Genomic DNA, 57,104 nt, shown 5'->3' on the forward strand with positions numbered 1-57,104 from the left:
GCGTCGCCCGCGGCTTCCGTAACTTCGACAACTACCGGTTACGGGCCCTGCTCGCCGCAGGCGGTCATCGCCCCTGGCGGAAGACCGCTACCCACACTCAGCTGTGAAGGCCCTGATAAGCAGTGGAGCCTTCGTCGTTGCAACCTTGGGCGTCGAATGTGGTCGCGAACTGGTCTGTCATCCGGGTGACAGCCGTGTCCATGGCCTCGTCATCGCGCATCACTGCCCCCAGGACGAAGAGTCCTGTGTGTTGGTGAAGGCCGTGGTTCTTGCCCACGATGTGCTCTGGATCCATGAGCCACTCTCGGTGCGCCTTCAGCAGATCTATGAACCACTCGTCGTCATCAGCGAGAAGAGCTGCGCCCAGGGATAGCTGCAGTGCTCGATTCCCATCGGCCATGTCCTTCCACGCGAATGCACTGGCTGCCGATGACGGGGGCACATTCGCATGGAACCAGGAGCGCGCCACGGCTCGCCATTCATCACGGGCGCGTGCGTCGCCGTCCAGGGCCGACCACCGGAGGGGATTGAGCCAGCGCAACGTGTGGTGCTGGAACTGCCAATTGCGATCCTGAAAAGGATCGGCGGTCCAGTCCATTCGATCGCCTTCCCAAGAGGGGTGGGGAGGCAGGACCAGTCTGCCCGCCCAGTGCGACGACAGGTCATCGGAAAGCGCTGCGGGCCGATCGTACGACGGCCCCAGTGCTTGCCGAGTCGCAGCGTCGACATCAAGGTCAGCGACGCTGACTGCGGGGATCTGCTGCACTTGTCATCCTTCCGAGGGGGTGAGGGGAGGGAGAATCGAACCGCATCTTAGCTGGCGCGGGGTCGGTCACGGCGTCAATTGGGAAATATCATGCCCTTGTCGGGTCACCATCCAGAACCGGCGTCTGTGATGTATACACTCGTGCAGACTGTTGCCCCCCCCCCGAACGCGCAGATTCACGGAGGACCCCATGGCGAAGCGTCCAACTCCCCATCAGATCACCACTTATGTGAGGTCTGGCCCAGGCGGGTCAGCGGCAGCCGTTTCCGCAGAAGACGTCCTGTGGCTGGCGAAGGAGCGATCGGATCTTTACGACAGCGCCCTCAATAAGCTTGGATACACCATGGCAGAGCAGGCGTTCAAGCACTCCGTGGACGACGTATTTCAGAAGTACAGAGATTTCACAGGTCCTTGGATCGATCGCATAAATCACCCTGCGTCGCGATTGTTGAAGGCTCGGCTCAATGCTTACGAGTCTGCATGGAATGCCGGAATGGGTGACCTGCGGGTTGATTCATCCCCCGATGATGCCCGCGCCGTGTCAGAGCGGATCGCCCGTCTCTACGAGGGCTCTGGCAACCTGACCGAAGTGCAGACTCTTGCACTTCGCGGTCAGGTGGAGTCGCTGTGGTCGCGTGATGTTGCCGGTCAGACCTTTGAGGAGGTGCGGGGGCACCCCAAGCACGCATCATTGGCCAAATCGTGGGATCGGGGCGCGCTGAGCTACTTCAATTCCAACCAAGTCTTCGAGCGGTCGCGGTCGGCCGAAAATATTGTCGGCACCGTTCCAGAGGTGGCTACCTCAAAATCAGCTTTCGTCATATCGGTGGACCCGGTATTCTTCCGAATCTATGCCCCGATGTTTCTGTTCAATGCGCAGCAGATTCCTGGAGTGGACCTGGTCCTCTTGGTCTGTGCGGGGGCTGATGAGGCAGGAGAGCTGATCGAGGAGTCAAGACAGTATCTGGAAGCGCTGTCCCGAATGAACAAGCAGAACGTGCCGCGAAATGTTCACTTCCATGCGTTTCCCGTACCGGATTGGGTTGGAGATCGGACGACATTCTATGCGTGTGCTCGGTTTCTCGCATTGCCCCAGATCCTGGAGCAGTATGAATATGTATATTCCATTGATGCGGATCTGATCATGCGCTACGACCCGACGGCCTTCTTCAGGGAGACTGCAAAGGTTGTACTGTCGTTCCCCCATATCGGTGGATCGCTGGGAATGGTCCCATGGCGTCGATACATGGCCGGGAATCTGGTGGCGACTCAGAAGCTGCTCGGGGCCTCGTTCATCGGGGATCTGGAGTCCTATATCACTGCTGGTCTTGATCAGCCGCGAGCATGGACACTGGACCAGAACGCGCTGGCGTATGCCGTTGAACGAGGTGATCCGGGAGTCTACGAGCCGCTCGAGAATTACAGCAGGCCCCTCATCACATCGACCTTCATGAACCGCTGGGAGAGGAATTACGTGCGGGCGACACGCTGAACTGGGCATCTCGATGCGTGTGATCACACCGGAAGCGGCTGGGGCAGCGCCTCGGCCGCCCGGAGCTTTGCTGGTTCCGCGATAGCCTGCTGGGCGGCCGTCGAGCAGCTCGGCGCGCACCACCCCACCCCCACACGAGAGGAACGATCTGTCCTCAGGAAGATCCTGATCATCGGACTCGCGTACTTCGGAGTCACCGTCGGAGCATGATTCGGATCTGGGCAGGAGATGCTCCAGTTCTATGTCTCCTATGGCTGGTGGGGCGTGGCCGGTGCCGCCGTGAACCTGATCATCATGCCGCTGACGGCCATGGCGATCCTGCAGTACGGCAGCTACTTCCGGGCCCAGACGCACGGCAAGGTCTTCGACTCGATCACCACGTCGCTGGTCTCGAGGTTCATGGACTACGGACTGTCCGCAGCCCAGTTCTGCATCGGCTTCGTGATGCTCGCCGGCGCCGGATCGAACCTGAACCAGCAGTTCGGCCTGCCGCTGTGGGTGGGCTCGGCCCTGATGGTCCTCATGGTGATCATCGCCGGCATGTTCAACGCGGACCGCGTCGGTAGCATCATCGGCATGATCACCCCGGCGATGATCGTCGTGATCCTGTGCGCCGCCATCTACTCGATCTCCACCTTCTCGGGGACCCTCGGCGGCGTGCACGAGTTCGCCCTCGAGAACGTGACCTCGACCCTGCCCAACTGGTTCCTGGCCACCGTGAACTACACCGGTCTGTCCATGTTCAGCGGCATCGCCATGGCGATCATCATCGGCGGTCAGAACTGGAGCCCGCAGGCCGCAGGCTGGGGCGGGTTCCTGGGCGGCGCCATCTTCGGGGCCCTGCTGATCCTGATGACGATCGGGCTCCTGCTCAGCGTCGAGGACATCTACAGCTCGGATCTGCCGACCCTCGCGCTGGTCAACGAGATGAACCCCGTGCTGGGGCTGATCGCCTCGATCGCCACGTACCTCATGATCTTCAGCACGTCCCTGGGCGTCTTCTACTCGCTGGGCAAGCGCCTGGCCGCACCCAAGCCGCAGTACTACCGGTTCATCTTCATCGCCGTGACGCTCGTGGGCTTCGTCCTGAGCTTCATCCCCTTCACCTCGCTGGTGAACAACGTGTTCCCGTGGCTGGGCTGGCTCGGCATCATCTTCATCCTGGTCCTCGTGGGCTCCTGGATCCTCAGCGGCCGCACGGACATCTCCGAGGAGAGCCTGCGCCGCGACCGCGTCCGCGCCCTGCTGCTCTACAAGCTGGATCCGCAGCGCCGCTGGACGCCCCGCCACGCGAACGCCCTCATCCAGGCGGCCGACGAGTCGAACCTGCGCGCCAGGCACCTGGGCGACTTCATGCACGAGCACGTCTACCGGGAGGCCCTCGACACCTCCGAGATCGACATGTCCTCGATGGGCGAAGGGGAGCTCGGCGAGTACCTGAGCGACCTCCAGCGCACCACGCACGAGCAGCAGATGAAGCAGAAGAAGCAGATGAAGGCGGGAAGGAAGGAAGTGAAGCGCGAGGAGAAGGTCGTGAAGAGGGAGGAGCGGCGCAGCAGGAAGAGCACCAAGGGCTCGTCCACCGAGTGACCTCCTGAGACGACGAGGCCGCCGTCCCGAATCGGGGACGGCGGCCTCGCTGCTGTGCTGGTCCGGTCGGTGCCGCTCCAGTGCAGCGCGACGCTGTCGAGGCTTGCACCCCGCTGTCGATGAAGTCGCATAAGATCGGGCCTTACGTGCCCGGCTGACTGCGTCCTTGGCCCAGGAGGGTCCTGCTGTCTTCCACGCCGGGGCAGCACTGGTCCTGGGGAGCGTCGGAACCTCCACGGGGCATTGTTCGGGAGGACGGAAATGGCGAGATTCAGTCGCCGCGGTCATTGGAGACGCGGGCGGAACGGGAACTACCACTGGGTCAGCTCCCACAACGTGCGTCGCGACGACTTCTCCCGGATGGGTTCCGGCGACTACAGGCATCTGCTCGGGGCCGCTCATCTGAAGACAGCTCCGACACACAGCCCGAAGCCGCGACAGAAGCTGAAGGCGACTGGCGATATCCAGTGGTCGAGGATCTCATCCACGCCGAACGCCGAATGCCCTGTCTGCGGGGCCGATGTCTGGTTCATCCGCAACAAGAACGGCGGCTGCGCCTACTTCGACGAGCTCGGCAAGCCCTGGCCGCTGCACCCGTGCATGTCCAGAGACAGGAGTAGTGCGGACCGGATGGTCGAAGCGGAGGTCAATGGCTACGACTGGGCCGACGGCCGCCCGGTGCGACGAAGCCAACAGTCAGCGGCGACCCGTCCAGCGCTGCCGACGAACAGCCAGACGATGGCCTCTTCGACGTCGCCCTCGTCCGGAGGGCCGAACCATTCGGCAGCTGCCGGGAACAGACCTGACTCAGACTCCATGGACAACGTCTCCTTCGCATTGCTTGCACTGATCGCGCTTGCGATCTCCATTCCTGTCTCGTTCTGGGCATTCGACTATTTCGCCTTCCTCCCGGTCTGGCTCCCGGTCTGGTTCATCGCAGTCCCCACGGTCGTGTCTGCAGTCGTGCTAGTGCGCTTCCTGGTGGTCAACAACATGGCGACGACCGATGCTTGGCCTGATGAGACGGGGACAGGGCTGGCGGGAGCGATCGCTGCGATCATCTCGTCGCTGTTTCTCTTGGCTGCGGCGATCGTCTTCAACGTGATCACTCTGGGTTTCGGACTGCCGGTCATGACTATCGCCACCTGGGGGAGACCCCGGATGAAATCGGAGACTGCCGCCGATTAGGGCTGCGTCGACATCCGCGGGAAATCAACGAGAGCTGTCTCCTGTCCGGCATCGACCTTCGATGCCGGACAGGAGACAGCTCTCGTGGTGGGGAAGTCCCGCTCAGTGCAGGTTGATGAAGATCGTCTTCGTCTCCGTGTACTGGGCGAAGGCCTCCAGGCCGTTGTCGCGGCCGCCGAAGCCGGACTGCTTGTAGCCGCCGAACGGCGTGGTGATGTCGCCCTCGGAGTAGCTGTTGACGGAGATGGCGCCGGCGCGCACGGAGCGGGCCAGGCGCAGGGCGTCGTCGATGTCCGAGATGGCGTCGTCGACGTAGCCGGAGACGCGAGTGAGAGCGGATTCCTCGATCAGCGAGCCCATGGTCGTGCCGGGATCCTGCGGGTCGTCGACCACGTGGGCTTCGGCTGCGGCGGCGAGATGCCCGGCGAGCTCGTCGGCGATCGAGGCGTCGACCAGGATGCGCGAGCCGGCAGAGCAGCGCTACCTCATGACCACCACCACAGGCGGGGCGGCCGACGTGCTGAACTGGCTCGAGGAGTGGTCCCAGACGGAGTGGCCTGAGCTCGACGTCGTCTTCACCTCGGTGACCGAGCAGTACACGACGGTCGCCGTCGTGGGCCCCAGGTCGAGGGAGGTCATCGCGCGGATGGCCCCGGAGCTGGACGTCTCCCAGGAGGCCTTCGGCTTCATGGAGTTCCGCGAGACCACCCTGGCCTCGGGGATCCCCGCGCGGGTGTGCCGGATCTCCTTCTCCGGCGAGCTGGCCTACGAGATCAACGTCTCGACCTGGTACGGCCACAGGGTCTGGGAGGACGTCGCGGCAGCGGGGGCCGACTTCGGCATCACGCCCTACGGCACCGAGACCATGCACGTGCTGCGAGCCGAGAAGGCCTACCCGATCGTCGGGCAGGACACCGACGGCACCGTGACCCCGCAGGACCTGGGGATGTCGTGGGTCGTCTCGACCAAGAAGGACTTCATCGGCAACCGCTCCTACGCCCGCGAGGACACCTCCCGTGAGGACCGCAAGCATCTGATCGCCGTCCTGCCCATCGATCACGACGAGCCGATCCCGGAGGGTGCACAGCTCGTGGAGACCGGCACGCCGATCACACCGCAGGACGGGCCCGTGCCCATGGTCGGGCATGTCACCTCGGCCTACCGCAGCGCCGCCCTGGGCCGGACGTTCGGTCTGGCCCTGGTGCTGGGCGGCCGCCAGCGGATCGGCGACACGCTCCAGGCGCCGCTGGTCGATCGGACCGTCGACGTCGTGATCGCCGAACCCGTCCTCTACGACCCCGAAGGGAACCGCCGAGATGGCTGAGACCACCGCACCAGAGATCGCCGCACTGCGGCGCAGCCCGCTGCATGATCTGCGCGAGGAGATGGCCCAGGCCGAGGTGACCGGCGACCGCGGCGTCAGCATCCGGGAGATCCCCTTCCTCACGCTGATCGCACTGCGCGTGGCCCCCGGCACGACGGAGGCGGCGGCGATCGAGTCGCAGCTCGGCGTCGCGCTGCCGTCGGGCGTCGGGCGTCGGGCAGGTGACCGGCTCGCCGGAGGCCACTGCCGTCCTGTGGAACGGACCTGACGAGTTCACGGTCGTCCAGCCCGATGCCATGGCCTCCGGGGGCGTTTTGCCGGAGGAGCTGACGGCCCAGCTGGCGGGGATCCTCGAGGAGCACGAGGCCCGCGGCCAGGCTGTCGACGTCTCGGCCAACCGCACGACGATCGAGGTCTCCGGGCCTTCGGCCCGTGCCGTGCTGGAGAAGGGCTGCCGCATGGACCTGCACCCTCGGGCCTTCCCGGTGGGTCACGCGGTGTCGACCAACTACGGGGTCGTGCAGGTGCTGCTGTGGCGCACGGGCGAGCAGACCTGGCGGATCATGCCGCGGGCGTCGTTCGCCGAGCACACGGCGCGCTGGTTCATGGACGGGATGACCGAGTTCGGATCGCAGGAGGTGGCCTGATGGACCCGCGCACCACCACGGCCGCAGTTCCCGTCGGCCCGAGCGATGACCACCTGGTGCTCAGCCTGTCCTGCCCGGAGGCCGCGGGCATCGTCCACGCGGTGAGCGAGGTGCTCTACGAGAACGACTGCACGATCATCGAGCTCGACCAGTTCGACGACCAGCGCACCCGCCGCTTCTTCATGCGGGTGCGCGTGGCCCCCACCGGCGAGGCCCCGCTGGATCCCGCGGTGCTCGAGCAGCGCCTGGCCCCGGTGGCCGAGCGGTTCGAGATGAGCTGGGAGCTGGTCCGCCACGGTGCCAAGCGCCGGGTGCTGGTCATGGTCTCCAAATTCGGGCACTGCCTCGACGACCTGCTCTACCGCGAACGCACCGGCGAGCTGCCCGTGGAGATTGTGGCGGTCGTGTCCAATCACCGCGATCACCAGTCGCTGGTGGAGTGGCACGGCATCCCGTTCTTCCACGTCCCCGTGACCCCCGAGACCAAGCCGGAGGCCGAGCAGAAGCTGCTCGACCTGGTGGATCGCTTCGAGGTCGATCTGGTGGTGCTGGCCCGCTGCATGCAGGTGCTCAGCGACTCACTGGCCACCCGGATGGAGGGGCCGGGTGATCAACATCCACCACTCGTTCCTGCCGTCGTTCAAGGGCGCCAAGCCCTATCACCAGGCCTTCGAGCGCGGCGTGAAGACCGTGGGAGCCACTGCGCACTACGTCAACGCCGAGCTCGACGAGGGCCCGATCATCGCCCAGCAGGTCCTGGCCGTGGATCACACCTTCGGCCCGGAGGACCTGGTGGCCGCCGGGCGCGACACCGAGCGCAAGGCGCTTTCGGATGCCGTGAAGTGGCACTGCCAGGGGCGGGTCTTCCTCAACGGGAACAGGACGGTCGTGCTGCTGTAGGGGTTCCCCAGAGCTGATCAGGAGAGGGGCTTGTACAACGATCGACCGCGAACGTTATACAAGAGATCGATCAGACGACGACGGCCGCCGTCTCGCTCAAGGCGAGGCGGCGGCCGTCGTGGTGGGAGAGGGCTTCAGTTCTGCGTGTCGGGGTCGCGATCCTGGTCATCGGTCATGGCGCCGACGCCCTCATCGGCGGGCTCCTGGGCCTCGTCCATCTCCTGGATGTTGCGGGCCTCCTCGACGGCGTCGTCGGCGCCGCCGGTCAGTGCCGGGTCGGAATCCTGGTTGCGAGGGGACATCGTGGTCCTCTCCTTTCGGTTCGCGGGGCAGATCGGGATCAGCTTAGGCCCGCCGCCAGGCGCCAGACAGGGGCCTCAGGCGGATTCTCAGGCATTCTCCGGGGCGAGCACGATGTCGAACCGCGCCCTGGCCCAGGTCTGATCGCCCAGGTCACGGCCGTCCGGACCAGGCGTGCCCGCCGGCTGCTCCACGAAGTCCTTGATCAGCGAATCCTTCACGCCGAAGACCGAGTCGCCGATCTCCAGTTGAGGGTCCCCGGTCACGAAGATGTGCGTGACCAGCGTGCGCAGCTGCGGTGCGGTGACCATGAAGTGCAGATGCGCCGCCCGCACGGGGGAGCGGCCGACCCTCTCCAGCAGCTGTCCGACCGGACCGTCGTGCGGGATGGGGTACGGGGTGGGCGTCAGGGCCCAGAACGAGTAGCGGCCCTCGTCGTCGGCCTGCAGGTGAGCGCGCCCGGCCACGCGGCCGTCGGTGTACTGGACGTCGTAGAACCCGTCGTCGTCGGCCTCCCAGACCTCGATCCGGGCCCCGGGGACGGGCTGGCCCGACGTGTCGGTGACCGTTCCCTCGACCCAGCAGGGCTGGCCCGATGCGCCGCCGGCGATGTCGCCGCCGATGGGGATCTCGGGGGCGTCCTCGACGAAGAACGGGCCGAAGACCGTGGCCTCGGTGGCATTCTCGTAGGCCTCGTTGTTCACCGCGATGGTCTGCATGGAAGCTCCCAGGACGTCCGAGAGCAGCACGAACTCCTGACGCCGGTCATCGGTGATGTGACCGACGGCGGTGAGGAACTCGATCGCCGCGTTCCACTCGTCCTCGGTGAGGCGCACATCGCGGATGAACGCGTGCAGGTGCCGGGTCAGCGACTCCATCACGGTCTTCAGGCGCGGATCCTGCGTCTGGGCGAAGGAGGCCAGGACGCGCTCGATCAGGTCCTCCTCGACCGCGGTCTGCTCGGGGCTGATCTCGGGCTGGGCGCTCATGACGGGTCTCCTTCGGTTGCGCCGGTCGCGGAGACCAGCGTGTGCGGGTCGTCGCCGTTCAGGGCGGCGGTGAGCAGCTCGCTCAGGTTCTCCTGCGTGACCGGGCGGGGATTGTCGGGGGGGTTGGCTGCCAGGGCGATCTCGACGGCCTCGGGGATCCCCTCGGCCGTGAAGCCCAGATCCGAAAGCCGCTGCGGGGCATCGAGCACCCGTCGCAGCTGCTGCAGGCCCTCGAGCGCGGTGGAGCTGCCGAAGGCCGCCGCGATCCTGTCGGCTGCCTCCGGGGCATGGGACATGTTGAAGGCCAGCACGTACGGCAGCAGCGTCGCGTGCGTGGGGGCGTGCGGCAGATCGAAGGTCCCGCCCAGGACGTGGCAGATCTTGTGGTGCATGGCCGAGCCGGCCGAGGCGAAGGACACCGCCGCCAGGTAGGCGCCGTAGAGGGTCCGATCGCGTCCGTCGACGTCCTCGCCGTCGGCGGCCACGGCGGGAAGCCCCTGGCTCAGGGCCCGGATCGCCTCCCCTGCCAGCGCGGCGTTGATCGGATCGGCACGCCGCTGATCAGTACGATGGCCTTGGCCAGCCCGGTTGTGGACCCGCCGCCCGCACTGACCAGCAGGTCGATCCCGTGCTCGGCGCCCGCGGCACGCCCGCGCTCGGCCACCTCGACGGGCACGTGCATCTCGACCTCGTCGTGCCACAGGGCCACGTCGATCCGTGAGGCGATCCCGCGGGCCATCTCGAGCTCGCGCTCACCGGCGATGCCCATGACCCGCTACGCGTCCAGGCGCCGGACCTCTGCGTCCAGGTGCTCGGCGCCGCGGCCGGAGCCGAAGAGCACGCGCTGGGGCAGTGTGGTGTGGGTGAACCCCAGGCTCATGTGCACAGGCCCTTTGAGGGGGTGCGAACGGGATCGAGGCGGAGACGGCCATCGCCTCACCACGCGCGAGCCGCCCCTCCGCCTCCGCGCACCGTCTCGGCGGCCGCCACCAGCCCGATCGCCTCCCGGCTGATCCCGGAGGCGTTGCCGATCCAGTCCTTCTCCTCGCGCGGGGCCAGGTGGTGCCCCAGTCCGGTGAGTCCGCGCCCGGCGGGGGATCCGGCCAGACCCAGGTCCGTCTCCTCGCCGTCCTCGTCATTGCGCGAGCTCAGTCGCGGGGCGGCGATCGCGTCCACGAGCGGCAGCCCCCGCTCGAAGTGACCGGCGATGATCTGGGCCACCGAGGTGATGATCGTGGCCCCGCCGGGGGTGCCGACCGCCAGGCGCAGCCCGGCGGCGTCGGTGATGATCGTGGGCGCCATCGACGAGCGCGGCCGCTTGCCTGGACCCGGCAGGTTCGGATCGGGCACTCCCGGAGTCACCGGCACGAAGTTGAAGTCCGTCAGCTCGTTGTTCAACAGGAACCCGTGGCCGGGCACCGTGATGCCGGAGCCGCCCGTCTGCTCGATCGTCAGCGTGTAGGACACCGCGTTGCCCCATTGATCCACGACGTTGAGATGCGTGGTCGACTGCCCCTCGTACGGCTCCGGCTGCGCTGCGCCGGCCGGCGGGGCCGTCGTGTAGTCGCCGTCGGGCCAGCCGAACGGGATCGGACGGGGCCGGGCCGACGACGGCTGCATGATCTCGGCGCGCTCGGCAGCGAAGCCGTCGCCGAGCAGCTCGGCGTACGGCACGTCCGCGACGTCGCCCACCCAGCGGTTGCGATCGGCGAAGGCCGTGGCGCAGGCCTCCGAGAATCGGTGCAGGTAGTCGGTCTCGCCGAGCTGGGCCAAGCCGATCCCGGTGCGCAGCTCGTAGTGCTCGAGCAGATTCAGGATCTCGCCCACGGCCACGCCTCCCGAGCTCGGCGCCGCCATCCCGAAAACGGTCATCCCGCGGTACGCGCTGACCGTGGGCGCTCGCAGGACGGGGGAGTAGCAGGCCAGATCCGCCGCCGTCATGGGGCTGCCCTGAACCTCCTGACCGGACACGGCCGAGGGTGCGTTCGCCTCCGCGAGGACCGCGGCCCCGATGTCGCCGCGGTAGAAGACGTCGATGCCCTCGGTGCGCAGCCGCCGGTAGACCTCGGCCAGATCGGGATTGGCGAACGTGCTCCCGACCTCGGGGGCGCTGCCGTCGCGCAGGAAGACGCGGGAGGTCTCCGGGAACCTGGAGAAGCGCTCGGCGTTCTCGTCGGTCTGGTAGTGGAAGTGCTGGTCCACCACGAAGCCGCGCCGGGCCAGCTGCTCGGCCGGCTCCAGCAGCGCACCCAGCGGAAGCGTCCCGAAGAGCTCGGCGGCAAGGGCCCACATGGCCGGGGTGCCTGGCACCCCGATGGACAGACCGGAGTTCACGACGGCGTCGAAGTCCAGCTCGGCGCCCGAGGCGTCGGTGAACTGGGTCTCGGTATAGCTCATGGGGGCCGTCTCGCGGCCGTCGATCGTGTGCACCAGGCCGGTGGCGGCATCGCGGTAGAGCAGGAAGCCGCCGCCGCCGATCCCGCACGAGTACGGCTCGGTGACCCCGAGCGCGGCTGCCATGGCCACGGCGGCATCCATCGCGCTGCCGCCGCCCTGCAGGATGCTCAGGCCGATGTCGCTGGCGTACGGGTCCACGCAGGACACGGCAGCGGTGGTGCCGACCGCCTCGTTGAGCTTCAGCGGCTCGGGCGCGGAGCCCAGCCCGGGATCCGACGGGGCTGGTGCCTCAGGCCCTGGAGCTGCCGCCATCGCCTGACTCGCACCCAGGGCACCGGCCCCCAGTGCCGCCCCGGCTGCGAGGGCCGATCGTCGGGTGATCCGTCCGGTGCTGTGCTGCGTCATCTCCGCCTCCGCTGAGCACTCGTTCCTCGGGTGTGATGCTGAACACCCTACGCTCCGACGGCGAGCAGGGCGGAGGACGGCTCAGCGCGAGCGCTCCTGCCGCGCCAGCACCAGGGCGCAGGCCAGGCCCAGGACGATCCACATGCCCATCATCCCCAGGACCCCGAACCAGCCGGCGGCGCTCCAGATGTGGGTGGACAGCGTCCCGGAGACCGAGCTGCCGGCGTAGTAGAAGATCAGGTACAGGCTCGAGGCGCGCGCGGTGTCCAGACCTGCGCGGTGCGCGCCGTCCACCGCCCATCCGCTGGCCACGGAGTGGGCGGCGAAGAACGCGAAGGTCAGCAGGCCCAGTCCCAGCAGGATGGGCAGCACGGCATCCGGGGTCGTGAGCGCGGCGCCTGCTGCCATGCCCGCGATGCCGAGCGTGACCGCCACAGGCCGCCCCGTGCGCTCGGCCAGACGCCGGGAGAAGGCGGGTGCCAGCAGGCCGGCCGGGTAGGCCAGGTACAGCACTGCCGCCTGCTCGGGGCTCATGGCGAACGGCTCGGCCTCCAGCCGCAGCGACACCGCGTTGTAGACCCCCACGAACACGGCCATGGAGGAGAAGCCGAGGCCGCACACCAGGGCGATCCGCCCGCTGCGCAGCAGGCTGAACGTCCCCGTGGCGATATCGACCACCGAGAAGGGGAACCGCGTGGGTCGATCACCCGGCAGCAGGACCACCACGGCCACTCCGACGAGCACCGAGAACACCCCGAGCACCAGGCTCACCAGCTGCCAGCCGCCGAGCCCGGACAGCGGTCCCGGCAGCAGCCGGCCGGCCGCTCCGCCCAGGCCCGTGCCCATGATGTAGATGGCGTTGGCCTTGGCGTGGGCGGAGGCGGCCACCTTCTCGCGCAGATACGCCAGCGCGATCGCAGGCAGCCCGGCCAGGGCGATGCCCGCGGCGGCGCGCAGGATCAGGAAGACCTCCCAGCTCGGGGCCACCGCGCACAGGGCGCTGAGCGCCCCGGAGAGGACCAGCGACCCGGCCATCACCCAGATGCGCCCCAGATGATCGGCCAGCGGCCCCGCCATGAGCAGTCCCAGGATCATCGCCAGGGTCGTGGCGGACAGCGCGGCCCCCGTGGCGCCCTCCTCGACGCCGAACACGCGCGCGAACTCGGGAAGCAGCGGCTGCACGAAGTAGATCAGCGCGAAGTTCGCCAGACCGCCCAGCGCGAGCACTGCGAGCACTCGGCGATAGCCCGACGACCCCGCCGCGAACCCCTCCTCAGGTCGGCTCACCGACATGCGAGCTCCCCTCCCTGCCTCGTGTCCTCCTCCGGCAGAGGCCGGAGATCGATACGCCTGATCGAATCAGTGCTGGCGACTGTGTCACTTGCTGGTCTGAGTGTGACGCAGGGCATGGACAGGCATAAGGTGAACCTTAGACACATGCTCGGCAGTGCGGCCGCGAGCCGGCCGCCCCAGCACCCACAGCACCGTACGCCCCTCACGGCGAGATCAGGATGACCTTCGACGATGACCGAATCGACCTCCGGAGTAGACCCCCACGGCACGGCGCAGGACCATGCGCTGGCCACCGCCCGTCGGCAGGTCGCTCTGGTCCGGGACGAGAAGCGCAATCTGGACCGGCAGCTGGCCACGGCCGGCGATCAGAACCAGAAGCTGCGCACCGCCCTGGAGTCCGCCCGCGGCCAGATCGAGCAGCTCAAGAAGTTCCTGGCCAACGAGGTCGAGGTCCCGCTGACGATCGCCACTCTGGTGCGCGTGGTCCCGCCGTCCACCACGGTGGGCTCGGCGACCCTGACCGCTGACGTCCACATCTCCGGGCGGCTCGTGCGCTGCCCCGTCTCGCCGCTGATCGCCACGGCGGGACAGCTGGAGCCCGGTCGCCAGGTGCTCATGAACGAGAACTCGACCGTGGTCGCCGTGCTGGGCTACGAGCAGTCGGGCGAGCTGGCACCGGTCCAGGAGGTCCTGGACGCCACCCGACTGGTCGTGGGCGGACGCTCCGGCGACGACCGCGTCCTGCGCATGTCCGGCGCCCTGCGCAAGGCCAAGCCGCGCCCGGGCCAGATGGTCTCGATCGACTCCCGCAACGGGATGGCCCTGGAGCTCGTCGAGCGCCAGGAGATGGAGCAGCTGGTCCTGGAGGAGGTCCCGAACATCCGCTACACGGACATCGGCGGCCTGGGCCCGCAGATCGAGGCGATCCAGGACGCGGTGGAGCTGCCCTTCCTGCACCCCGAGCTCTACCGCCAGCATCAGCTGACCCCGCCCAAAGGCATCCTGCTCTACGGGCCTCCCGGCAACGGCAAGACCATGATCGCCAAGGCCGTGGCCCGCTCCCTGGCCGAGCGCGCCGCCGAGCAGTCGGGGCGCAGGGAGGCCAAGGGGTACTTCCTGAACATCAAGGGCCCGGAGCTGCTGGACAAGTACGTGGGCGAGACCGAGCGCCAGATCCGCCAGATCTTCTCCCGCGCCCGCGAGCAGGCCGCTTCCGGCGTGCCCGTCGTGGTGTTCTTCGACGAGATGGAGTCGCTGTTCCGCACGCGCGGCTCGGGCGTCTCCTCGGACGTGGAGACCACGATCGTCCCGCAGCTGCTGACCGAGATGGACGGCGTGGAGAAGCTCGACAACGTGATCATCGTGGGCGCCACCAACCGCGAGGACATGATCGACCCGGCCGTGCTGCGCCCCGGCCGCCTCGACGCCAAGATCCGCATCGACCGCCCCACCGCCGAAGGCGCCCGGGAGATATTCGGGCTCTACCTCACGGAGACGCTGCCGCTGCGCCAGGAGGAGGTCATCGCCGCCGGCTCCCGCGAGGCGGCCCTGGAGCAGCTCATCGAGGTGGGCGTGTCGTCCATGTACGCCCAGGACGACTCCACCCGCTTCCTGGAGATCACCTACCGGGACGGCTCGCGCGAGACCCTGTGGTTCTCGGACTTCACCTCGGGCGCGGTCATCCGCAACGTGGTGGACCGCGCCAAGAAGATGGCGATCAAGGACCTGCTCACCGATCAGGTGCGCGGCCTGTCCCAGGAGCACCTGCGCCGTGCGGTGGCCGAGGAGTTCCTGGAGCAGCAGGACCTGCCGGACACCTCCGATCCGGAGGAGTGGGCCCGGATCTCCGGGCGCCGCAAGGACACCATCGCGGACCTGCGCTTCGTGCTGCACCGCGGCTCGCGCGCTGCAGCCGCTTCCGCACCGACCGCCCGGGCAGGAGAGCAGTCATGACCGTGCGCCGCATCATGGGGGCCGAGACCGAGTTCGGGATCCTGGCACCGGGCAACCCCAAGGCCAACTCGACCCTGCTCTCCACGCGGGCAGTGACGGCCTACGCAGCCCTGGTGGCCCGCGAGCTCGGCTCGCGCGCGGACCGGACCGTGGACTTCGACTACAGCTCGGAGACGCCGCTGCGCGATGCCCGCGGCTTCGAGATGTCCCGGGCAGAGGCTCACCCCACCCAGCTCACGGACGTGGCCCCGGTGCTGACCTCAGAGGAGATCGCGGCCGAGGCGCTGACCGAGTCCGGGCTGTGGTCCGAGCAGACGCCGCAGGTCGTGATGAACACGGTCCTGCCCAACGGCGCCCGGCTCTACGTGGACCACTCGCATCCCGAGTACTCCTCGCCCGAGGTCCTCACCCCCCGCGATGCAGCCCTCTACGATCTCGCCGGAGACCGTGTGGCGGCCGAGATCGTGGCCACGCTGCATGCCACCGCCGAGGTCGGCGACCAGGAGCAGGTGCTGCTGCACAAGAACAACACCGACGGCAAGTCGTCGTCGTACGGAACGCACGAGAACTACACCGTGCCCCGCGACATCGACGACGACGCCCTGACCGCCGCCCTGCTGCCCTTCTTCGCCTCCCGCCACGTCATGTGCGGTGCCGGACGCGTGGGGCTGGGCCCCGGCAGCGAGGGGGCCGGCTTCCAGATCAGCCAGCGCGCGGACTTCTTCGAGCGGATGGTGGGGCTGGAGACCACCGTGCGCCGTCCCATCGTCAACACGCGCGACGAGCCGCACGCGGATCAGAAGCGCTACCGCCGTCTGCACGTCATCATCGGCGACGCCAACCTGTCCCACTGGGCGCAGGTGCTCAAGTTCGGCACGACGTCCCTCGTGCTGCGCCTGGTGGAGCAGGGGCTGCAGCCCAGGATCGAGCTCACCGAGCCCGTGCTCGCGCTGCACCGGATCAGCCACGATCCGTCGCTGCAGGTGGCGGTGGGCCGTCGTGACGGCGGGCCGCTGACCGGCCTCCAGATCCAGCGGATGTACCTGGAGGCCGCCGAGGCCATGGAGACCGCCGGGGGAGCGAGCCCCGATCCGGAGACCGCCGAGATCCTGCAGATGTGGCGCGAGACCCTCGATACGCTGGAGACCGATCCCATGGCCATGGCGGATCGCCTGGACTGGCTGGCCAAGCTCAAGCTGCTGCTGGGCTACCGCGAGCGCGGCGGCCTCGGCTGGGACGACCCCAAGCTGGCCATGATCGATCTGCAGTACCACGACGTCCGCCCGGACAAGAGCCTGTACTCCAAGCTCGAATCCGCCGGGCGCATGCGTCGGCTCTTCGACGAGCAGGAGATCCGCCAGGCCATGTGGACCCCGCCGGCCGACACTCGCGCGGACTTCCGCGGCCGCCTCGTGGCGCGCTTCCCCGACGACGTCATCGCCGCCGGCTGGGAGACCATCGCCGTGGAGCTCCCCGGACTGCGCCGCGGTGCGCGGATCAGCATGCCCGAGCCGACCGAGCTGACCCGGGGGCAGACGCAGGACTGGTGGGCCGCAGCCGACATCGAGGAGTTCATCGAGCGGATGCAGCGGGATCGACCCGATCTGGTGGAGGTCTCCGCCCGCATCGGCTGACACAGCCTCCGTGGTCCCCGGCCTCAGCCGGGGCGCATGGCACCGCACACGCAGCGACCGTCCGACGGCCGCGCACAGCAGCGAACATCGAAGGAGAACGAACATGGCAGAGCGCATCCAGCACAACGAGCCGCAGCGTCGCGACGAGGACGTCGAGCCCACGGGCCCGGCCCCCAGCGGCGGCGGGGCGCCCTCGGAGGCCGCCCAGGCCCGCAGCAGCCAGGCCGATGACTTCCTGGCGGACATCGACTCGATCCTCGAGGCCAATGCCGAGGAGTTCGTGAAGGGCTTCGTGCAGAAGGGCGGTCAGTGATCCGATGGATCAGCGGATCATCGGCGTCGAGACCGAGTTCGGGATCATCCACACGCAGCGCGGGGACGCCGCCTTCGGTGAGCCCGCGCGCACGCTGAGCCCGGACGACGCCGCCCGGCTGCTCTTCCAGCCGATCGTGGAGTGGGGGCGGTCCTCGAACCTGTTCCTGCCCAACGGCGCCCGGCTCTACCTGGACGTCGGCGCTCACCCCGAGTACGCCAGCGCTGAGTGCGCGAACCTCCAGGACATCGTGGCGCAGGATCGCGCCGGCGAGCTGATCGTCGACCGGATGCGCCAGGCCCTGGAGGCCAAGCTGGCCGCCGACGGCACCGGGGGATCGGTCTACCTGTTCAAGACCAATGTGGACAGCTCCGGCAACTCGTTCGGCTCGCATGAGAACTACATGATCGGGCGGGACACCCGCTTCGCGCGCCTCGTGGCCAGCCTGATCCCGTTCCTGGTCACCCGGCAGCTCTACTCGGGCACCGGGCGCATCCACCCGAACGGACCGGTCGGCTTCGGCGAGGGCCAGACGTTCGGCGGCGGGCAGGGCGAGGCCTCGTACTCGTTCTCGCAGCGCGCCGATCACATCTGGGAGGACGCGTCGTCCTCGACCACGCGCGCCCGGCCGCTGATCAACACCCGCGACGAGCCCCACGGGGACTCCGAGCGCTTCCGCCGCCTGCACGTGATCGTGGGGGACTCGACCATGTCGACGACCACCACGGCGCTGCGCCTGGGCGTGACGGATCTGATGCTGCGGGTGATCGAGTCCGGTCAGCCGCTGCAGGACCGCACGCTGAACTCGCCGGCCATGGCGCTGCGTCAGATCTCGCATGATCTGACCGGCACCTTCCAGGTGGCCATGCGCGAGGGCGGCACCCGCTCGGCGCTGGACCTGCAGCGCGAGTACTGGGAGGTGGTCTCCCGCTTCGTGCAGGCCAACGGCGCGCACCACGACCGAGTGGACTGGCTGCTGGAGCTGTGGGCGCGGTCCCTGGAGGCCGTCGAGAGCGGCGACCATTCGCTCATCGACACCGAGATCGACTGGGCCATCAAGAAGAAGCTCATCGACTCGTGGGCCGAGCGAGCCGGTGCGGACTACAGCCACCCGCGCGCCGCCCAGCTGGATCTGACCTACCACGACATCGCCCCGGGCCGCGGCCTGTTCCGCATGCTGGAGGAACGGGGCATGGCAGCCAGGCTGCCGGGCACCGACGGATCCGAGGCCGAGGCGGCCGTCGACCAGCCCCCGGCCACGCGCGCGGCCCTGCGCGGTGCGCTCGTGCAGGCGGGCATGGAGGCCGGCGTCCACTTCACGGCCGACTGGGTCAACATGAAGGTCAACGGGCCGGCCCAGCGCGTGGTGACCCTGCGGGACCCGTTCGCCACGCACGACGAGGCCGCCGAGCAGCTGCTCGAGCGGCTGCGCGCCGAGCGCACCACCGAGGTCACGTCCTCGCCGCTGCCGCCGGCCGTCTGAGCCGAGCGGCCGATCCTGGGCCGCCGCCGCCCGGGCTGGACACCTGCTCCGGACCGGGCGGACGATGGCCTCAGGTCCCTCACGTCCCTCGAACCCCTCAGGAGCTCTCCGTGAACACCCCGAACCCCTCGATCACCCCCGCCGGCTCAGCGGGCACGGCCCATGACGAGGCCGCCGAGATCTGCCGGAACCTGATCCGGATCGACACCTCCAACTACGGGCGCGGCGAGTCCAAGGGGGAGCGCCGTGCCGCGGAGTACGTGGCCGGGCTGCTCGAGGAGGTCGGGCTGACGGCCACCATGGTGGAATCCGCCCCGGGACGCACGAGCGTCTTCGCGCGCATGGAGGGCACGGACCCGTCGGCCGATGCCCTGCTGGTGCACGGACACCTGGACGTGGTTCCTGCAGTGGCCGAGGACTGGAGCGTGGACCCCTTCGCCGCCGAGATCCGCGACGGCATGATCTGGGGCCGCGGCGCCGTGGACATGAAGGACATGGACGCCATGATCCTCTCGGTCGTGCGGCACATGGTGCGCACCGGCCAGAAGCCCAAGCGGGACATCATGCTGGGCTTCTTCGCCGATGAGGAGGCCGGGATGGAGTACGGGTCCAAGTGGGTCGTGCGCAACCACCCGGAGCTCTTCGAGGGCGTGACGGACGCGATCTCGGAGGTCGGCGGCTACTCGGCGAACATCGGCGGCCAGCGCGCCTACCTGCTGCAGACCGCGGAGAAGGGGCTCATGTGGATGCGCCTGTTCGCCGACGGCACCGCCGGACACGGCTCCCAGGTCAACACCGACAATCCGGTCACGCGGCTGTCCCGGGCCATGGCGAACATCGGCGAGTACCAGTGGCCGATCGAGCTGACCAAGACCACGCGCCAGTTCCTGGACTCCGTGACGGAGCTGACCGGCGTGGAGTTCGATCCGCAGAATCCGCAGCGGATGCTCGACGAGCTGGGCTCGGTGGCCCGCTTCGTCGGTGCCACGCTGCAGAACACGGCCAACCCCTCCATGCTCAGCTCCGGCTACAAGGTCAACGTCATCCCCGGCACCGCCGAGGCCGGGCTGGACGTGCGCTTCCTGCCGGAGCAGCGCGAGATCGTGCTGGAGAAGCTGCGCGAACTGGCGGGGGAGGGCATCCGCTTCGAGTTCGAGGCCGACGACATCGGGCTCGAGGTCCCGTTCTCCGGCAACGTGGTCGATGCCATGGTCGCCTCGCTGAAGCAGCACGACCCGGAGGCCGTGGTCATGCCGTACATGCTCTCGGCGGGCACGGACAACAAGGCGCTGGATCCGCTGGGGATCACCGGCTACGGCTTCGTGCCGCTGCGCCTGCCCGATGAGCTCGACTTCCCGGCCATGTTCCACGGGGTCGACGAGCGAGTGCCGATCGCTTCGCTCGAGTTCGGCGCCGACGTCCTGCACACGCTGCTCACCGGCTACTGAGTCGCTCCCTCGAGCGGCCGAATCCGGCCCGTCCAGCCATCGAGCGGCCGAGTTGTCACCGGTTCATGGCTGAGACGGCGGCGAATCGGCCACTCGATGGAGACGGGGTGGGAATGGGGCTGATGCCGTGTCGTCGACGCGCTGGCTGACTGCTCTCAGAGGGTGCGCTCGACGCGCATGACCCGGCGGCGCAGCCAGTGCTTGCGGGCCCCGCTGTAGAGATGGACCACTCGGTGCAGCTCCCACTTGCCGTATTCGGCGTGCTCGACGACTCTCGCGCGGGCGTCGGCGAGGCGCTCTCCGGGCCCGACGGTCAGCACCAGGTACTCGAAGCGCGGGTCGAGCAGGGGCTGGCCCACCCCGGGGTCGCGAGGGGAACTCTGGATGACTTGCTCTCTCATCGCTCCCATTCTGCTCCTCGGGGCGGTAACGTCGAGTCCATGAGCAACGATCCGCGCGTCGCACTCCAGTCCCTCGTCTCCGCCCTCGAAGAGCACCTGGCCGCCCTGTCCAATCGCCGCGGGGAGGACGACCCCTCGGTGGACGCCGCCTACGTGGCGATCGCCGATGCTTTCGACGCCTACGAGGAGTCCCTCTACGAGAACTACGACGAGGTCACGCCTCTGACCGTCTTCGCAGACGATGAGGATGATGAGGACGACGACGACTTCGAGGAGGACGAGGACGACCTCGAGGACTTCGACGACGACGCGGAGGACGACTCCGACGACGAGCGCGGAGCCTGATCCCGCTGCCGGCTGACGTCCGGCATCCGAAGCCCCCAGTGATCCCGGTCACCGGGGGCTTCGTCGTCGTGGGGTGGGTGTCGGCGCATGTGTGCCGGGAATCGCACGGCGTCCCTCGGTGGCAGTCGCAGGGCCGTGCCATAGGGTGAACGGCGTGAATTGGCTTGAATCGATCATCCTCGGCCTGGTCCAGGGCCTGACGGAGTTCCTCCCCGTGTCCTCGTCCGCCCATCTGCGCATCGTGGGGGAGTTCCTCCCGGGCTCCGCGGACCCCGGTGCCGCCTTCACGGCGATCACGCAGCTCGGCACAGAGACTGCCGTGATCCTCTACTTCTGGCGGGACATCGTCCGGATCATCAAGCACTGGGCGCTGTCGCTCGTGGGAAAGATGGATCGCTCCGATCCGGATGCCCGCATGGGATGGCTGATCATCGTGGGCTCGCTGCCCATCGGCATCCTGGGACTGCTGTTCGAGGACCAGATCGACACCACGCTGCGCAGCCTGTGGATCACGGCCACCATGCTGATCGTCTTCGGCGTGATCCTGGGCATCGCCGATCACATCGGCAAGCAGGTCCGCGACCTCGAGGACCTCAACGTCAAGCACGGCGTGCTCTACGGCTTCGCCCAGGCCATGGCCCTGATCCCGGGGGTCTCGCGCTCCGGCGGCACGATCACCGCGGGCCTGCTCATGGGCTACAAGCGCGAGGCCGCCGCCCGCTACGCCTTCCTGCTGGCCATCCCGGCGGTGTTCGCCTCGGGGCTCTACAAGCTGGCCTCGGAGATCGTCGATCCGTCGCCCCAGCCGTACTCGATGGCCCAGACCGCCCTGGCCACGATCGTCGCCTTCGTGATCGGCTACGTGATCATCGGCTGGTTCATGCACTACATCTCGAACCGCTCCTACTCGCTGTTCGTGTGGTACCGGATCATCCTGGGCATCGTGCTGTTCATCCTCCTGGGCACCGGCGTGATCTCCGCGGTGCCGGAGCTGAGCGCCGGCGGCTGATCCGCCGCTGCGAGGCCCCGTCCGGACCCCGTCGATCCGACCCCGTGGGCCCCGGCCGTCCGCCGCGGCAGGCGGAGCCGAGCGCGGCGGGGTCTATTGCACTCGGCCGACGTGGGAGACTGGACGAGACGTGCGCTCGCCCCGCCGAGCGAGCGCCCCCCCCGCGCGGTCAGGCCTCCGCGCCCCATCTTCAGTACGACCGTCCCCAGAGGTGACAATGCAGTCCTGGTCCGCACGCCCCGTCCCCGAGCTTCCCGGTCAGGCAGCCCCGCCCGCGGTGTTCGATTCCCGGACCCGGCAGGTGGAGCAGCTGCCGCAGCAGGAGCGAGCCTCGCTGTACGTCTGCGGCATCACCCCGTACGACGCCACCCACCTGGGCCACGCCAGCACCTACGTGGCCTTCGACCTGCTGCATCGGGCCTGGCTCGATGCCGGGATGCGGGTCGACTACGTCCAGAACGTGACCGACGTGGACGACCCCCTGCTCGAGCGCGCTGATCGCGACGGCGTGGACTGGCGCGATCTGGCCCGTGAGCAGACCGACCTGTTCCGCGAGGACATGACCGCGCTGAATGTCATCCCGCCGCAGCACTACCTGGGCGCCACGGAGACGCTCGAGTGGATCGTCCCGGCCGTCGAGGGGCTCCTGGCCCAGGGCCTGGCCTATCGGGTCCAGGGGGAGGACGGCGAGCCGGACGGCGACGTCTACTTCGACGTCCGCGCTGTCGCCGAGGCCGGCGACAGCAACATCCCGGTGCTTCAGCCGAAGGTGCAGGGCGACGAGGACGGCGCGCCCGGCCCCTGGAGCCTCGGACAGATCTCCGGGCTCACCCGCGACGAGATGCTCGAGGTCTTCGGCGAGCGCGGCGGCGATCCCGAGCGCCCGGGCAAGCGCGACATCTTCGATCCGCTGCTGTGGCGCGTGCACCGCGAGGGCGAGCCCTCCTGGGAGGGGGGCGAGCTGGGCGAGGGGCGTCCCGGCTGGCACATCGAGTGCTCGCTGATCTCCCTGAAGCTGCTGCCGGCGCCGTTCACCGTCCAGGGCGGCGGCTCGGACCTGGTCTTCCCGCACCATGAGATGGGAGCCGGTCACAGTTGGGCGCTGTCCGGTCGGCCCATGGCCCGGAACTTCGTGCACACCGGGATGGTCGGCCTGGACGGGCACAAGATGTCCAAGTCGCTGGGCAACCTGGAGCTCGTCTCGCGGCTGCGCGAGCGCGGCGTCGAGCCTGCCGCTGTCCGCCTGGCGATCCTGTCCCAGCACTACCGCGAGGACTGGTCCTGGAGCCAGGACGTCCTCACCCGCGCCGAGGCGCGTCTCACGCGCTGGCGCATGGCCGCCGACGTCGCCGTGGAGGGCTCCTTCGCCGATGCTCTCGACTCGGTGCGCGACGCCCTGGCGGATGACCTCGATTCGCCCCGGGCGATCGAGGCGATCGACGTCTGGGCCGAAGGGGTGCTGGTCGGCGGACAGCGCGGCTCCGGAGACGACCTCGCGCGGCAGGCCATCGAGGCACGGCTGGGCGTCGTCCTCTAAGAGCTGCTGCAGGACATGAGGAAGGGGCCCGTGCGCGAGATGCGCACGGGCCCCTGGCCGGTTCGGCGGCTGTCTCAGCCCTGGTCGCGGCGGCGCAGGAAGCGCTCGAACTCCTGGGCGATCGCGTCGCCGCTGGCCTCGGGGAGATCGGCGGTGTCCTTGGCCTCCTCGAGCTTGGCCACGTAGGCGGCGATCTCCGGGTCCTCCTCGGCCAGATCGTCCACCCCTCGCTCCCACGCCTCGGAGTCCTCGACCAGCGCGTCCATGGGCACCGTGATCCTCAGGAGGTCCTCGAGCCGGCGCAGCACGGCCAGCTGCGCCTTGGGGGAGGGAGACTGGGCCACGTAGTGCGGCACGGCGGCCCACAGGCTCAGCGCGGGGATCCCGGACATCGAGGCCAGGTGGCTGAGCACTCCGACCACGCCGGTGGGGCCGTCGTAGTCCGAGCCGGTGATCTCGAGCTCCTGCTGCAGCTCCTCGGTCTCCGAGGTGACGGTGATGGGGATCGGGCGGGTGTGCGGCACATCGGCCAGCAGCGCCCCCACCATCACCACGAAGTCCACCTCGAGCTGGGTCGCGTGCTCCAGGATCTCGGCGGCGAAGCTGGACCACCGGTACGACGGCTCCCAGCCGTGCAGCAGGATCAGATCCAGGTTGGTCCCGGGCACCGAGGCCCGCAGCATCCGCGTGGTCGGCCACACGATCCTGGACTCGCCGGTGGCGGAGCGGACGATGCGCGGACGCGAGTACTGGTAGTCGTAGTACTCATCGGGGCTGACCTCGAAGTCCTCGACCGCGCCGAAGGCCTCGGCCAGCAGCTTCACGGCATCCGTGGCCGCATCGCCGGCGTCGTTCCAGCCTTCGAAGGCACCGATCAGCACCCGCACGCGCTCGCCCGATCCGGCCTCCTGCACGATGCCGAACGGGCCCGCCTCGGGCTGGGGGAAGGTCTCGTCGAATCCGCTCACGCGACTCACTGTACGCGCGGGGCCTGCGGTCCGCCCGGCTGGGGAGCCCGCTGCTCGCCGTGAGCGCACACAATCACTTCACAGGCGCGGTACCGGTCCGGGGCAGGGCGAGCCGATAGGATCCCAGCATGCTTCCGACGAGTCCCGATCCAGCGACAGAGACCGCTTCCGCCGCCGCGGCCTCCGCGCGCCCCCACGCCGTCCTGTGGGACATGGACGGAACTCTCGTGGACACCGAGCCGCACTGGTTCGCCGCCGAGGCCGACCTCATGGGCTCCCACGGCCTCGTCTGGACGGATGAGGACTCCCTGAGCGTGGTCGGCGGAGACCTCGAGGAGACCGGGCGGATCATGGTCCGCGCCGGGATCCCGCTGAGCGTGCGCGAGGTCGTCGACGCCCTGTGCGAGCGCGTGGCCGCAGGCGTGCGCCGCGAGCTCGAGCTGCGCCCCGGGGCCCTCGAGCTGCTCGTGGCCCTTCGGCGCGAGGGCATTCCCACAGCGCTGGTGACCAACTCCGAGTCCCCGGTGGCCGATGTGGTCGTGGAGAAGCTCGGCGCGATCGCCGCCTCCGGCGAGGACCCCGCCACCAGCTGGGACGGCCCGCTGTTCGATCTGATCGTCACGGGCAACATCGGTCTGCCGGTCAAGCCGGATCCGGCCCCCTACGTCTTCGCCGCCCGTCGGCTCTCCGCCCTGGTCTCCGAGCGCCAGGAGAACCCCGAAGAGCTGAGCATCCGCCGGATGGTCACCATCGAGGACTCGCTGACCGGCATCCGCTCTGCCATCGGCTCCGGGGCCTTCGTCCTGGGGGTGTCCAACCTGATCGACATCTCGGATGTGGGTCTGGACCGGGAGGTCGGCTCCCTGAGCGAGGTCACCCCGGCAGCGCTCGGAACCTGGGTCGACGAGCGCGAGCGGCGCCGCCCGTGACGAGGGCGCCTTCCGGCAGCGCAGCGCCGGCGTCCCAGCCGCGGCGGCGGAGGGGCCCGCGCGGGTCCGTGCCCCTGGGGCGCATCGCCGGGATGCCGCTGCATCTGCAGTCCTCCTGGCTGATCATCAGCTTCCTGGTCGTGCTCCTCTACGGCCCCGTTCTGCGCCGGTCGATGCCCGAGCTCGGCCTCGGCGCCTACGCGGTGGCCCTCGGTTTCTGCCTTCTGCTCGGAGTCTCCGTGCTGCTGCATGAGCTGGCCCATGCCGGTGCCGCCCGGGCCTTCGGCTGGCCCGTGGATCGGATCGTGCTCTCGATCGCCGGCGGGCACACGGCCTTCGGGCGCACGAATCCGCGCTGGTGGGCGTCCACGGTCGTGTCGGTCGTGGGTCCGATCGTGAACCTGCTGATCGCGGCGGTCGGATTCGCGCTGCTGCCCGGGCTGGGGGAGGCCGCGCAGGTCGACGGCGCCATGGTTGCCCGCATCGGCTGGTCAGTGCTGTCGCTGACCTCGACCGCCAACCTCCTGGTGGGCTTGTTCAACCTCGTCCCGGGCCTTCCGCTGGACGGCGGCAGGGTGGTCGAGGGCCTGGTGTGGGGACTGACCGGCAGCGAGCGGATGGGCACCGTGGCCGCGGCCTGGACGGGTCGGCTGTGCGCCGTGGCGATCGTGACCGCAGTGCTGCTGCTGGGGATGTGGCAGCGTCCCCTGAGCCTGATCGTGGCGGGTCTGCTCGTGTGGATGCTGGTCTCCGGCGCCGCGGATGGCCTGCGGCGCTCGAAGGCCTCGGCGGCCATGGAGGGCCGCACCGCCCTGGGCCTGAGCCAGCCGGCGGTCGGCATCCCCGCCGGGCAGAGCCTGCGCGCCGTCGAGCAGACCGCAGCCCAGCTCGAGCCCGGCACCTCGGTCGTCGGGATGGAGGACGGTATCCCCGTGGGCGTGCTCGACGGCGGCCGGCTCAGCGCCGTGCCGTCCCACGAGCGCGCGGCCTCCCCGCTGAGCCGCGCCCTGCTGCCGATCCGCCCGTCGGCGATCCTGCCCGAGGAGCTCTCCGGCCACGACCTGCTCGAGGCTGCGGTGCGCTGCGCCAGCCCGGTGATGGTCGTCGTCGATGCCGAGGGCACCGTGATCGGCACCCTGTCGGCGGCGCGTCTGAATGCCGAGCTCGAGCGATCCGGGCTGATCCGCCCGGACGGCTCGGCACGCTGAGCACGAGGCACCCGGCTGACGCCAGGCAAGCGACGCAGCCGCACCCCCTCTTCCAGGATCCTGAGAACTGCCGACGCCCGTCGGTCCCGAGCCTGAGACCTGTGGGCGCCGGTCGCGGTCGGCCGGTCGAGCGCGGTGATGCGACAATGTCCGTCGCCGAAGCCCCGAAGGGCCTCGGCCCCGAATCCTCGAAGCCGCCACCGGCGCACCCGTCCCGTGCTCGTGCAGCGAGCTCTCCCGCCAGCGAAAGGCAGTCCATGACCGAGGCCAGCACCCCCACCAGCTCCCCGCAGACCTCCGGCGAGCGCGCGCACGGCCCCTCCGGGGCGATCAACCGCCGCGGGCCCATGCGCGAGGGCGAGCGCATCCAGATCATGGACGACCGGGGCAAGCTGACCACGATCACGCTCACGGCCGGGCAGGAGTACCAGACCCACAAGGGCGTCCTGCCGCACGATCTGCTGATCGGGCAGCCCGAGGGCACCGTGGTCGAGAACTCCGTGGGCATCGCCTACCAGGCCCTTCGCCCGCTGATGAAGGACTTCGTGCTGTCCATGCCGCGCGGTGCCGCGGTGGTCTACCCCAAGGACGCCGGGCAGATCGTCACGATGGGCGACATCTTCCCGGGCGCCCGCGTGGTCGAGGCCGGCGTGGGCTCGGGAGCCCTGTCGATCGCGCTGCTGCGTGCGATCGGCGACGAGGGCAGCCTGCACTCCTTCGAGCGCCGCGAGGAGTTCGCGGAGGTCGCCCAGGGCAACATCGAGACGTTCTTCGGCGGAGCCCACCCCGCCTGGCGGCTGAGCATCGGTGATCTGGCCGAGGAGCTCGGCCGGCGCGAGGAGCCCGGCAGCGTGGACCGCGTGGTGCTCGACATGCTGGCGCCGTGGGAGTGCCTGGATGCCGTCGCGGGGGTGCTCGTCCCCGGCGGCGTGGTGATCTGCTATGTGGCCACGGTGACGCAGCTGTCGCGGGTGGCCGAGGCCATGCGCGCCGACGGGCGCTACACCGAGCCCGACGCGCACGAGACCATGGTCCGCGGCTGGCACGTGGAGGGCCTGGCCGTGCGCCCGGACCACCGCATGGTCGCCCACACCGGGTTCCTGATCACCGGCCGTCGCCTGGCCGACGGCGCCCGCCGGCTGGCGCCCAAGCGGCGTGCGTCGAAGTCCGAGTACACCCAGGAGGACCTGCAGGCCTGGACCCCGCTGACACTGGGGGAGCGCGAGGTCACGGACAAGAAGGCCCGCCGCGCCAGTCGCGACGCCCGCCACCTGGCCGATCGCGCCGCGCAGGCGGATGCCCTGGCGCGTCAGGATCCGCGGGAGCAGACTCCGCAGGACTGAGCTCCGGCCGCCTGCGCCGCCAGTGTCGGCACAGGCGGCATTCAGCCCCGACCGATAGCCTGTCCGCCGACCACCGGTCCGTCCTGGGAAGCCGCCTCGCTTCCGGGATGACCCCACCGAGATGCCGCCCCTGGTCGCGGCCTGGAGGAACACGTGCGCAAGCCCCTGCTCGTCACCGGAACCGCGATGTCCGCAGCCCTGCTCCTGGTGGGCTGCTCGGGAGGCGGAGGACTGCGCTCCGTCGAGATGACGGATGAGGACCGCGCCGCCGGTGAGGCCCCCTCGATCGACTACGAGACCCCCATCAAGGTCGAGGGCAACGAGACCAAGGTCCTGGACGAGGGCGACGGCGAGGACATCGACCCCGGTGACACCCTGATGGTCCAGATGTCGATCTACAGCGGCGGCGACAAGTCGGAGCTGGGGGAGTCCTACTCCCAGCGCGCCGGTCAGGTCCTCACCTTCGACGATGACCTCAAGGAGCGGGTCCCGGAGCTCTACGAGGCCATGGAGGGCATGAAGGTCGGCGGCGTCGTGGCCTACTCCTCGGACGCCACGGCCGGGCAGAGCGGCACCGAGGGCGATGACTCCACCGCAGTGGAGGTCTACGAGATCATCGACGAGGTGCCCAGCGGCATCGACGGCGAGATGAAGGAGTCTCCCGACGGGCTGCCGGCGGTCACTGAGGGCGAGGACGGAGCCCCGCAGATCGCCGAGCCCGAGGGCAAGGCCCCGTCCGAAGTCACCTCCGAGTACCTCATCGAGGGCGACGGCGAGGAGATCGGCGAGGGCGACACCGTCGTGGCCGACTATGTCGGCGTGCGCTGGGAGGACGGAGAGGTCTTCGACTCCTCCTACGAGTCCGGCTCCCCGGCGGCTCTTCCGCTGGACACCATGATCCCGGGCTGGGCCGAGGCCCTCGAGGGCAAGAAGGTCGGCTCGCGGGTCATCATGTCGATCCCCGCCGAGAAGGCCTACGGCACCGCTGAAGAGCTCGGCGAGGACTCCGAGTACCCGGCCGGCGACCTCGTGTTCGTGGTCGACCTGCTGGCCTCCTACGACACCCCCGAGCCGGAGCCCCTGCCAGATCCCACCGCCTCCGTGGTCAACGAGGGCGACGGCGCGGAGGTCGAGGACGGCGACACCCTGCTGGTGCGCACCTCGCCGGTCGAGGGCGGCGAGCCGCAGCAGGAGCAGGACCAGGTCATGCGCATCGACGACGACCTGGCAGAGAGCGATCAGTTCCTCCACGACCAGCTCGCCGACGCCAGGGTCGGGACCTCCGTGGACATCACCTCCAGCGCCGACGACGGCACCGGGCAGGTCCAGGAGACCACCGTGCGCTACACCGTCCAGGAGATCCTGCCGGACTCGCCCGAGGGCGAGATGGCCGCCAGCACCGACGGTCTGCCGCAGGTCTCGGAGGGCGAGAGCGGCACCCCGCAGATCGAGAAGCCGTCGGGCGAGGCGCCGGATGACGTCGTCACCCAGACGCTGATCGCAGGCGACGGCGCCGAGGTCAAGGCCGAGGACACCGTGGCGGTGGACTACGTCGGCGTGCGCTGGGAGGACGGCGAGGTCTTCGACTCCTCCTACGAGCGAGGCGTCCCCACCGCGTTCCCGCTCTCGGCCGTGATCCCGGGCTGGTCGGAGGGTCTGGAGGGCCAGAAGGTCGGCTCGCGCGTGCTGATCTCGATCCCCGCCGACAAGGCCTACGGCACCCAGGAGGAGGTCGATGCCGACGGCAGCGGCAGCCCCGCCGGCGACCTGCTGTTCGTCGTGGACATCCTCGGCGCCACCGAATCCGCCGAGCAGCCGGAGGCGCCGGCGACCGGCGACGCGACGGACGGTGCGGAGGATTCCGCGACCGCCGACGACCAGGCGTCCGCCGAGGGCTGATCCGCAGGGCGCTGATGGTCAGGGGCGGCTATCCTGGTCGCACAGTCCGCGTCGCATCGGTCCAGGCCGTGCGACCGTCGATCTCCCACCCCAGAGATCCCCCATCCGAACCCCCAGGAGGAAACCGTGTCCTTCGGACAGCGAAATCTCGACCGCTCCAAGCCCGAGGTGGACTTCCCCGAGGGCGATGCCCCCACCGAGCTCGTGTCGATCGACCTGGTCGAGGGCAAGGGCGCTGTGGCGGAGCCCGGCAAGCAGGTCTCCTGCCACTACGTCGGCGTGGCCCACTCGACCGGCGAGGAGTTCGACGCCTCGTGGAACCGCGGCCAGCCGCTGGACTTCACGGTCGGCATCGGCCAGGTCATCGAGGGATGGGACCAGGGTCTGCTGGGCATGCGCGTGGGCGGACGCCGTCGTCTCGAGATCCCGTCGTCCATGGCCTACGGGGAGCGCGGCGCAGGCGGCGCCATCGGCCCGAACGAGGCCCTGATCTTCGTCGTCGACCTCGTCGACGTGCGCTGACGCAGCAGTGCCTGCCGACCAGCGCCGACGCGCTACGGAGCGTCGGCTGAATCTGATGCTCGCGCTGCTGTACCGCGAACGGGGCTACACCCGCGCGGAGCTGCGCGGGGTCGTGCCCGACTACCAGGAGGCCACGACCGACAGCGGCTTCGAGCGAATGTTCGAACGCGACAAGCAGGAGCTGCGCGCCCTGGGCTTCCCGATCGAGGAGGTCCCGGAGTCGCTGCTCTTCGAGGACGACGCCACCTTCCGCTACCGGATCCCGCGCGGCTCCTTCACGCTGCCTCCGCTGCGATTCACCGCAGAGGAGACGGCTGTGCTCGGCCTGGCCGCCAACGCCTGGACCGAGGCGTCGCTGGGCACCGTGGCCAGGCGCGCCCTGCGCAAGCTCGAGCCCGTGCTGGAGGCCTCGGCCGTCCAGGACGAGCCCTCGCCCATGATCCAGCCCACCGTCACGGTCCAGGAACCGGCCTTCGCTCCGCTCATGGAGGCCGTGCTGCGTCACCGGCAGGTGCGCTTCGACTATCTGGCGGCCTCGACCGATGAGCAGACGCATCGTCGGCTCGAGCCGTGGGGCGTCGGCTCCCGGTTCGGCTCGTGGTACGTGACGGGCTGGGACCTGGATCGCCAGGCCGAGCGCACGTTCAGGCTCTCGCGCATCGTCTCCGAGGTCCGAGCCACCGCCCAGACCTTCGAGCCCCCGGCCGGGTTCTCCATGAACGACCGCCTGGATGCGCTCGAGGCCGCACCGGCACTGGGATCAGTCGCCGTCGACGTGGCCCCGGGCCGAGGCCAGATGCTGCGACGCATGGCCTCTGCCGAGTCGCTGGGCGCCGGGACCGATGGCCGAGACCGCTTGCTGGTGCCCGTCACCGAGCCGGAGCGCGTGGCCGATGAGGTCGCCGCCGTGGGCCCGGACGCCTTCATGCCGTCGCCGGAGCTCGCGGACCTGCCGGAGGCCGACCCGCTGGACGCCGAGCTCGGCGCCGCAGATCCGCTGGAGGCCCTGCTGCAGCCGGGCCAGCCCGAGCCGCGGCTGCAGACCCGCGTGCGCGCCAGCGTGCTGCGCCGCCTGCGCGGGGCGGCTCAGTTCCAGCAGCGCCTGCGAGGAGCCGAGGTCGACTGGAACCGCCCCTCGCGGCGCTCCCGGCGCACCTCCACGTCGTCGTCGGAGCACCTGGCGCGGCTGCTCGAGATCGTGCGCTACGTCTACGGGCACCAGGGCGTGGACATCAGCGAGGTCGCCGAGCACGTCGAGGTCGACGTCGACCAGGTGGTCGAGGACCTTGGCCTGCTCTTCGTGTGCGGACGTCCCGGGCACACCCCGGATCAGCTCATCGAGGCCTCCTGGGACGGCGGGCCGGTCAACGTCTCGAACGCCGAGGAGATCTCGGACCCGGTGCGCCTGACCCAGCCCGAGGCCGCCGCGCTGATGATCGGGCTGCAGACGCTGCGCTCCCTGCCCGGCGAGCAGACCCCGGCCATCGACTCCGCGCTGCGCAAGGTCGCGGAGGCGGCGGGGGAGCCGGCCACGGTCGTGGACGCCGTCGGAGCACGTGCTGACACCGCCCTGGCCGCGGCCTCCCTGGAGGCGGCCGGCCACGACGAGCCCGAGCCGCTGCCGGAGATCACTGCGTGGTCGGCCGCCCAGGACCCGATCGACTCGCTCGTGGATCTGGTCCGCGGGGCGATCGACGACCGACGCCGTGTGCGGATCCAGTACATCGTGGCCTCGCGCGACGAAGTCACGGAGCGGGAGATCGACCCCCTGCACCTGACCTCGTCCAACACCTACTGGTACGTGATCGCGTGGTGCACCAAGGCGCAGGCGCTGCGCGAGTTCCGCCTGGACCGCGTGCGCTCGGCCCTGGTGGTCGGCGATGCCGAGGTCCACGAGGACCCCGCCTCACGTCCGCGGTTGCGCCCCCGGGACCCAGCGCTGTCCGCCGAGACGGAGATCGCCCTGGTCACCGACCGCCGCAGCCGCTGGATCGCCGATCAGTACCGGGCCACGCGCACCGCGGTCGTCGAGCTGCCGCCGCTGGAGGGGGTGGCCGCGGAGGAGGCTGCCGTCGAGGAGGCCCCCGCCGCTCGAGGGCGAGGCGGGCGCCCGCCTGTCGAGTTCGAGGCCGCGCAGATCTCCTTCACCACGGCGGAGCAGGCCTTCTCGCTGGTCACCCGCTACGGCGGGCAGCTCGGCGCGCTGGCCCCGCCGCCGGTCGTCCAGGCCGGGCAACAGTGGGTGAACACCGCCATGGCCCCCTATCTGGATACGGCCGATGATCAGGAACCGGAACTAGGGTGAGCGTCATGTCCTGGTGGATGTGGCTCCTGCTGTGGACCGGGCTCGTGCTCGTCGCGGCAGTGTTCCTGGCGGCACTGCTGTGGTTCGCCTGGCGGCGGCTTCTGGCCGCACTGGGCGAGCTCGACAGGCTGGGGGCCGTGATCGAGCGGGTGGGGTCGCAGCATCCCTCCGGGTCCGCCGGGCGGACCCGGAGCCTGGCGGTGCGGGGCGCGTCGGACGTGTTCACGCCGGTGCGCGAGGCCAGGCTGAAGTATCGTGAAGACAGTCACAGACGACGCTCCGAGCGCGTCGAGCGCCGCATCGCGCGGCGGGCGCTGAGAGCTCAGCCGCAGAGGGTCCAGGACCTGCACGCGGCACGAGGAAAGGAACTCCCGAATGGGTAAGCTCTTCGACAACCCGATGTTCATCGTCCTGATCCTGCTGGTCATCGTCCTGCTCTTCGGGGCTCCCAAGCTGCCCGGAATGGCCCGCAGCCTCGGCCAGTCCATGCGCATCTTCAAGTCCGAGGTCAAGGAGATGAAGGACGACGGCAAGGACTCCAAGGGGGAGAACGAGTCCACGATCGTCGACGGCGAGACCGTGCGCGAGTCCGGGACCAGTACGAGCACGGGCACGAACGGCTCCACGGCGGCGGACAGCGCCTCGAACTCGGACGGCACCGTCCGATGACCCCGGGGCTCACCGCCCCGTCAGCTGACCTCCGGGCCGAAGTCCCTGCGGACTCCGGCCCGGTTCGCCTGCCGCGGCGAGTCCGTCGCCGCGGTCCCCAGGGAGATCGACGATGACCGAGATGCAGCCGGAGAAGCCCGCCGGGAGGCTGTCAGCAGCGGATCGGCGCGAGCAGCGCCGCGTGCGCAGCCGCCGCCGCAACCCCCAGGCGCAGATGGCGCTCACCGAGCACCTGCGCGAGCTGCGCAACCGCCTGATCAAGTCCGCCATCGGCCTCGTGATCGGCATGGTCCTGGGCTTCGTGGTCTACAACCCGTTCATGGCTTACATCACCGAGCCGCTCACGGCGGTGGCGGAGGCCCAGGGCCAGGAAGCCGCCGTCAACTACAACTCGGTCGGCGGCCCGTTCAACCAGATGGTCCAGGTCGCCCTGACGCTCGGCGTGATCATCTCCAGCCCGGTCTGGCTGTACCAGATCTGGGCGTTCATCATGCCGGCGCTGCAGAAGAAGGAGAAGCGCTACGCCTACGGCTTCGTGCTGGCAGCCGTTCCGCTGTTCCTGATCGGCTGCGCGGTGGCCGTGCTGGTGCTGCCCACCGCAGTCATCGCGCTGACGTCGTTCACGCCCACCGGCGGCACCAACCTGATCGGCGCCGACGTCTACGTCACGTTCTTCATGCAGCTGATCCTGACCTTCGGCATCTCGTTCGTGCTGCCGGTGCTGCTCGTGGGCCTGAACATGCTCGGGCTGCTCAAGGGCCGGACCATCCTGCGCTCATGGCGCTGGGTCGTGATCATCGTGCTGATCATCTCGGCCATGGCGGCGCCAGGGCCGGACATGATGACCATGTTCTACCTGGCCGTGCCGCTGCTGCTGCTGTTCTTCCTGGCGGTGGCGCTGTGCCTGCTGCTCGACCGCCGCAAGGCCAAGCGGGCGGCGACCCGGGAGGCCGAGACGGGTCTCGGCGCAGACAGCGCGACGTCTGCTGAGGACCTCAGCGCCATGGGGCGCACCGACGAGAAGAGCTGACCCGATCCGATCGGTCTGCCTCAGGGCCGCGTGCCTGCCGGCGGCCGCAGCACCCGACAGCCCCGCACCCGCTCCGGCGGGCGCGGGGCTGTCGTCGTCGGGTCGTAGGGTGGGGGCATGTCCAGTCCAGCCGAGCGATACATGGCAGCCAAGGCCCGCACCTCCGAGGCCAGGACCTACCGCAGCCGCTTCGCGGCCAGCCTGGACTTCGAGCTCGACGACTTCCAGATCGAGGGCTGCCGTGCGCTCGAGGAGGGCCGCGGCGTCCTGGTCGCAGCACCCACCGGCGCCGGCAAGACCGTCGTGGGGGAGTTCGCCGTCGACCTGGCGCTGCATCGCGGGCAGAAGGCGTTCTACACCACGCCCATCAAGGCGCTGAGCAACCAGAAGCACTCGGACTTCGTGCGCCGCTTCGGTGCCGAGCGCGTGGGGCTGCTCACCGGCGACACCTCGATCAACTCCGAGGCGGACGTGGTGGTGATGACCACCGAGGTCCTGCGCAACATGCTCTACGCGGACTCGCCCACCCTGAGCAACCTCGGCTTCGTGGTCATGGACGAGGTCCACTACCTGGCCGATCGCTTCCGCGGCGCCGTGTGGGAGGAGGTCATCATCCACCTGCCGCCGCACGTGCAGATGGCCTGCCTGTCCGCCACGGTCTCCAATGCGGAGGAGTTCGGCGATTGGCTGGGCACCGTGCGCGGGGAGACGGACGTGGTGGTCTCCGAGCACCGTCCGGTGCCGCTGTGGCAGCACATGCAGGTCGGCACCGAGCTGATGGACCTGTTCGTCACGGACACGGTCGAGCAGGCCGCCGAGAAGGCCGAACGGCTCGAGCGAGCGCGAGAGGCCGGGCTCGAGGCCCGGATCGAGCCACCGGCGGTGAACCCCGAGCTGCTGCATCTGGCCCGCTCCCAGGCCTCCGGACGGCGCGGTCCGGGCGGGCGGTCCCGAGAGCGCATGCGCCAGAAGAACGGCCGAGGACGCGGCGGGCACGGACGAGACGACCGCGGACGCGGCTCCGGGCGCGACGACCGCGGCGGCTCCATCCCGCGCATCAGCCGCCCCCACCTTCTCCGACAGCTGCAGAGCGAGGGCCTGCTGCCGGCGATCACGTTCATCTTCTCCCGAGCCGGGTGCGACGACGCCGTGACCCAGTGCCTGGCCGCCGACCTGCAGCTGACTACCGAGGCCGAGCGGCGCACCATCCGCGCTGTGACCGCGGAGGCGGCCGCCTCGCTCAACGACGCCGATCTGGACGTTCTCGGCTTCCGGCAGTGGCGGGACGGCCTGCTGCACGGCGTGGCGGCCCACCACGCGGGGCTGCTGCCGCTGTTCAAGGAGGTCGTGGAGGAGCTGTTCACCCAGGGGCTGATCAAAGCCGTGTTCGCCACCGAGACCCTGGCGCTGGGCATCAACATGCCGGCGCGCTCCGTGGTGCTCGAGCGCCTGGACAAGTTCAACGGCGAGGCCCGCGTGGACATCACGCCGGGGGAGTACACCCAGCTCACCGGACGCGCGGGGCGCCGAGGGATCGACGTGGAGGGCCACGCGGTCGTGCTGTGGCGGCCCGGCTCGGACCCCCAGGCCGTGGCCGGGCTGGCCTCCAAGCGCACGTACCCGCTGAACTCGAGCTTCCGGCCGACCTACAACATGTCGGTCAACCTGATCGCACAGTTCGGCGCCCAGCGCACCCGCGGGATCCTGGAGTCGTCGTTCGCCCAGTTCCAGGCCGATCGCTCGGTCGTGGGCATCGCCCGGGAAGTGCGCCGCAATCAGGAGGCGCTGGCCGGCTACGAGGAGTCCATGACCTGCCACCTGGGCGACTTCACGGAGTACGCGGCGCTGCGCAGGGAGCTCAAGGACACCGAGAAGTCGGCCGAGAAGGCCCGCTCGCACGCCCGGCGCACTGAGGCCGCGGCATCGCTGCAGGACCTGCTGCCCGGCGATGTGGTGGACATCCCCACTGGCCGCAACCGGGGCTTCGCCGTGGTGGTCTCCCCGGATCCGCACTCGCCGCAGCCGCGGCCGTCGATCGTCACCCACGACGCCCACCTGCGACGCCTGGGCGCTCAGGATCTCGAGGGTCCGCTCGAGCCGATCTCGCGCATCCGTCTGCCCAAGCGGATCGCGGTCTCCTCGCTGAAGGAGCGCAAGGTCATCTCCGGGGCCATGCGCTCCGCGCTGCAGGAGGGCGTGCCTCCGCGGACGGGAGGCCGCAGCGATCAGCCGCGCTTCGCCCGCGGCGGCTCGGGCTCGGAGGCGCGCATCACGGAGCTGCGCCGGCGCCTGCGCGAGCACCCCTGCCACGGCTGCAGCGATCGCGAGCAGCACGCCCGCTGGGCCGAGCGCTGGGAGCGGCTGCGCCGCGAGACCGACCGCCTCATGCGCCAGCTCGACGGACGCACGAACGCGGTGGCCGCCCGCTTCGACCGCATCACCTCGGTGCTGCACGAGCTCGACTACCTCGAGCGCCGTGACGACGAGCTGCGGCTGACCCCGGCCGGGCAGAGCCTGCGGCGGATCTACGGCGATCGCGATCTCCTGCTGGCCATGGGGCTGCGCGACGGCATCCTGCACGGGCTGGACCCGGCGTCCATCGCCGCTGTGGCCACGGTCTTCACGTACCAGGCCAAGCGCCAGGACGCCGGTGCGCGGCCGCGACTGCCCTCCGCCAAGATCGAGCAGGCCGTCGCCACCGCGGTGACGCACTGGACCCGGCTGACCGATCTGGAGGAGCAGCACCGCGTCGATCAGACGGCCGAGCCCGAGCTCGGCATGGTCGGACCCATGCACCGCTGGGCCCGCGGCGGCTCCCTGCGCGCCACGCTCGAGGACACCGAGCTGGCGGCCGGCGACTTCGTGCGCTGGACCAAGCAGGTGATCGACCTTCTCGATCAGGTGGCCTCGATCCGCGGCCTCGACGCCCAGACACGCACCGGCTGCCAGCGCGCCGTCGACCTGATCAGACGCGGCGTGGTCGTCCAATCCGTCCTCGAGGACCCTGAGCCCTGAGCCGCACCGAGCACCGACCGGCTCCCGCACCCGATCTGCAGGAGCGCTGACCGGCTCGCAGCAGTGACCGGCACGGAGCACTGAGCCGTCCGCCGGGCGTGCCGAGTCCCCTTTCCACTTCCCGAACCTCCCGAAGGAGCACCATGTCCCAGCAGTCCACCGCGCGAAGCCCCCTCGAGGGTCCTGTCCTCTACCGCCGAGGCTCCGTCTACACGACGGTGGATCCGGGAGCCTCGGCGCTGATCGCCGAGGGGGATCAGGTGGTCTGGGCCGGATCGGAGCAGGCCGCTGACTCGCTGCTGGACGAGCGGATGCAGGTCGTCGAGCTGGACGGCCGGCTGATCACCCCGGCCTTCGTCGACAGCTCCGCGGATCTGAGCCGCAGCGCGCACCCGAGCGCAGCGGCGGCGCTCGGGCTCGGAGCCGTGGTGCACACCGGCGGTCTGCAGGATGCCGAGGCGCTGCAGAACTGGGTCGAGGCGGCGCAGCAGGGCCGTGCCGCGCGCGTCCTGCTGTGGCCGAGCCTCGATCCGCAGGATGACGTCGCCTCGGTCGTCGAGCAGATCCGTGAGCGCTTCAGCGCGGCGCTGGTCGGCCTCCGGCTGCCGGTGGCGGACGCTGACGCCCAGGCCGTGGCGTCGTTCTGCACGGCCGTGTCGCAGGAGTCTCTGGCCCCGGCGCTGGCCGTCAGCCGCGCCGACGAGCTGGCGATCGCGCTGGAGGGCCTCGAGCTCGTGGCGAGCAGCGCGGGGGAGCGCACCGCCCACGCCATGGGCGTGCGCGTGGACCTCGTGGGTGCGGTGGAGCTGACCCAGCGCGACCTCGAGCGCCTCGCCGCCGCCTCCGTCACGCTGTGCCTGGATCCCTCGGTCGAGGCGCCGGTGGCCGAGCTCTACCGGCAGGGCATCCCGGTGGTCTGGGGCACGGGCGCCGCTCTGCTCGACGGCTGGGAGGCCGTGCGAGCCCTGCTGCACCACCCCGATCCGCAGCAGCGCATCTCCGCGAGGGCCGCCTTCGTGGCCGCGACCCGCGGCGCCTGGCGAGCTCTGGGCGGAGGACATCCAATGGCCGGGCAGCTGGCCTCCGGAACACCGGCCACCTACGCCGTGTGGGAGGTCGAGGCGCTGATGGTCCAGCAGGCCGAGGGCACCGGCGCCTCCTGGAGCACCGACCCCCGGGCCCGCACCCCGCTGCTGCCGGCGCTCGAGGACGAGGCGAGCCCGCGCTGCACGCAGACCGTCGTGGACGGACGCATCCTCCCGCTGAGCTGAGGCATTCCGACGCCACGTCACCTACCCTGGGAAGACGCTCGGTGATCCTGTGCCGGGCCTGTCGATTCCGGGGCCCTGCGCCTGGTCGTGGCAGAGTCGGAGCACAGCGGCCTGATCAACGGCTGCGTCGGGACCTGTCGTCGCATTCGAGGGTTCTGGCGCGTCCGCGACTAGACTGACCGTCTTGCACCGGCTCGTCGCCTCCCGGCCCGGCACTGCACCCAGCAGGGCTCGAGGAGGCGCACCATTCCCGGTCGGTGCGGGGGCCTCCCGCAGGATCGGCCCTCGATGTCCTGCTCGGTGCACTTCGGCGAAAGGATGCGCGCAGCGTGCGTTCCCTCATCATCATCCCCACCTACAACGAGCGCGAGTCGCTGCCGACCGTCATGGATCGACTGCGTCGCGCCGTCCCGCAGGGCGATGTCCTCGTCGTGGACGACAACAGCCCCGACGGCACGGGCGAGATGGCGGATCGCATGGCCGAGGCCGATGCGCAGATCCACGTCCTGCACCGCACCGAGAAGAACGGCCTGGGCCAGGCGTACATCGCCGGGTTCCGCTGGGGGCTGGAGCAGGGCTACGAGATCCTCGTGGAGATGGACGCGGACTGCTCCCACCAGCCAGAGGAGCTGCCCAAGCTGCTGCAGGCCGTCGAGAACGGCGCCGACCTGGCGATCGGCTCGCGCTACGTGCCGGGCGGCTCGACGGTGAACTGGCCGTGGATCCGCAAGTTCATCTCCCGCGGGGGCGGGATCTACGCCCGCTTCTTCCTGGGATCGAACATTCGGGACATCACGGCCGGCTTCCGCGCCTTCCGCGCCGATACCCTGCGAGCCATCGACTTCACCTCGGTGACCTCGCGCGGCTACTGCTTCCAGATCGACCTGGGCTGGCGCACCGAGCTCGCCGGCCTGCAGGTCGTCGAGGTTCCCATCACCTTCGTGGAGCGCGTCGAGGGCGATTCCAAGATGAGCGCCGACATCACTCGCGAGGCCATCGTCAACGTGGCCAAGTGGGGCGTCACCGCTCGCGCCAAGGTGCTGCGGGACAAGGCCCAGGGTCTGCTCGGACGCTGAAGCCCCCGCGCGGGAGGCTCAGTAGCCGCCGCGCCCATGACGAAGGCCGCCCCCGATTCGGGGGCGGCCTTCGTCATGGGCGCACTGATCGGTCCACGAGGGACCTGTCAGAGGCTGCGGCTCAGAGAGCGTGCAGCTCCCGGTAGTGCTCGAGGCGCTGCTGGAGGATCTCCTCGAGCTCCTCCGTGGTGCGCCGCTCCATGAGCATGTCCCAGTGGGTCCGCTGGTGCTTCTCGTTGGGGTTCTCCGGCTTCTCGCCGTCGACGATGATGGCCTCCTGGCCGGTCTTGGTGTACCAGACCTGCGGGACCTCCGCCTCCATGGCGAAGGTCACGAAGACCGACTCGCCGGACGGGGTGCGGTACTCCACGCGCTGACGCGAGGCGGGCTCGACGCCGGCCTCCGACTCCATGGACTGCGAACCGAGGCGCATGCCGCGAAGGCTGCGATCGCTCATCGGATGTTTCTCCTGTCGGTGGGGGGTGTCGGTGGGAAGACCTCTGCTGGAAGACACAGCACCGCGACGCTCGAGTCTATTCCCGAGACGTCGCGATGCCGATGCCTCCCACGCGCTCTCGGCGCGTCCTCTTCCGTGGTCTGCGGCCGCTGGGGTCAGCGCTGCGGGGGCTGGCCGTATCCGTCGTGCCCGCTCGGGCGGTAGGGATCGCGGCCGTGCTGCTGAGGGTGCTGCTGGCCCTGGTAGCCCTGCTGAGCCTGCGGGTGGGGCTGCTGGCCCTGCTGATCGAACGGCTGGTCCCGGTCCTGAGGGGCGGCCGCCTGGCGAGGGCGCTGGGCGCCGGCGCGGGTGTCTTCGCCGGGCAGCTTGGCGTTGAGGTCGACCGGGGCGTTCGGGTCGATGGTCTCGGGGCCGGGGACCTCGTAGTCATCGGGGTCGGTAAAGCGCTTGGAGGGGTTGAGGTCCTCGTCGGTGACCTTGACCAGGCCCTCGTCCTCCTTGGCGCGGCGACGAGCCTCGGCCTCCTGCTCGTCCTCCTCCTCCATTACCTCGCCCCAGTCCGGTCCGGCGTCGGGACGGCCCAGGAACTCGCCCACGCCGCGCAGGGCATCGCCGAGCTCAGCGGGGATCATCCACACCTTGTTCGCGGAGCCCTCGGCGACCTTGGGCAGGGTCTGGATGTACTGATACGCCAGCAGCTTCTGCGTGGGCTTGGCGCGGTGGATCGAGTCGAAGACCTTCTGGATCGCCTGGGCCTCGCCGTCGGCGCGCAGGATCGCGGCCTTGGCATCGCCCTCTGCGGAGAGCACGGAGGCCTGGCGCTGACCTTCGGCCGTGAGGATCTGGGACTGCTTCTCGCCCTCGGCAGTGAGGATGGCCGCGCGACGGTCGCGCTCGGCGCGCATCTGCTTCTCCATCGAGTCCTGGATGGAGGCCGGGGGAGTGATCTCCTTGATGTCCACGCGCGAGACCCGCAGGCCCCAGCGGCCGGTCGTGGAGTCGAGCACGCCGCGCAGCTCCGCATTGATCTTGTCGCGGGAGGTCAGCGTCTCCTCGAGGTTCAGACCGCCGACCACGTTGCGCAGCGTCGCGGAGGTGAGCTCGTCGACCGCATGGATGTAGTTGGTGATCTCGTAGGTGGCCGAGCGGGGGTCCGTCACCTGGAAGTAGACGACGGTGTCGATGCCGACCACGAGGTTGTCCTCGGTGATCACCGACTGCGCCGGGAAGGACACGACCTGCTCGCGCAGATCGATCATGGGCAGCAGCCGGTCGATGAACGGGACCAGGATGTGCAGGCCGGGGGACAGGGTGGACTGGTACTTGCCCAGTCGCTCGACGATGCCTGCGCGGGCCTGCGGAATGATCCGCACCGCCTTCAGCAGGATCACCACAGCGACCACGACAAGGATGACCAGCAGGATGATCGTGGCGATCATGGAGCTCTCCTCGTGACGTCGGTGTTCGGGGGGGGGCGTTCGGATCAGGGGCGATCGACGGGCCGGCCGCGGCGGCTCAGGCCCGGTGCACCGCGGGATCGATGGCGGGGGCGCTGCGTTCGACCCAAACGGTCGCGCCGTCGACGCGATGCACGTAGGCGGTCTCGCCCACCGGGATCTCCGGACCCGAGGTCCGGGCGGTCCAGACATCTCCGTGGAGGCGGACCAGGCCGGTGGCCGAGGTGACGGGCTCCAGGACGGTGCACTCGGAGCCGGGCAGACGGTCGGCGTTGGAGAGACCGTCGCGGCCCGGGCCTCGGTGCAGCCGGGCGAGGATGCGCGGGCGCACGAGGAAGAGCAGCAGCAGGGACACGGCGACGAAGACGAGCACCTGGACGACCACGCCTCCGCCCAGGGCAGAGGCACCGGCGGAGGCCAGGGCGCCGACTCCCAGCATCAGGAAGGTCAGGTCGAGGCTCAGGATCTCGATCACGATCAGCACGGCCGCGAGGATCAGCCACACGATCCATCCGCTGTCGGCGAGCATCTCGAGCATCGGGCGGCCTTCCGTCGTCGGTGATCCGGGTCTCCATCCTGCCAGAATTCGCATTCGAGAACAGGCAGGTCCATGCGTGTGTCGTCGATTCCCCGAGATCGCGTCGTCCAGCAGGGGAGTGGCGTCACCCTCTGTTCATCTGGCGTTCATCCGCTTATCATCTGGGGATACCGTTCGACGTCCGCACAGGAGCGACCATGAGACCCATCGCCTCGATCGCAGCTTCGGCTGTGGGTGCCGGCGTGACCGGCATGGCGGCGGGTCTGATCACGCTGTCGGCGGTGCAGTCCAACATGCCTGCACTCATGGCGCATCTGATGAAACCGGTGCCGGATCTGGCGGGCCGTCGGGTGCTGCTGTGCACGGGGGAGACGGATCACCGCACCCGCGGCACGGCTGCGGACGAGGCCCAGCAGTGGCGTCGGGCACTGGAAGCCGAGCACGACACCCCGGCGATCCTGGTGGACCTGCGCACGGACGCCCGCTGCTCGGCGCGCCGACGGGCGCAGGTGCGAGCGCTGGCGGAATCCGTCCCGGCGGATCACCAGCGGGAGTTCGTTCTCGGCGACTCGGTGCCTGCACAGGCACGATCCGTGCAGGCGCGCACCGGGGCCTCGTCGGCCGAAGCTCTCGGCTGAGGCCGGGCGCTCAGGAACCCTGCGAGTCCTCGTCGGAGTCCGACTGCTGCGGCTGATCGCCGATGATCTGCCCGAGAGGATCGACGCGCGGCGGGCGCAGGATGCTGCGGGAGACGTTGCGGTAGTCGTAGCGCCCGAGGAGCTGGGCTGCTTCCTCGTCCTCGAGGTCGTAGGCATGCGCGAGCATGCGGACGTTCTCCGTGTAGAAGGCGTGCAGCTTGTCCACGCCCTTCAGGAACTCGATTTCCTTGCTCATGGTCGGTGTGCGGCCTCTCCGGAAGATCTGCGGCTGGATCCGAGGCGCAAGCGCCGATCGGACCGTGACCACCGTAGTCCGAACGCCGCAGAAACTCCCGTCCCGGAGCATGGTTCGCCCGAAGACGGAGGCGTCCTGCGGGTGCGGTGCCGGGGATCCAGAGGGTCGCTCGATCCTGCACCTCGTTCGCCGATAATCTACATTATGTAAAGTTAGGCTGAGCGGAGGGCTCGACGCCGACCGGATGGCCCCTCCCTCGCAGGCGGTGGGCATTCACTCGAGGCGTGCCTCGGAGTGCTCGGCTTGTGCGCGGTGCGCCGACCTCGCTGCGGGCCGCCTCACGCCGGATCTCTCCGCGCGGTGCTCGACGCCGCCGGGCGGTCTCGGCTCCGCCCTGCAGTCTTGCCTCGATGATCTGTCTGCGCTGGCGCCTGTGTCGCTCCATGCTCCCGACTCGCCGCGCGTGCTCACCGCCAGCTGTGTCACCCCAGGCGGCAGACGGCATTCCGTGCGGGCTGCCGCACCGCAAAGGCCATGACGGCTTCGCATAACCCGCTCGGAAATATCCTCCGCATGGTGCGCGCTCTGTGCAAGGGAAATCGGATATTCCGCTGCCGCGGCGCATTGGCCGGCCCGTGAGGGCTCCTGGAAGATTTCACCTGGAGCTCGTCTTGGCTATTCTTCTGACGGTCGGGATATCCTTGTCGCTCCTGGTCTGACAGTCTTGCGGCACCGCATCTGCCGTCGCAGGATCTCGCCCGCGTCGATTCCGTGTCGTAGTAGACAAATAGAACGACACGAGATGGCGGAGGCCATCCCTGGTGCTCGTCAGCATTCAATAGACCAGTATCGCCGACTCCCCCGGCCTCGATTCCCGAGGATTCCGGGGAGATGCCCGCCGCTCCCCCGCAGGCCCATTCTTCCGTCGCGCTTTTCGATAGTATGTTCGAGTCGCCGATCGAGTGATCGATCCGCTGATCGACTCCCCCGGGCTCGGCGACCCGCCCGTCGTCGCCGACCCGAAGGACTCCGCCGCCATGGCTCTGCCTCCCCCGCCCGTCGAGATCCCGCTGCAGGAGGCCGTCGCGCGCTTCCTGGCCTCGGTGGATCGACGGGCGCGCGTGCAGTCGCTGTCGGCGGCCACGGCCAAGAACTACCGCGTGGACCTCGAGCGCTTCCTGGAGCTGCTCCCCCGCGCGAGCGAGCACACCGCGGAATCCGTCACCGGCCAGGACGTGGACGAGGCCCTGCTGCTGTTCGCCGGCACCGCGGATCACCGGCGCAAGCCGGGGCTCGGCGAGCAGAGCGGGGACGTTCGCCGTCGGATGGCCGCCACCGCACGGGAGGCCAAGTCGGCCGGCTCGACCCTGCGGATGCGACGCTCCCTGTCGCGGTTCTTCGCGTACTGCACGGAGCAGTCCTGGGCCACCGTCTCCCCCATGGCCGCCTCCGAGCTGATACCCCAGGGCGAGGATCCCCTGCGCGTCGAGCGGACCTCCCTGGACATCGAGGAGGCCCAGGCTCTGCTGCGCCACGGCCCGGGCACTCGGGAGTCGAACCGGCACTGGGACCGGGACGCCATCGCGCTGGGGCTCATGATGGTCGTCGGGCTGCGCGCCGGGGAGATCGTGCGCCTGGATGCGGATCACCACTCGCCCGCGGGTCCGGCCGGCCCGGCGCGGGTGACGGTCTACGGGAAGGGCCGCAGCACGCGGGTGGTCCCGATCGCAGCCTGGATCGACGAGCAGATCTCGTCGTATCGAGCCCGCCTGGGCCCGGAGGCGCCTGCGCCGCTGCTGCTCTCGGCGACCGGGCGCCGCCTGGCCGTGCGTGATATCGAGCGCCTGCTCGAGCGCGCCGTGCAGCGCACCCGAACCGCCGAGCCGCGCCTGGCCCGCGGCGTGGTCCCCCACGGGCTGCGCCACACCGCGGCCACGCTGATGCTCGCCGACGGCTGGGACGTCAAGGTCGTCGCCCGGCTGCTCGGGCACAGCTCCGTGTCCACCACGAGCCGCTACCTCGACGAGCTGCCCGGAGAGCTCTCGGCCGCGATCGACGCCCACCCGCTGCGGCCCTGACGGACCGGCGGCCCCGATCGCCGTGAGGGACCGGGGCCGCCGTCGACGGGGGCGCGTGCGAGCTGCGAGTGCGGCCGCTCATGGCTCGCATGTGCCGGTGTCCGGAGGACTCAGGCCAGCCTGCCGGTGGTCGGGAAGCGGTCCCATACGCGATGGCGCGTCAGTGCCTCCTTCACGCCGGTGAGCACGCCCTGGGGCGTCTGCGCCACGGTCACACCGGCGCCGTCGGCCATGCCCAGGGCCCCCAGGGTGTCGATGCCGGTGCCCCACGCGCCCATGGGCTTGGCCTGGCGCCAGACCTCCTGCAGGAGCAGACTCGCACGCGGATCCACCTCCTGGGGGCTGGGCGCAGCGGCCTTGGCGTCCAGGCCCTGGGCGGCATCGGGTCCGGGCAGGGGGTCCGAAGCCACCAGAACCGCATCGAATTCGACCGAGCGGGCTGTGAGCAGCGTGCGCTGGGCGACCACATCCCCGGCTGCGGTGCCTCCGGTGGGGGCGATCACCAGCGGAACCATGCCGGCGCCGTCGATCTCGCGGATCAACTGCGCCAGGGAGTCGCCGTCCACGCGGCTCCCGACCAGGATGCCGATCTGGCGCCCGTCGACCGGCCAGGTCCTCCCCAGCTGCGACAGCGCCGGGGATGGCTGGACGTCCTGGGCGGGGGCCGTCGTGGGCTCCTGCTCGGGCAGGCCGAGGCCCTCGGCCACCGTGCGGCCCAGCTCCGCATCGATCGCCGACAGATGCTGCAGCTGGCGGATGCGCACGTTCTCATCCCAGCACTTGCCGAGCTCGAACATGTATCCCTGCGCGGTGTGTTCGCGCTCGATCTCGCTGAGCGAGAGCCAGAACATCCGGGCCTGACTGAAGTGATCCTCGAAGGACTGCGGGCGGCGACGCTCCTTGACCGATTCCTCGATCGGCTGCGCCACGTCGATGAACGGCCGCTGCGAGTCGGGCGTCTCGAACGGATTGCCCCCGTCCAGCGAATTCGGGCGGTAGGGCGCGACCCCGGAGTGCACGGCGGACTGGTGCATGCCGTCGCGCAGCATGTCGTTGACCGGGGCATGCGGGCGGTTGATCGGCAGCTGGGTCCAGTTCGGCCCGCCCAGCCGTGTGATCTGCGTGTCCAGATAGGAGAACAGCCGCCCCTGCAGGAGCGGGTCGTTCGTCACATCGATGCCTGGGACCAGGTTGTTCGGGTTGAAGGCGACCTGCTCCGTCTCGGCGAAGTAGTTCGAGGGATTGGCCGTGAGCGTCATCAGCCCGACCGCCTCGACGGGGGCAAGCTCCTCCGGCACGAGCTTGGTGGGGTCCAGCAGGTCGATCCCATGGAAGGTCTCGTCCTCGGTGTCCGGGAAGACCTGGACGCCCAGCTCCCACTGCGGATGTGCTCCGGCCTCGATCGCATCGGCCAGGTCGCGTCGGTGCATGTCGGGATCGGCGCCGTTGATCAGCTGCGCCTCCTCCCACAGCACGGAGTGCACGCCGAGCCTGGGCTTCCAGTGGAACTTCACGAGCGAGGTGGAGCCGTCGGCGGCCACGAGGCGGAACGTGTGGACCCCGAAGCCCTCCATCATCCGCAGGGAGCGCGGGATGCCGCGGTCGGCCATGTTCCAGATCGTGTGATGCTGCGCCTCCGTATGGAGGGAGACGAAGTCCCAGAAGGTGTCGTGGGCGGACTGCGCCTGCGGGATCTCCCGATCCGGATGGGGCTTGGCCGCGTGGATGACATCGGGGAACTTGATCGGATCCTGGATGAAGAACACCGGGATGTTGTTTCCCACCAGGTCCCAGGTGCCCTCGTCGGTGTAGAATTTCGTGGCGAATCCGCGGGTGTCGCGGGCCAGATCCCCCGAGCCGCGTGAGCCGAGCACGGTGGAGAACCGCACGAAGACGGGAGTCTGCTTCCCCTCGGCGAACACCCCGGCGCTGGACAGGCGGGAGGCCGTCCCGTAGGACTCGAAGACGCCGTGGGCACCGGCACCGCGAGCATGGACCACCCGCTCGGGGATGCGCTCGTGATCGAAGTGCGAGACCTTCTCGCGGAAGTGATGGTCCTGCAGGAGCGCGGGTCCGCGGCGCCCCGCCCTCAGGGAGTCGTCGGAGGTGCTCAGGCGGGTCCCGTGCGCGGTGGTGAGGAACTCGCCCTGCTGGGCTCGGGCGCCGTCGGGAGCGCCGGTCTGCTCTCCGGTGGCCGTGCGAGTCTGCGGGGCTGACTGATCGGGCTTGGGAGGCAGCGGGCTGCGCGGCTGGACGGGCTCCTGCGCGGATGCCGGTTCGGAGCCAGGGACCCCTGGCACCTGAGGAAGCTCGGGGCGGTGATCTGACATGGCGGATCCTCCTGACGTCGTCGCTGTGCCGGTCGGGGCTTTCGGCCGCCGGCCCGCCTCCTGTCTATCCGTGCGCAGCCTGAAAAGTAAGGAGGCTGACTGGATTGCCAGGGAATCCGGAGCTGTTGGTGAGGTGCGCCACATAACCCCCGTGTCGCATGGACTCCGCCTGCGGTCCATCCCGGGCGTCTTCGCGGCCGGGGATTGCACCGCGATCCCCTTCAAGCAGATCGTGGTCGCCCAGGGCGCCGGCGCCACCGCAGGGCTCTCGGCATGGGACCACCTGATCCGCACCCAGGCCGTCGTCCCGGCCTGATCCGCCCGGGAGGCCCCGGCCTCCCTCCCCTCAAGGCAGAAGGGCCCGTCGCCATGATGGCGACGGGCCCTTCTGCATGCTGCGGGAGCATCGAACCCAGCACGGATCAGTGCCGCCGGTCCCGATCCTCCTGCGCCCGCCTGCGGTCCTCGCTGGTGCGCTGCGCCTCGGGGTCCGAGCGGTCCTCGGAATGCTTGTCCTCCCGGTCGGCCTGCTCGTCCTGATCCTCCTGGTCCTGCTGCTCATCCTCCTCGTCGCGGTACTCGTCGAGCTTCTCGCGCTGCTCTTGGCCGCGCTTGGAGTAGGTCGCGATGCGCACGGCCTCGGCGTCGTCGAAGTTGGAGCCCAGGGCGCCGGCGAGCATGCCCATGGACACGGACAGGGACGTGATGGCGATGTAGTCCCACGGCCCGGGTGCGTACCCCAGCTGCCCGGCCAGGAAGTCGGCGTCGATCACGATCAGCGAGAGCAGCCCCAGGGCGGCGAACAGCACGGCGAAGAACGCGATGATGCTCAGCAGCACCGTCACGAACGTGGCGATGTTCTCCACGAGCGCTCGACCCGAGCCGGTGGCCGCACGGTCGCGGAACCACAGCTTGTTGCTCGTGATCAGCCACAGGGTGAAGGTCACGATCATGATGGCCGCTATCAGCACATGCCGCACCGGGCTCAGTGCCACGGAGAGGCTCCAGATGCTGCCGAAGAACACGCCGAACCCGCCCGAGGCCATACCTGCGGCGATGCCGCCGCCCAGCGCCGTGATCAGACGTCCCGGGCGGTTGGCGCGCACCATGCCCGAGACCTGGCGCAGCCGAGCCGTCGGGCCCGGGCGCACCAGGTAGTGCACGCCCTCCTCCAGCCCGGCTCGGGAGGCCAGTCGGGAGAGCCGCAGCGCCTCGATGAGCTCATCGCCCTCGACCGGGCTGTGCGCGTCGCGGGCGCTCGTGGCCACCAGATCCACGATCAGCTCGAGGGCCGAGGACTTCAGCCCCACCGCGCCCAGCGACGGGAGGGAGACCATGGCCGAGCGGCCTGCCTTGTCGACCTCGGCGACGACCGGAACGCGGTCCAGGGCGCGCGGGAGATCGGTCGCATAGACCAGGTAGCGCCAGCCGTGGCGGTCCAGGATGTCCGGGGCGCGATCGCTGAAGGGCACGGTGCCGTCGTCGTTCAGGGGGAAGGTCACATCGCTGACCTCGGTCTCCCAGGGCGTGCCCGTCCTGCGGGTGAGCTGCTCGGCGATCCTGCCGGCGAGCGCGTCGATGACCTTCTGGGGCACGCCGGGGTCTGCGAGCAGTCCGAGAACCTGGGTTTGATAAGCCATCTGATCATTCTGACAGGCTGCTGGCCGATGACGAGCACCTGCCCATCGTGTCCCCGCACGGCCATGTGCCGCCGGCCATGATCGCCGACGACACCCCGTTCCCGGACCCCGCGGACCTGTTCATCAGCCCGGACCACTACCTGACGCGGCTGCTGCACGCCAACGGGGAGGACCTGGCGCATCGTGCACCTGGGACTGGGCGCCTTCCACCGGGCGCACCAGCTCTGGTACACGCAGCACTCGGAGGCGGATCCTTCCGATCCGCAGTGGGGCTTCGCGTCCTTCACGGGCCGCTCGCCGCGCATGTCGGATCTGCTGTCCGCCCAGGACGGGCTGTTCACGCTCATGGCCCGCGGACCCGAGTCCGACGAGCCGGAGATCATCGGCGCCCTGAGCGATCCGCGCGCCTCCGATGATGTGCGGCGCCTGTGGGAGCTGCTGGCCGCGCCGTCCACCGCCGTGGTGACGCTGACGATCACCGAGGCCGCCTACGACCTCGGCCCGGAGCCGTCCTTCGACGCTGCCGAGGAGACCGTGGCGGCCGATCTGGGGACTCTGCGCGCGGACTTCTCGGGCGGCTCCTTCGACACCGACGCCGTGGGCGTGCCGGCCTCGCGGCGGCCAAGCTCGTGGTGGGCGATGTGGAACAGGGAGACCGACGCCGTCGAGTACGGCGAGTGGAAGACCGGCATCCGCAACGCGGGCACCACCTACGCGATCTTCTCCTTCGTGCGCAAGATGGCCCAGGGCCTGGGCGGCTGGGCCGGGCTGCAGCTGATCGGCCAGTTCGGCTGCGTCTCCGGCGCCGCAGCGCAGCCCGACTCCGCGATCACGGGCATCAGCCTGGCCGCAGGCGTGGCCACCGCCGCGTTCTTCCTGCTGGCCGCGATCCTGGTGCTGTTCTACCCGCTGACCGATCAGCGCCCCGCGGAGATCCTGCTGGACCTGCGCACCCGCAAGGACACCGGCATCCTGCCGACGGCAGCTCGCCAGGAGATGGAGGCCGCTCGCGGTGCCGCAGGCGCCTCGCCTGCCGCTGCCCCGTCGTCCGCCGACGGAGCCGACGGACCCCAGTACGACGGGGGCTCCTCGAGCGCCCCGGACGATCAGGGGCCCGCTGCGCGCTGAGCGGCCCCGTCGCGGGCAATCGAGGGAAATTTCGCCGAGAACCGTCCCGCCGGGCCGTAGCCTGGCGGGCGGTCTGCCGCGGGAGGCGACGATGCCCCCGCCGAGCACCGAGGAGAGGAACTTCTGTGATGGTCGCCAACGAGCAAGCTGCCAGGCCCGCCCCTGTCGTCGTCGTGATGGGGGTCTCCGGATCCGGCAAGACGACGATCGGCGCCCTGGTGGCCGATGCCAGGTCCGTGCCGTTCGTGGACGCCGATGATCTGCATCCGATCGACAACGTCAAGAAGATGGCCGCGGGCACTCCCCTGGATGACGAGGACCGCTGGCCCTGGCTCGACATCGTCGGCCGACGCCTGCAGGAGGCCGAGGAGTCCGGTGAGGGCGTGGTCATGGCGTGCTCGGCGCTGCGCCGCGTCTACCGCGACCGCATCCGCGCCACGGCCCCCAGCACGATCTTCCTGCACCTGCACGGCTCGCTGGAGGTCCTCACCGCCCGCATCGAGGGGCGCAGCGGGCACTTCATGCCCCCGGCGCTGCTGAGCTCGCAGATGGAGACCCTCGAGGCGCTCACGGAGGACGAGACCGGCTACGTCCTGGACATCGGCCAGAGCGTCGAGCAGATGATCGACGAGGCCCTTCCCGCCCTGCAGTCGATCCGCGACGAGATGCCCCGCGGCTGAGCGGATCCGCCTCCGGGCGGCGTCTGCGGCGGCCGCTGGTGCGGTGCAGAACCCGGAGCGTCGTCAGCCGACGCGGCGACGCGGACGGCCCGGCTCCGAGCCGTCTCCCTTCTCGCTGCGCTCCCGAGCGGCAGCCACCTGCTGCTCCAGGTCTGGTCGGGTCAGGGCCCAGGCCTGCAGCGCGGTGATGCTGATCCCCCGCGGACCGGTGCGCCGGGTGGTCCCGCGCACCAGCAGCAGCCGCGTGCCGAAGAGCACCGGCCCGGACAATCGCTGCGCCTCGTCGAAGAACGCGCAGTCGGCCGTCCCGCTGCCGTCGTCCAGGCTGATGAACACCACGCGGTTCCCGCCGCGCATGGGCGGGGTCATGGTGGAGACCCGCACCCCGGCCACGAGCACCTCGGTCTGCGAGCGCAGCTCCAGCAGGTTGCCGGCGGCGGTGGCGCCCAGGCGGCGCAGCAGCGGGGCGTAGCTGTCGACCAGGTGGGCGGAGACGTCCAGGGCCATGTGGTCGAGCTCGGCGCGCACGGTCTGCTCCGTGCTGGGGTGCGGCAGTCCCGGGACCAGGCTCTTCAGCTCGGGATCCCCCAGAGGCAGCTCGAGCTGCCCGGAGACCTCGCGGCGGACGGCGGACGGGCGGGCGTCGGCTCGGTGGCGCATGGCCTGGACCAGGTCCGCGCGGTTGGCCGTGCTGCCGGAGCTCTCGAGCAGCCCGTCCAGCGCGCCCACCGAGGCCAGGCGCTCGAGCGAGCGCCTGGTCGGCCGCGCCCGTGCGCGCAGGTCCCCGAGCGAGGCATAGGGCTGCCCGGCGACCAGGCGCGCGATCTCGGCCTCCGAGACGCCGCTGAGCTCGCACAGGGACAGCCGGATGCCCAGCCGGCGGCGCCCCTGAGCGTCCAGGCCCTCCTCCGGGGCCAGCTCCTCCACGCGGTGGTGGTCATCGGAGCGGTTCACGTCCACGGGCAGCACGGGGATGCCCATGCGTCGGGCCTCCCCCACGAGCAGGCGCTTGGGGTACATGCCGGGGTCGTGCTCCCACACCCCGGCCAGGAAGGCCTCCGGATGATGGGCCTTCAGCCACGCGGATTCGTAGGTGGGCACGGCGAAGGCCGCGCCGTGGGCCTTGCAGAAGCCGAACGAGCCGAAGGCCGAGAGGATCTCCCAGACCTGATCGAGCACCGCGGGCTTCCAGTCCCCCTGCGCGCGGGCGGACTCGCGCACGAAGCGCTCCACGGCCGGCTCCTCGGGGCCGCCGAGCTTGCGGCGCAGCTCATCGGCACGGGCCAGGCCGCAGCCGGTCACGACGTCCAGAATGCGCAGGATCTGCTCGTGGAAGACCGTCACCCCGTGGGTCTCGGCCAGGATCGGGTCCAGGCGCGGGTCGATCGAGGGCACCGTGGCGAAGCCGTGGCGCTGATCCAGGTACGGCCGCACCATGTTCGACTGCATGGGGCCGGGGCGGAACAGGGAGATGTCCACGATCAGGTCGTCGAAGCTCTCCGGGGCCATCTTGCCGATCAGCTCCCGCTGGCCCGGCGACTCGATCTGGAAGCAGCCCAGGGTGTGGGTGGAACGGATTAGCTCGAAGGTCGCCGGGTCGTCCCGCGGCACCGCCTCCAGATCGATGCGCGGCGGGACGACGGCGGCCTCATCCTCCTCATCGCGACGACGGGCCCGGATCAGCTCGAGGCGCTGGATCTCGTCGAGCGCGTAGGTCAGCGTGGACTGCATGCGCACCCCCAGGACGTCGAGCTTGAGCATGCCCATGGGGTCCATGTCGTGCTTGTCGAACTGGCTCATGGGCAGCCCCAGCCCGGAGGCCTGCACGGGGGTGCGATCCAGCAGGGACTGATCGGAGAGGATCACCCCGCACGGGTGCATGGAGATGTGCCGCGGCAGCCGGTCCAGGCGCTCGGCGACATCGACCAGCAGATCGAGCTGCCGGTCCTGGGCGACCTGCTGGGCGAACTCGGCCAGCTCGGGCTTCTCCTCGAGGGCCTCCCGGAACGACGAGGCCGAGAAGCGCCACAGCTGCTTGGCGATCGCGTCCACCTGCCCCGGCTCCATGCCCAGGGCCATGCCGGCGTCGCGGACCGCACCGCGAGCGCGGTAGGCGTTCTGCATGCTCATCAGCGAGACCCGCTCAGGCCCGAAGCGGTCGAAGATGCGGTCGTAGACCTCGTGGCGCCGGGCGGACTCGACGTCGATGTCGATGTCCGGCAGGGTCGAGCGGTCCCGGGAGAGGAAGCGCTCGAAGATCAGTCCGTGCTCCAGCGGATCCGGCTGGGAGACGCCCAGCAGGTGGTTGACCAGCGAGGAGACGCCCGAGCCGCGGGCGGCCCGACGCACCCCCATCTGACCGATCATGTCCGAGACCTCGGCGACGGTGAGGAAGTAGGACGCGAAGCCCAGGTGCTCGATGATCGCCAGCTCGTGCTCCAGGCGCTCCTGCACCCTCTGCCAGGTCGGTGAGCCGGGGGCGGCCTGCGGGTAGCAGCGGGCCACGGCCTCCTGGCAGCGCTGGCGCAGCTCGCGGGGTGCCGGGGAGCTCAGGCCCAGCACCGAGGCCTCCGGCACGACCGGTCTGCCCCAGCCGCAGTCGGCGGCGGCGTCCAGGCGGGTGAGGTCGGCGACCTCGGCGGTGCCGCCCAGCAGCGCCTTCACCCCTGCTGCGCCCAGATCGGCGCTGCGGGCTGTGTCGCGGGCCAGGTCCTCCATCTGCGCGGCGGGCTTGAGCCAGGCCTGGCCGTTGGGCTGCAGGGATTCGCTGTCGGTCTCCCCCGCTGCCAGCTGGGCCAGCGGGGTCAGGGTGCGGGCGGCGTCCAGGACGTCGGCGGTGGCCGCGTCCTGCGGATCGAGATAGCGCACGGCATTGGAGAGCACGCAGCGCACTCCGGACTCGACGCCCATCCGCAGGGTCCGGGCGGCGTGGCCCGCGCTCCCCGAGGCGCCGGGCTCCGCCAGGTGGTGCACGACCTCCAGGGCCAGCGCCTGCGGGGGCAGCAGCTGCTTCCAGCGAGCCAGGGCCTGCCGAGCGCTGCGATAGCGACGGGCCGCCAACAGCCTGCCCACATCCGAATCCGGGCCCAGCAGCACGACCAGCCGGACGGGGGCTCCCGCTCTCGCCTCTGTGGCCGTGTCCTCTGCCCCCGGCTCTGCGCTGTGCTTCGTGGACGAGATGCCGCCACCTGAGGAGCCGGTCCCGGGGTCCCCCAAGGCCCCCGGGACCGCCCGCCGACGCAGCTGCTGCCTGGTGATCCCGGGCAGGAACGAGGCGCTCGGCCCCGACCCGAGCCGCGAGCGCAGCCGCGCAGCGCCTGTCCGGGCACCGCCGCCGGAGCCTCCCCGTGCACCCGCCCCGGCCACACCGTCACCGGCCGCACGGTCACCGGCTGTACCGTCACCGCGCTTACTAGTCGCTGCTCCGCCGGTCTGCTCCGCAGTCTCCACCCGGTGCGCGTCCGAGATCAGCCGGCACAGCGCGGCGTAGCCCTCCCCCGGCTCCACTCCGGCCCCGGCTCCGGCGGCGAGCACCACCACGCGGTGGAAGCGCTCGCCGTCCGGATCGCCCACCCGCAGATCGACGCCCAGGATGGGGTCGATGCCCGCCGCCCGGCAGGCGCCCAGATGCTTGACCGCCCCGTAGAGGCCGTCGCGATCCGTGCACCCCAGGGCGTCGGCGCCGTCGGCCGCGGCGGCGGCCACGAGGGCCTCCGGGCGGGCGACGCCGTAGTGCGCGCTGAAGGCCGTGCGCACATGCAGATGGGTGAAGGTCACCTCCGTATTCGAAACTATGTTCGAATCAGAGTCAACTCACCGCAGGCGGCTCACGGGCGTGGGGCTCACGAGGCGGAGTCGAGGGCCCGCAGCTCGCCGATCTTGTCCTCGACCCCGGAGGGCCCCGCCGCCTGCTGAGCGAGGGCCTCCTGGCGCCGCAGGGGCAGATCGATCACCCCGCCTCCGGTCTCTGTGGTGGCCCGCAGCAGACGCCAGCGCCCGGTCTCCATGGTGTGTACGAGCTCCAGGGTGATCAGTGCTGCGCGCGGGCTCAGCCGCACCTGCACGCGCCACATCTCCTGATCGACCACCTCGGTGTCCCGTGGGGCGCGATGCCCGTCCACCCACCATGAGCGGCGCCGATGCCAGCGCACTGGCTCCTCCGCGACACTGTGCACGCGCCCCTCCCAGAGCACCCGCACGGGCGCTCCCGACCTCCCGCACTCGACCTCCACACCCTGCGTCAGCAGTCCCATGATGCCCTCCGCTCTCCCGCGTCCCGCGTGTCCCGATCGTCGCCCGATCGATGCTTCGAAGCTAGAAGAGGTGTACGACAGCACAAGCCGAATATGACGCTTATGGGAACACCAGTTCCCAGGGCGAGGATGGGGTGCTCGCGCCTCAGGACTCCCCGTCGGCCGCATCATTGAGCTCGAAGGAGCCCCTCCCGTCCAGCGTCTCCCGGAGGAGGTCCGCGTGCCCCGCATGACGGGCGACCTCGGCCGCAATGTGAGCCAGGCACCACCGCACCTCCCAGTGCGTGACGTCCTCGGGGATCCAGGGCGAGGGCGGGACGGGCACGAGCGCATCCAGGTCGGCGGCCTCGTCGAGATTCTGCGCGGTGAGGGCTACGTGACGGTCGAACTGCTCCAGGACCTCGCTCAAGGGCCGGGCGTCTGCGATGAGTGAGTCCAAGGACGGGTCCTCCGACAGATCGTCCGCAAGGACGGGCGCCCCGGGCGCCGCAGCCGCGAGCGCGGACCAGTACACCCCCACGGCCGAGGTGTGCAGCAGCAGGCCGGTGAGGTTCAGGACCGAGGCGGTGGGTGCGGCATGGGCCTGCTCATCGCTCAGGCCATGGACGGTGGTGCGCATCTGGGCGAGCTGCTGCAGCGCGTAGGTGCGCAGGACGTCGTGCTCGCCGACGGCGTTCGGGGTCAGGAATCCCATGGTGGTGTCCTCCAGGAGGGCTCATGGCCCGGTGGATCCGGGCGCTGAGCACACTGTTGCTCACCCCGAGGACAGATTCTGTCCTCGGGGTGAGCGATGATGAGCAGGTGACCGATCCCACCTCCCGAGCCCTCTCCCTGCTCAGGCTTCTGCAGGTGCGCCGCTCCTGGCAGGTGGACGAGCTCGCCGCCGAGCTCGGGGTGACTCCCCGGACGGTGCGCCGCGACATCGCCCGGCTGCGCGAGCTGGGCTACACCGTGAACTCCGGCGGCGGCCTCTACGGCGGATACCACCTGGGTCAAGGCGGCCTGCTGCCTCCGCTGGCGCTCGACCTGGACCAGGCCGTGGCCGTCGCGCTCGCCCTGACCGACGCCGCCGCAGCCGGAGGAGCACATGCGGACGCAGCTCTGCAGGCGCTGTACCTTCTCCAGGAGATCGTGCCTCCTCGGGTGAGGCGCCGACTGCGGGGGCTCAGCGAAGCCTCCGAGGCAGGGATCCCCCACCGCACCGTCGATGCCGCTGCCGTCGACCCGAAGTCACTGCTGCACTGCATGGATGCCATCCAGCAGCGGCTCATGCTCGGCTTCGCTTACACGGACCGCCATGGTCGGCGCACGGACAGGCGCGTGGAGCCGCACCGACTGGTGCCGGTGCGAGGGAGATGGATGCTGGTGGCCTACGACCCCGCACGGGAGGACTGGCGCACCTTCCGCTTCGACCGGCTGAGCGAGCCGGAGATCCTCCTGCGGCACTGCACGCCGCGTCCCGGCCTGAATGAAGTGCTGGCGCGTCTCGACGAGCCCACGCCGCCCACCGCCTGGCGGCATCAGGTCGTCGTGCTGATCCACGCACCGCTCGACGAGGTCGCGGAGACCATGCCCCGCCTGGCAGGGCACCTGCAGCCCGTCGGGGAGTCCGAGACCGAGTTCCGCACCGGCGCCGAGGATCCCGACGACGCGGCGAGGTGGCTGAGCACGCTGCGGCAGGACTTCACCGTGCTGGGCGATGAGGAGGTTCACCAGGCCATGAGGCGTCTGTCCGACCGCCTGGGGCGCAGCGTCGCGGACTCGACCGGATGAGGCTCAGCGCGGGATGAAGGGGGTCCTCCCAGGACCTTCCATCGATCTGGCGCAAGGACCGGTTCTACACGGGGCACCGCGGCTCCTTCAGCTACTTCGACGTCGAGGCCCACATCGTGGAGCTGATCCCGAACAGCGCCAGCGACGCCTTCAAGGCGCACCTGCGCTCGGTGGGCGCCTCCTACCTCATCGCCGGCGAGGAGTCGCTGGACATGGAGATCGCGGTG

Annotated in this window: 51 protein-coding genes and 3 pseudogenes (1 of these 54 running past the window's edge); 35 read left to right on the forward strand and 19 right to left on the reverse strand. The window is 70.0% G+C overall.

Translation table 11 applies throughout. The annotated features are described in order from the left end of the window. Positions 1–97: 97 nt before the first annotated feature. Entirely contained in the window at positions 98–766 is a 669-nt protein-coding gene (locus tag FFS25_RS07210) for a heparinase II/III family protein (protein WP_137802390.1), read from the reverse strand. A gap of 190 nt (positions 767–956) precedes the next feature. Between FFS25_RS07210 and FFS25_RS07215 the strand changes: the two genes are divergently transcribed. The 3 genes from FFS25_RS07215 (at position 957) to FFS25_RS07225 (ending at position 5,036) form a co-directional block, all read left to right on the forward strand. Further along, complete coding sequence (locus tag FFS25_RS07215) at positions 957–2,258, forward strand: glycosyltransferase family protein (RefSeq protein WP_137802391.1); 1,302 nt, start codon at positions 957–959, stop codon at positions 2,256–2,258. Between the two features lie 228 nt (positions 2,259–2,486). Then, entirely contained in the window at positions 2,487–3,848 is a 1,362-nt protein-coding gene (locus FFS25_RS07220; protein WP_137802392.1) for a YkvI family membrane protein, read from the forward strand. 360 nt (positions 3,849–4,208) lie between these two features. Further along, positions 4,209–5,036: a hypothetical protein gene (locus tag FFS25_RS07225; protein ID WP_171004128.1), complete on the forward strand. Its 828-nt coding sequence runs from the start codon at positions 4,209–4,211 to the stop codon at positions 5,034–5,036. Positions 5,037–5,138: 102 nt separating this feature from the next. Here FFS25_RS07225 and FFS25_RS07230 read toward each other — a convergent pair whose 3' ends face one another. Beyond that, the gene (locus FFS25_RS07230) at positions 5,139–5,495 is read right to left on the reverse strand and encodes an aldehyde dehydrogenase family protein (protein WP_137802394.1); all 357 of its coding nucleotides are present in this window, start codon (positions 5,493–5,495) and stop codon (positions 5,139–5,141) included. Positions 5,496–5,508: 13 nt separating this feature from the next. Here FFS25_RS07230 and FFS25_RS07235 point away from each other — a divergent pair. The 4 genes and pseudogenes from FFS25_RS07235 to purU all read left to right on the forward strand — a co-directional run. Continuing rightward, positions 5,509–6,360 (forward strand): annotated as a pseudogene (locus FFS25_RS07235) (aminomethyl transferase family protein); the annotation flags it as partial. After that, positions 6,353–6,628, forward strand: coding sequence for a hypothetical protein (locus tag FFS25_RS13760; RefSeq protein WP_249933812.1), 276 nt, complete (start codon positions 6,353–6,355; stop codon positions 6,626–6,628). The pseudogene FFS25_RS07235 and the gene FFS25_RS13760, both read left to right, overlap by 8 nt. Beyond that, the gene (locus FFS25_RS07240) at positions 6,582–7,007 is read left to right on the forward strand and encodes a sarcosine oxidase subunit gamma (RefSeq protein ID WP_249933813.1); all 426 of its coding nucleotides are present in this window, start codon (positions 6,582–6,584) and stop codon (positions 7,005–7,007) included. Before FFS25_RS13760 ends, FFS25_RS07240 begins: the two co-directional genes overlap by 47 nt. Then, positions 7,007–7,907 (forward strand): annotated as a pseudogene (purU, locus tag FFS25_RS07245) (formyltetrahydrofolate deformylase). Before FFS25_RS07240 ends, purU begins: the two are co-directional and overlap by 1 nt. A 134-nt stretch (positions 7,908–8,041) precedes the next feature. Here the strand turns inward: purU and FFS25_RS13390 are convergent. The 6 genes from FFS25_RS13390 to FFS25_RS07265 form a co-directional block, all read right to left on the reverse strand. Further along, positions 8,042–8,209 (reverse strand): hypothetical protein, encoded by a 168-nt coding sequence (locus FFS25_RS13390; RefSeq protein ID WP_171004129.1) that lies wholly within the window; start codon positions 8,207–8,209, stop codon positions 8,042–8,044. A gap of 87 nt (positions 8,210–8,296) precedes the next feature. Then, positions 8,297–9,196 (reverse strand): hydroxyquinol 1,2-dioxygenase, encoded by a 900-nt coding sequence (locus FFS25_RS07250; protein WP_137802395.1) that lies wholly within the window; start codon positions 9,194–9,196, stop codon positions 8,297–8,299. Continuing rightward, positions 9,193–9,738 (reverse strand): dehydroquinate synthase/iron-containing alcohol dehydrogenase family protein, encoded by a 546-nt coding sequence (locus FFS25_RS14010; RefSeq protein ID WP_502704722.1) that lies wholly within the window; start codon positions 9,736–9,738, stop codon positions 9,193–9,195. The genes FFS25_RS07250 and FFS25_RS14010 overlap by 4 nt, the downstream gene beginning before the upstream one ends. After that, a complete protein-coding gene (locus FFS25_RS14015; protein WP_349654416.1) occupies positions 9,699–9,965 on the reverse strand; it encodes an iron-containing alcohol dehydrogenase in 267 nt (88 codons plus the stop codon). The genes FFS25_RS14010 and FFS25_RS14015 overlap by 40 nt, the downstream gene beginning before the upstream one ends. A 167-nt stretch (positions 9,966–10,132) precedes the next feature. Further along, complete coding sequence (gene ggt / locus FFS25_RS07260; protein WP_137802396.1) at positions 10,133–11,998, reverse strand: gamma-glutamyltransferase; 1,866 nt, start codon at positions 11,996–11,998, stop codon at positions 10,133–10,135. A gap of 81 nt (positions 11,999–12,079) precedes the next feature. Then, positions 12,080–13,291 (reverse strand): MFS transporter, encoded by a 1,212-nt coding sequence (locus tag FFS25_RS07265; protein ID WP_137802397.1) that lies wholly within the window; start codon positions 13,289–13,291, stop codon positions 12,080–12,082. A gap of 231 nt (positions 13,292–13,522) precedes the next feature. Between FFS25_RS07265 and arc the strand changes: the two genes are divergently transcribed. The 5 genes from arc (at position 13,523) to FFS25_RS07290 (ending at position 20,122) form a co-directional block, all read left to right on the forward strand. Further along, positions 13,523–15,244 carry a proteasome ATPase gene (gene arc, locus FFS25_RS07270; RefSeq protein WP_137802398.1) on the forward strand — a complete coding sequence of 574 codons (1,722 nt, stop codon included), beginning with the start codon at positions 13,523–13,525 and terminating at the stop codon, positions 15,242–15,244. Then, positions 15,241–16,878 (forward strand): depupylase/deamidase Dop, encoded by a 1,638-nt coding sequence (dop, locus tag FFS25_RS07275; RefSeq protein ID WP_137802399.1) that lies wholly within the window; start codon positions 15,241–15,243, stop codon positions 16,876–16,878. The genes arc and dop overlap by 4 nt, the downstream gene beginning before the upstream one ends. A 103-nt stretch (positions 16,879–16,981) precedes the next feature. Then, complete coding sequence (locus FFS25_RS07280) at positions 16,982–17,191, forward strand: ubiquitin-like protein Pup (protein WP_006215727.1); 210 nt, start codon at positions 16,982–16,984, stop codon at positions 17,189–17,191. Between the two features lie 4 nt (positions 17,192–17,195). Further along, complete coding sequence (pafA, locus tag FFS25_RS07285; RefSeq protein ID WP_137802400.1) at positions 17,196–18,674, forward strand: Pup--protein ligase; 1,479 nt, start codon at positions 17,196–17,198, stop codon at positions 18,672–18,674. Positions 18,675–18,784: 110 nt separating this feature from the next. Continuing rightward, positions 18,785–20,122, forward strand: a complete 1,338-nt coding sequence (locus tag FFS25_RS07290; RefSeq protein ID WP_137802401.1) for a M20/M25/M40 family metallo-hydrolase — start codon at positions 18,785–18,787, stop codon at positions 20,120–20,122. A gap of 155 nt (positions 20,123–20,277) precedes the next feature. Here FFS25_RS07290 and FFS25_RS07295 read toward each other — a convergent pair whose 3' ends face one another. Continuing rightward, complete coding sequence (locus FFS25_RS07295) at positions 20,278–20,523, reverse strand: DUF5703 family protein (RefSeq protein WP_053448259.1); 246 nt, start codon at positions 20,521–20,523, stop codon at positions 20,278–20,280. Between the two features lie 39 nt (positions 20,524–20,562). Between FFS25_RS07295 and FFS25_RS13395 the strand changes: the two genes are divergently transcribed. The 3 genes from FFS25_RS13395 (at position 20,563) to mshC (ending at position 23,414) form a co-directional block, all read left to right on the forward strand. Further along, the gene (locus tag FFS25_RS13395; RefSeq protein ID WP_171004130.1) at positions 20,563–20,868 is read left to right on the forward strand and encodes a hypothetical protein; all 306 of its coding nucleotides are present in this window, start codon (positions 20,563–20,565) and stop codon (positions 20,866–20,868) included. A gap of 154 nt (positions 20,869–21,022) precedes the next feature. Further along, positions 21,023–21,877 carry an undecaprenyl-diphosphate phosphatase gene (locus FFS25_RS07305; RefSeq protein WP_137802402.1) on the forward strand — a complete coding sequence of 285 codons (855 nt, stop codon included), beginning with the start codon at positions 21,023–21,025 and terminating at the stop codon, positions 21,875–21,877. Positions 21,878–22,094: 217 nt separating this feature from the next. Continuing rightward, complete coding sequence (gene mshC, locus FFS25_RS07310; RefSeq protein WP_137802447.1) at positions 22,095–23,414, forward strand: cysteine--1-D-myo-inosityl 2-amino-2-deoxy-alpha-D-glucopyranoside ligase; 1,320 nt, start codon at positions 22,095–22,097, stop codon at positions 23,412–23,414. A 74-nt stretch (positions 23,415–23,488) separates the two neighbouring features. On the opposite strand, the gene FFS25_RS07315 is transcribed toward mshC, so the two are convergent. After that, entirely contained in the window at positions 23,489–24,382 is an 894-nt protein-coding gene (locus tag FFS25_RS07315) for a PAC2 family protein (RefSeq protein ID WP_137802403.1), read from the reverse strand. Between the two features lie 128 nt (positions 24,383–24,510). Between FFS25_RS07315 and FFS25_RS07320 the strand changes: the two genes are divergently transcribed. The 12 genes from FFS25_RS07320 (at position 24,511) to FFS25_RS07375 (ending at position 39,649) form a co-directional block, all read left to right on the forward strand. Beyond that, a complete protein-coding gene (locus FFS25_RS07320) occupies positions 24,511–25,311 on the forward strand; it encodes an HAD family hydrolase (RefSeq protein ID WP_137802404.1) in 801 nt (266 codons plus the stop codon). A gap of 68 nt (positions 25,312–25,379) precedes the next feature. Then, positions 25,380–26,519, forward strand: a complete 1,140-nt coding sequence (locus FFS25_RS07325; RefSeq protein WP_006215718.1) for a site-2 protease family protein — start codon at positions 25,380–25,382, stop codon at positions 26,517–26,519. 257 nt (positions 26,520–26,776) lie between these two features. After that, the gene (locus FFS25_RS07330; protein WP_137802405.1) at positions 26,777–27,862 is read left to right on the forward strand and encodes a tRNA (adenine-N1)-methyltransferase; all 1,086 of its coding nucleotides are present in this window, start codon (positions 26,777–26,779) and stop codon (positions 27,860–27,862) included. Positions 27,863–28,015: 153 nt separating this feature from the next. Beyond that, entirely contained in the window at positions 28,016–29,761 is a 1,746-nt protein-coding gene (locus FFS25_RS07335; RefSeq protein WP_137802406.1) for an FKBP-type peptidyl-prolyl cis-trans isomerase, read from the forward strand. Positions 29,762–29,887: 126 nt separating this feature from the next. Continuing rightward, the gene (locus FFS25_RS07340) at positions 29,888–30,283 is read left to right on the forward strand and encodes an FKBP-type peptidyl-prolyl cis-trans isomerase (protein WP_006215715.1); all 396 of its coding nucleotides are present in this window, start codon (positions 29,888–29,890) and stop codon (positions 30,281–30,283) included. Positions 30,284–30,338: 55 nt separating this feature from the next. Beyond that, complete coding sequence (locus FFS25_RS07345; RefSeq protein ID WP_006215714.1) at positions 30,339–32,588, forward strand: WYL domain-containing transcriptional regulator; 2,250 nt, start codon at positions 30,339–30,341, stop codon at positions 32,586–32,588. Continuing rightward, on the forward strand, positions 32,585–32,971 hold the full coding sequence (locus FFS25_RS07350) for a hypothetical protein (RefSeq protein ID WP_006215713.1): 387 nt from the start codon (positions 32,585–32,587) through the stop codon (positions 32,969–32,971). The genes FFS25_RS07345 and FFS25_RS07350 overlap by 4 nt, the downstream gene beginning before the upstream one ends. Further along, positions 32,964–33,257 (forward strand): Sec-independent protein translocase subunit TatA, encoded by a 294-nt coding sequence (gene tatA, locus FFS25_RS07355; protein WP_006215712.1) that lies wholly within the window; start codon positions 32,964–32,966, stop codon positions 33,255–33,257. The genes FFS25_RS07350 and tatA overlap by 8 nt, the downstream gene beginning before the upstream one ends. 112 nt (positions 33,258–33,369) lie before the next feature. After that, the gene (gene tatC / locus FFS25_RS07360) at positions 33,370–34,287 is read left to right on the forward strand and encodes a twin-arginine translocase subunit TatC (protein ID WP_137802407.1); all 918 of its coding nucleotides are present in this window, start codon (positions 33,370–33,372) and stop codon (positions 34,285–34,287) included. A gap of 117 nt (positions 34,288–34,404) precedes the next feature. Beyond that, positions 34,405–37,302 (forward strand): DEAD/DEAH box helicase, encoded by a 2,898-nt coding sequence (locus FFS25_RS07365; protein ID WP_137802408.1) that lies wholly within the window; start codon positions 34,405–34,407, stop codon positions 37,300–37,302. 143 nt (positions 37,303–37,445) lie between these two features. Further along, on the forward strand, positions 37,446–38,573 hold the full coding sequence (locus tag FFS25_RS07370; protein WP_137802409.1) for an amidohydrolase family protein: 1,128 nt from the start codon (positions 37,446–37,448) through the stop codon (positions 38,571–38,573). Between the two features lie 329 nt (positions 38,574–38,902). Then, positions 38,903–39,649, forward strand: a complete 747-nt coding sequence (locus tag FFS25_RS07375; RefSeq protein ID WP_137802410.1) for a polyprenol monophosphomannose synthase — start codon at positions 38,903–38,905, stop codon at positions 39,647–39,649. A 121-nt stretch (positions 39,650–39,770) separates the two neighbouring features. On the opposite strand, the gene FFS25_RS07380 is transcribed toward FFS25_RS07375, so the two are convergent. From FFS25_RS07380 to FFS25_RS07390, 3 genes are all read right to left on the reverse strand, one after another. Beyond that, positions 39,771–40,106 carry an RNA polymerase-binding protein RbpA gene (locus FFS25_RS07380; protein WP_024290413.1) on the reverse strand — a complete coding sequence of 112 codons (336 nt, stop codon included), beginning with the start codon at positions 40,104–40,106 and terminating at the stop codon, positions 39,771–39,773. A gap of 155 nt (positions 40,107–40,261) precedes the next feature. Beyond that, positions 40,262–41,545 (reverse strand): SPFH domain-containing protein, encoded by a 1,284-nt coding sequence (locus FFS25_RS07385; RefSeq protein WP_137802411.1) that lies wholly within the window; start codon positions 41,543–41,545, stop codon positions 40,262–40,264. 76 nt (positions 41,546–41,621) lie between these two features. Beyond that, positions 41,622–42,101 (reverse strand): NfeD family protein, encoded by a 480-nt coding sequence (locus FFS25_RS07390; protein ID WP_053447408.1) that lies wholly within the window; start codon positions 42,099–42,101, stop codon positions 41,622–41,624. A gap of 197 nt (positions 42,102–42,298) precedes the next feature. Here FFS25_RS07390 and FFS25_RS07395 point away from each other — a divergent pair, with 197 nt between their 5' ends. Continuing rightward, entirely contained in the window at positions 42,299–42,739 is a 441-nt protein-coding gene (locus tag FFS25_RS07395) for a hypothetical protein (RefSeq protein ID WP_137802413.1), read from the forward strand. A 10-nt stretch (positions 42,740–42,749) separates the two neighbouring features. On the opposite strand, the gene FFS25_RS07400 is transcribed toward FFS25_RS07395, so the two are convergent. Further along, positions 42,750–42,995 (reverse strand): hypothetical protein, encoded by a 246-nt coding sequence (locus FFS25_RS07400; protein ID WP_006215703.1) that lies wholly within the window; start codon positions 42,993–42,995, stop codon positions 42,750–42,752. Between the two features lie 962 nt (positions 42,996–43,957). Between FFS25_RS07400 and FFS25_RS07405 the strand changes: the two genes are divergently transcribed. Beyond that, entirely contained in the window at positions 43,958–45,073 is a 1,116-nt protein-coding gene (locus FFS25_RS07405; protein ID WP_137802414.1) for a tyrosine-type recombinase/integrase, read from the forward strand. Positions 45,074–45,183: 110 nt separating this feature from the next. On the opposite strand, the gene FFS25_RS07410 is transcribed toward FFS25_RS07405, so the two are convergent. After that, on the reverse strand, positions 45,184–47,403 hold the full coding sequence (locus FFS25_RS07410) for a catalase (RefSeq protein WP_137802415.1): 2,220 nt from the start codon (positions 47,401–47,403) through the stop codon (positions 45,184–45,186). 151 nt (positions 47,404–47,554) lie between these two features. Here FFS25_RS07410 and FFS25_RS13400 point away from each other — a divergent pair, with 151 nt between their 5' ends. Then, positions 47,555–47,719, forward strand: a complete 165-nt coding sequence (locus FFS25_RS13400; RefSeq protein WP_171004127.1) for a hypothetical protein — start codon at positions 47,555–47,557, stop codon at positions 47,717–47,719. 106 nt (positions 47,720–47,825) lie between these two features. On the opposite strand, the gene FFS25_RS07415 is transcribed toward FFS25_RS13400, so the two are convergent. Beyond that, on the reverse strand, positions 47,826–49,043 hold the full coding sequence (locus FFS25_RS07415) for an MFS transporter (RefSeq protein ID WP_137802416.1): 1,218 nt from the start codon (positions 49,041–49,043) through the stop codon (positions 47,826–47,828). 38 nt (positions 49,044–49,081) lie between these two features. Between FFS25_RS07415 and FFS25_RS13575 the strand changes: the two are divergent. The 3 genes and pseudogenes from FFS25_RS13575 to FFS25_RS07425 form a co-directional block, all read left to right on the forward strand. Next, a pseudogene (locus FFS25_RS13575) lies at positions 49,082–49,204 on the forward strand (hypothetical protein); the annotation flags it as partial. Between the two features lie 22 nt (positions 49,205–49,226). Then, positions 49,227–50,171 (forward strand): MFS transporter, encoded by a 945-nt coding sequence (locus FFS25_RS13765; RefSeq protein ID WP_137802417.1) that lies wholly within the window; start codon positions 49,227–49,229, stop codon positions 50,169–50,171. Between the two features lie 128 nt (positions 50,172–50,299). Then, on the forward strand, positions 50,300–50,851 hold the full coding sequence (locus FFS25_RS07425; protein WP_171004131.1) for a gluconokinase: 552 nt from the start codon (positions 50,300–50,302) through the stop codon (positions 50,849–50,851). Between the two features lie 63 nt (positions 50,852–50,914). Here FFS25_RS07425 and FFS25_RS07430 read toward each other — a convergent pair whose 3' ends face one another. From FFS25_RS07430 to FFS25_RS07440, 3 genes are all read right to left on the reverse strand, one after another. Further along, complete coding sequence (locus FFS25_RS07430; protein WP_137802419.1) at positions 50,915–54,628, reverse strand: DNA polymerase III subunit alpha; 3,714 nt, start codon at positions 54,626–54,628, stop codon at positions 50,915–50,917. 65 nt (positions 54,629–54,693) lie between these two features. After that, positions 54,694–55,104 carry a hypothetical protein gene (locus FFS25_RS07435; protein WP_137802420.1) on the reverse strand — a complete coding sequence of 137 codons (411 nt, stop codon included), beginning with the start codon at positions 55,102–55,104 and terminating at the stop codon, positions 54,694–54,696. A gap of 145 nt (positions 55,105–55,249) precedes the next feature. Next, entirely contained in the window at positions 55,250–55,798 is a 549-nt protein-coding gene (locus FFS25_RS07440) for a mycothiol transferase (protein WP_137802421.1), read from the reverse strand. Positions 55,799–55,905: 107 nt separating this feature from the next. Between FFS25_RS07440 and FFS25_RS07445 the strand changes: the two genes are divergently transcribed. Both FFS25_RS07445 and FFS25_RS14020 read left to right on the forward strand, forming a co-directional pair. Further along, positions 55,906–56,877, forward strand: a complete 972-nt coding sequence (locus FFS25_RS07445) for a helix-turn-helix transcriptional regulator (protein ID WP_137802422.1) — start codon at positions 55,906–55,908, stop codon at positions 56,875–56,877. A 116-nt stretch (positions 56,878–56,993) separates the two neighbouring features. After that, on the forward strand, positions 56,994–57,104 hold the beginning of the coding sequence (locus FFS25_RS14020) for an SDR family NAD(P)-dependent oxidoreductase (RefSeq protein ID WP_212742726.1). It continues 879 nt past the right edge of the window; the window shows 111 of its 990 coding nt (coding positions 1–111); its start codon is at positions 56,994–56,996; the stop codon falls past the right edge of the window.

Source organism: Kocuria sp. 2SI (genome assembly GCF_005502825.1).
Lineage (GTDB): Bacteria > Actinomycetota > Actinomycetes > Actinomycetales > Micrococcaceae > Kocuria > Kocuria palustris.

Excerpts from the sequence above, each read along its gene's own strand:
- FFS25_RS07215 (WP_137802391.1), top strand. The coding sequence starts at position 957 with ATGGCGAAGCGTCCAACTCCCCATCAGATCACCACTTATGTGAGGTCT.
- FFS25_RS07220 (WP_137802392.1), top strand. The coding sequence starts at position 2,487 with ATGCTCCAGTTCTATGTCTCCTATGGCTGGTGGGGCGTGGCCGGTGCC.
- FFS25_RS07225 (WP_171004128.1), top strand. The coding sequence starts at position 4,209 with ATGGGTTCCGGCGACTACAGGCATCTGCTCGGGGCCGCTCATCTGAAG.
- FFS25_RS13760 (WP_249933812.1), top strand. The coding sequence starts at position 6,353 with ATGGCTGAGACCACCGCACCAGAGATCGCCGCACTGCGGCGCAGCCCG.
- FFS25_RS13390 (WP_171004129.1), bottom strand. The coding sequence starts at position 8,209 with ATGTCCCCTCGCAACCAGGATTCCGACCCGGCACTGACCGGCGGCGCC.
- FFS25_RS07250 (WP_137802395.1), bottom strand. The coding sequence starts at position 9,196 with ATGAGCGCCCAGCCCGAGATCAGCCCCGAGCAGACCGCGGTCGAGGAG.
- FFS25_RS14015 (WP_349654416.1), bottom strand. The coding sequence starts at position 9,965 with ATGGGCATCGCCGGTGAGCGCGAGCTCGAGATGGCCCGCGGGATCGCC.
- ggt (WP_137802396.1), bottom strand. The coding sequence starts at position 11,998 with ATGACGCAGCACAGCACCGGACGGATCACCCGACGATCGGCCCTCGCA.
- FFS25_RS07265 (WP_137802397.1), bottom strand. The coding sequence starts at position 13,291 with ATGTCGGTGAGCCGACCTGAGGAGGGGTTCGCGGCGGGGTCGTCGGGC.
- arc (WP_137802398.1), top strand. The coding sequence starts at position 13,523 with ATGACCGAATCGACCTCCGGAGTAGACCCCCACGGCACGGCGCAGGAC.
- dop (WP_137802399.1), top strand. The coding sequence starts at position 15,241 with ATGACCGTGCGCCGCATCATGGGGGCCGAGACCGAGTTCGGGATCCTG.
- FFS25_RS07280 (WP_006215727.1), top strand. The coding sequence starts at position 16,982 with ATGGCAGAGCGCATCCAGCACAACGAGCCGCAGCGTCGCGACGAGGAC.
- pafA (WP_137802400.1), top strand. The coding sequence starts at position 17,196 with ATGGATCAGCGGATCATCGGCGTCGAGACCGAGTTCGGGATCATCCAC.
- FFS25_RS07295 (WP_053448259.1), bottom strand. The coding sequence starts at position 20,523 with ATGAGAGAGCAAGTCATCCAGAGTTCCCCTCGCGACCCCGGGGTGGGC.
- FFS25_RS13395 (WP_171004130.1), top strand. The coding sequence starts at position 20,563 with ATGAGCAACGATCCGCGCGTCGCACTCCAGTCCCTCGTCTCCGCCCTC.
- mshC (WP_137802447.1), top strand. The coding sequence starts at position 22,095 with ATGCAGTCCTGGTCCGCACGCCCCGTCCCCGAGCTTCCCGGTCAGGCA.
- FFS25_RS07320 (WP_137802404.1), top strand. The coding sequence starts at position 24,511 with ATGCTTCCGACGAGTCCCGATCCAGCGACAGAGACCGCTTCCGCCGCC.
- FFS25_RS07330 (WP_137802405.1), top strand. The coding sequence starts at position 26,777 with ATGACCGAGGCCAGCACCCCCACCAGCTCCCCGCAGACCTCCGGCGAG.
- FFS25_RS07345 (WP_006215714.1), top strand. The coding sequence starts at position 30,339 with ATGCTCGCGCTGCTGTACCGCGAACGGGGCTACACCCGCGCGGAGCTG.
- tatA (WP_006215712.1), top strand. The coding sequence starts at position 32,964 with ATGGGTAAGCTCTTCGACAACCCGATGTTCATCGTCCTGATCCTGCTG.
- tatC (WP_137802407.1), top strand. The coding sequence starts at position 33,370 with ATGACCGAGATGCAGCCGGAGAAGCCCGCCGGGAGGCTGTCAGCAGCG.
- FFS25_RS07365 (WP_137802408.1), top strand. The coding sequence starts at position 34,405 with ATGTCCAGTCCAGCCGAGCGATACATGGCAGCCAAGGCCCGCACCTCC.
- FFS25_RS07370 (WP_137802409.1), top strand. The coding sequence starts at position 37,446 with ATGTCCCAGCAGTCCACCGCGCGAAGCCCCCTCGAGGGTCCTGTCCTC.
- FFS25_RS07380 (WP_024290413.1), bottom strand. The coding sequence starts at position 40,106 with ATGAGCGATCGCAGCCTTCGCGGCATGCGCCTCGGTTCGCAGTCCATG.
- FFS25_RS07385 (WP_137802411.1), bottom strand. The coding sequence starts at position 41,545 with ATGATCGCCACGATCATCCTGCTGGTCATCCTTGTCGTGGTCGCTGTG.
- FFS25_RS07390 (WP_053447408.1), bottom strand. The coding sequence starts at position 42,101 with ATGCTCGAGATGCTCGCCGACAGCGGATGGATCGTGTGGCTGATCCTC.
- FFS25_RS07395 (WP_137802413.1), top strand. The coding sequence starts at position 42,299 with ATGAGACCCATCGCCTCGATCGCAGCTTCGGCTGTGGGTGCCGGCGTG.
- FFS25_RS07400 (WP_006215703.1), bottom strand. The coding sequence starts at position 42,995 with ATGAGCAAGGAAATCGAGTTCCTGAAGGGCGTGGACAAGCTGCACGCC.
- FFS25_RS07410 (WP_137802415.1), bottom strand. The coding sequence starts at position 47,403 with ATGTCAGATCACCGCCCCGAGCTTCCTCAGGTGCCAGGGGTCCCTGGC.
- FFS25_RS07415 (WP_137802416.1), bottom strand. The coding sequence starts at position 49,043 with ATGGCTTATCAAACCCAGGTTCTCGGACTGCTCGCAGACCCCGGCGTG.
- FFS25_RS07425 (WP_171004131.1), top strand. The coding sequence starts at position 50,300 with ATGGTCGCCAACGAGCAAGCTGCCAGGCCCGCCCCTGTCGTCGTCGTG.
- FFS25_RS07435 (WP_137802420.1), bottom strand. The coding sequence starts at position 55,104 with ATGGGACTGCTGACGCAGGGTGTGGAGGTCGAGTGCGGGAGGTCGGGA.
- FFS25_RS07440 (WP_137802421.1), bottom strand. The coding sequence starts at position 55,798 with ATGGGATTCCTGACCCCGAACGCCGTCGGCGAGCACGACGTCCTGCGC.